46 protein-coding genes, 1 pseudogene and 1 riboswitch (1 of these 48 running past the window's edge) are annotated in these 57,671 nt (G+C 41.2%); of the genes and pseudogenes, 19 read left to right on the plus strand and 28 right to left on the minus strand.

Features of this window, described 5'->3' with window-relative positions; genetic code table 11:
- Window positions 1-211: 211 nt before the first annotated feature.
- From CWB60_RS12990 to CWB60_RS13000, 3 genes and pseudogenes are all read left to right on the plus strand, one after another.
- A pseudogene (locus CWB60_RS12990) lies at window positions 212-493 on the plus strand (SulP family inorganic anion transporter); the annotation flags it as partial.
- Window positions 494-910: 417 nt separating this feature from the next.
- Window positions 911-1,867, plus strand: a complete 957-nt coding sequence (locus CWB60_RS12995; protein ID WP_121637627.1) for an alpha/beta hydrolase — start codon at window positions 911-913, stop codon at window positions 1,865-1,867.
- Window positions 1,868-1,972: 105 nt separating this feature from the next.
- Window positions 1,973-2,863, plus strand: a complete 891-nt coding sequence (locus tag CWB60_RS13000; protein WP_138578687.1) for a dienelactone hydrolase family protein — start codon at window positions 1,973-1,975, stop codon at window positions 2,861-2,863.
- A gap of 45 nt (window positions 2,864-2,908) precedes the next feature.
- Here CWB60_RS13000 and CWB60_RS13005 read toward each other — a convergent pair whose 3' ends face one another.
- Both CWB60_RS13005 and CWB60_RS13010 read right to left on the minus strand, forming a co-directional pair.
- Complete coding sequence (locus CWB60_RS13005) at window positions 2,909-3,253, minus strand: VOC family protein (protein ID WP_138578689.1); 345 nt, start codon at window positions 3,251-3,253, stop codon at window positions 2,909-2,911.
- Between the two features lie 13 nt (window positions 3,254-3,266).
- On the minus strand, window positions 3,267-4,202 hold the full coding sequence (locus CWB60_RS13010) for a LysR family transcriptional regulator (protein WP_138578691.1): 936 nt from the start codon (window positions 4,200-4,202) through the stop codon (window positions 3,267-3,269).
- A gap of 457 nt (window positions 4,203-4,659) precedes the next feature.
- On the opposite strand from CWB60_RS13010, the gene CWB60_RS13015 reads away from it, so the two are divergent.
- The 4 genes from CWB60_RS13015 to CWB60_RS13030 all read left to right on the plus strand — a co-directional run bounded on the left by CWB60_RS13015 (window position 4,660) and on the right by CWB60_RS13030 (window position 7,890).
- Entirely contained in the window at window positions 4,660-5,766 is a 1,107-nt protein-coding gene (locus CWB60_RS13015) for an L-dopachrome tautomerase-related protein (RefSeq protein ID WP_138578693.1), read from the plus strand.
- A 52-nt stretch (window positions 5,767-5,818) separates the two neighbouring features.
- On the plus strand, window positions 5,819-6,373 hold the full coding sequence (locus CWB60_RS13020; protein ID WP_138578695.1) for a thioredoxin family protein: 555 nt from the start codon (window positions 5,819-5,821) through the stop codon (window positions 6,371-6,373).
- Window positions 6,370-7,158: a glycine betaine ABC transporter substrate-binding protein gene (locus CWB60_RS13025; RefSeq protein WP_138578697.1), complete on the plus strand. Its 789-nt coding sequence runs from the start codon at window positions 6,370-6,372 to the stop codon at window positions 7,156-7,158. The genes CWB60_RS13020 and CWB60_RS13025 overlap by 4 nt, the downstream gene beginning before the upstream one ends.
- A 78-nt stretch (window positions 7,159-7,236) precedes the next feature.
- On the plus strand, window positions 7,237-7,890 hold the full coding sequence (locus tag CWB60_RS13030) for a nitroreductase family protein (RefSeq protein WP_054983121.1): 654 nt from the start codon (window positions 7,237-7,239) through the stop codon (window positions 7,888-7,890).
- A 52-nt stretch (window positions 7,891-7,942) separates the two neighbouring features.
- Here the strand turns inward: CWB60_RS13030 and CWB60_RS13035 are convergent, their stop codons facing one another.
- The 10 genes from CWB60_RS13035 to dapB all read right to left on the minus strand — a co-directional run bounded on the left by CWB60_RS13035 (window position 7,943) and on the right by dapB (window position 20,184).
- A complete protein-coding gene (locus CWB60_RS13035; RefSeq protein ID WP_138578699.1) occupies window positions 7,943-8,527 on the minus strand; it encodes a class I SAM-dependent methyltransferase in 585 nt (194 codons plus the stop codon).
- A gap of 264 nt (window positions 8,528-8,791) precedes the next feature.
- Window positions 8,792-9,424 carry a glutaredoxin 2 gene (grxB, locus tag CWB60_RS13040; protein WP_138578701.1) on the minus strand — a complete coding sequence of 211 codons (633 nt, stop codon included), beginning with the start codon at window positions 9,422-9,424 and terminating at the stop codon, window positions 8,792-8,794.
- Window positions 9,425-9,765: 341 nt separating this feature from the next.
- Window positions 9,766-10,899 carry an L-dopachrome tautomerase-related protein gene (locus tag CWB60_RS13050; RefSeq protein WP_138578703.1) on the minus strand — a complete coding sequence of 378 codons (1,134 nt, stop codon included), beginning with the start codon at window positions 10,897-10,899 and terminating at the stop codon, window positions 9,766-9,768.
- An 8-nt stretch (window positions 10,900-10,907) separates the two neighbouring features.
- Window positions 10,908-11,399, minus strand: coding sequence for a cupin domain-containing protein (locus CWB60_RS13055; protein WP_138578705.1), 492 nt, complete (start codon window positions 11,397-11,399; stop codon window positions 10,908-10,910).
- 189 nt (window positions 11,400-11,588) lie between these two features.
- Window positions 11,589-12,242, minus strand: a complete 654-nt coding sequence (ribB, locus tag CWB60_RS13060; RefSeq protein WP_138578707.1) for a 3,4-dihydroxy-2-butanone-4-phosphate synthase — start codon at window positions 12,240-12,242, stop codon at window positions 11,589-11,591.
- A gap of 224 nt (window positions 12,243-12,466) precedes the next feature.
- A riboswitch (FMN riboswitch) is annotated at window positions 12,467-12,648 on the minus strand.
- Window positions 12,649-12,715: 67 nt separating this feature from the next.
- On the minus strand, window positions 12,716-13,774 hold the full coding sequence (locus tag CWB60_RS13065; RefSeq protein ID WP_024033385.1) for a S66 family peptidase: 1,059 nt from the start codon (window positions 13,772-13,774) through the stop codon (window positions 12,716-12,718).
- 353 nt (window positions 13,775-14,127) lie between these two features.
- Complete coding sequence (greA, locus tag CWB60_RS13070) at window positions 14,128-14,604, minus strand: transcription elongation factor GreA (RefSeq protein WP_004588092.1); 477 nt, start codon at window positions 14,602-14,604, stop codon at window positions 14,128-14,130.
- A gap of 46 nt (window positions 14,605-14,650) precedes the next feature.
- The gene (carB, locus tag CWB60_RS13075; protein WP_024033384.1) at window positions 14,651-17,869 is read right to left on the minus strand and encodes a carbamoyl-phosphate synthase large subunit; all 3,219 of its coding nucleotides are present in this window, start codon (window positions 17,867-17,869) and stop codon (window positions 14,651-14,653) included.
- A 16-nt stretch (window positions 17,870-17,885) separates the two neighbouring features.
- Complete coding sequence (gene carA / locus CWB60_RS13080) at window positions 17,886-19,022, minus strand: glutamine-hydrolyzing carbamoyl-phosphate synthase small subunit (RefSeq protein WP_004588094.1); 1,137 nt, start codon at window positions 19,020-19,022, stop codon at window positions 17,886-17,888.
- 364 nt (window positions 19,023-19,386) lie between these two features.
- A complete protein-coding gene (dapB, locus tag CWB60_RS13085; protein ID WP_055255032.1) occupies window positions 19,387-20,184 on the minus strand; it encodes a 4-hydroxy-tetrahydrodipicolinate reductase in 798 nt (265 codons plus the stop codon).
- Between the two features lie 339 nt (window positions 20,185-20,523).
- Between dapB and CWB60_RS13090 the strand changes: the two genes are divergently transcribed.
- From CWB60_RS13090 to CWB60_RS13100, 3 genes are all read left to right on the plus strand, one after another.
- Window positions 20,524-21,837 carry a Na+/H+ antiporter NhaC family protein gene (locus CWB60_RS13090; protein WP_004588096.1) on the plus strand — a complete coding sequence of 438 codons (1,314 nt, stop codon included), beginning with the start codon at window positions 20,524-20,526 and terminating at the stop codon, window positions 21,835-21,837.
- Between the two features lie 134 nt (window positions 21,838-21,971).
- Window positions 21,972-22,760, plus strand: coding sequence for a hypothetical protein (locus tag CWB60_RS13095; RefSeq protein WP_055255029.1), 789 nt, complete (start codon window positions 21,972-21,974; stop codon window positions 22,758-22,760).
- Window positions 22,761-22,921: 161 nt separating this feature from the next.
- Entirely contained in the window at window positions 22,922-23,935 is a 1,014-nt protein-coding gene (locus tag CWB60_RS13100) for an alpha/beta fold hydrolase (RefSeq protein ID WP_138578709.1), read from the plus strand.
- Window positions 23,936-24,006: 71 nt separating this feature from the next.
- On the opposite strand, the gene CWB60_RS13105 is transcribed toward CWB60_RS13100, so the two are convergent.
- Window positions 24,007-24,804 (minus strand): M48 family metallopeptidase, encoded by a 798-nt coding sequence (locus CWB60_RS13105; RefSeq protein ID WP_024033379.1) that lies wholly within the window; start codon window positions 24,802-24,804, stop codon window positions 24,007-24,009.
- A 195-nt stretch (window positions 24,805-24,999) separates the two neighbouring features.
- Between CWB60_RS13105 and CWB60_RS13110 the strand changes: the two genes are divergently transcribed.
- Window positions 25,000-26,202 (plus strand): Bcr/CflA family multidrug efflux MFS transporter, encoded by a 1,203-nt coding sequence (locus CWB60_RS13110; protein ID WP_138578711.1) that lies wholly within the window; start codon window positions 25,000-25,002, stop codon window positions 26,200-26,202.
- Between the two features lie 27 nt (window positions 26,203-26,229).
- Here the strand turns inward: CWB60_RS13110 and grpE are convergent, their stop codons facing one another.
- On the minus strand, window positions 26,230-26,844 hold the full coding sequence (gene grpE / locus CWB60_RS13115; RefSeq protein ID WP_024033377.1) for a nucleotide exchange factor GrpE: 615 nt from the start codon (window positions 26,842-26,844) through the stop codon (window positions 26,230-26,232).
- 58 nt (window positions 26,845-26,902) lie between these two features.
- Window positions 26,903-27,868: an HrcA family transcriptional regulator gene (locus tag CWB60_RS13120; RefSeq protein ID WP_054983110.1), complete on the minus strand. Its 966-nt coding sequence runs from the start codon at window positions 27,866-27,868 to the stop codon at window positions 26,903-26,905.
- Window positions 27,869-28,152: 284 nt separating this feature from the next.
- Here CWB60_RS13120 and nadK point away from each other — a divergent pair, with 284 nt between their 5' ends.
- The 3 genes from nadK (at window position 28,153) to recN (ending at window position 31,428) form a co-directional block, all read left to right on the plus strand.
- Window positions 28,153-29,037, plus strand: coding sequence for an NAD(+) kinase (gene nadK / locus CWB60_RS13125; protein ID WP_004588103.1), 885 nt, complete (start codon window positions 28,153-28,155; stop codon window positions 29,035-29,037).
- A gap of 75 nt (window positions 29,038-29,112) precedes the next feature.
- Window positions 29,113-29,679 carry a hypothetical protein gene (locus CWB60_RS13130; RefSeq protein WP_138578713.1) on the plus strand — a complete coding sequence of 189 codons (567 nt, stop codon included), beginning with the start codon at window positions 29,113-29,115 and terminating at the stop codon, window positions 29,677-29,679.
- A gap of 75 nt (window positions 29,680-29,754) precedes the next feature.
- Window positions 29,755-31,428 carry a DNA repair protein RecN gene (gene recN, locus CWB60_RS13135; protein WP_138578715.1) on the plus strand — a complete coding sequence of 558 codons (1,674 nt, stop codon included), beginning with the start codon at window positions 29,755-29,757 and terminating at the stop codon, window positions 31,426-31,428.
- A 361-nt stretch (window positions 31,429-31,789) separates the two neighbouring features.
- Here the strand turns inward: recN and CWB60_RS13145 are convergent, their stop codons facing one another.
- The 4 genes from CWB60_RS13145 to CWB60_RS13160 form a co-directional block, all read right to left on the minus strand.
- A complete protein-coding gene (locus CWB60_RS13145) occupies window positions 31,790-32,809 on the minus strand; it encodes a GGDEF domain-containing protein (protein ID WP_249318406.1) in 1,020 nt (339 codons plus the stop codon).
- Window positions 32,810-33,028: 219 nt separating this feature from the next.
- Window positions 33,029-34,444, minus strand: a complete 1,416-nt coding sequence (locus CWB60_RS13150; protein ID WP_004588108.1) for a glutamate synthase small subunit GltD family protein — start codon at window positions 34,442-34,444, stop codon at window positions 33,029-33,031.
- 9 nt (window positions 34,445-34,453) lie between these two features.
- Window positions 34,454-38,911 carry a glutamate synthase large subunit gene (gene gltB / locus CWB60_RS13155; protein WP_138578719.1) on the minus strand — a complete coding sequence of 1,486 codons (4,458 nt, stop codon included), beginning with the start codon at window positions 38,909-38,911 and terminating at the stop codon, window positions 34,454-34,456.
- An 846-nt stretch (window positions 38,912-39,757) separates the two neighbouring features.
- Window positions 39,758-40,096, minus strand: coding sequence for a Grx4 family monothiol glutaredoxin (locus CWB60_RS13160; protein ID WP_004588110.1), 339 nt, complete (start codon window positions 40,094-40,096; stop codon window positions 39,758-39,760).
- A 267-nt stretch (window positions 40,097-40,363) separates the two neighbouring features.
- Here CWB60_RS13160 and CWB60_RS13165 point away from each other — a divergent pair, with 267 nt between their 5' ends.
- From CWB60_RS13165 to CWB60_RS13180, 4 genes are all read left to right on the plus strand, one after another.
- A complete protein-coding gene (locus tag CWB60_RS13165) occupies window positions 40,364-40,945 on the plus strand; it encodes a Fe-Mn family superoxide dismutase (RefSeq protein ID WP_004588111.1) in 582 nt (193 codons plus the stop codon).
- A gap of 209 nt (window positions 40,946-41,154) precedes the next feature.
- Complete coding sequence (locus tag CWB60_RS13170) at window positions 41,155-43,077, plus strand: PrkA family serine protein kinase (protein ID WP_024033371.1); 1,923 nt, start codon at window positions 41,155-41,157, stop codon at window positions 43,075-43,077.
- A gap of 26 nt (window positions 43,078-43,103) precedes the next feature.
- Window positions 43,104-44,387 carry a YeaH/YhbH family protein gene (locus tag CWB60_RS13175; RefSeq protein ID WP_138578721.1) on the plus strand — a complete coding sequence of 428 codons (1,284 nt, stop codon included), beginning with the start codon at window positions 43,104-43,106 and terminating at the stop codon, window positions 44,385-44,387.
- Window positions 44,388-44,404: 17 nt separating this feature from the next.
- On the plus strand, window positions 44,405-45,919 hold the full coding sequence (locus tag CWB60_RS13180) for a SpoVR family protein (protein ID WP_138578723.1): 1,515 nt from the start codon (window positions 44,405-44,407) through the stop codon (window positions 45,917-45,919).
- Window positions 45,920-46,071: 152 nt separating this feature from the next.
- Here CWB60_RS13180 and CWB60_RS13185 read toward each other — a convergent pair whose 3' ends face one another.
- A complete protein-coding gene (locus tag CWB60_RS13185; RefSeq protein ID WP_138578725.1) occupies window positions 46,072-47,043 on the minus strand; it encodes a sensor domain-containing diguanylate cyclase in 972 nt (323 codons plus the stop codon).
- Between the two features lie 3 nt (window positions 47,044-47,046).
- Window positions 47,047-48,051 carry a response regulator gene (locus CWB60_RS13190; protein WP_004588116.1) on the minus strand — a complete coding sequence of 335 codons (1,005 nt, stop codon included), beginning with the start codon at window positions 48,049-48,051 and terminating at the stop codon, window positions 47,047-47,049.
- Between the two features lie 216 nt (window positions 48,052-48,267).
- Here CWB60_RS13190 and tpx point away from each other — a divergent pair, with 216 nt between their 5' ends.
- Entirely contained in the window at window positions 48,268-48,855 is a 588-nt protein-coding gene (tpx, locus tag CWB60_RS13195) for a thiol peroxidase (protein ID WP_004588117.1), read from the plus strand.
- Window positions 48,856-48,968: 113 nt separating this feature from the next.
- Here tpx and adk read toward each other — a convergent pair whose 3' ends face one another.
- The 7 genes from adk to apt form a co-directional block, all read right to left on the minus strand.
- The gene (gene adk, locus CWB60_RS13200; RefSeq protein WP_004588118.1) at window positions 48,969-49,613 is read right to left on the minus strand and encodes an adenylate kinase; all 645 of its coding nucleotides are present in this window, start codon (window positions 49,611-49,613) and stop codon (window positions 48,969-48,971) included.
- A gap of 182 nt (window positions 49,614-49,795) precedes the next feature.
- Entirely contained in the window at window positions 49,796-51,709 is a 1,914-nt protein-coding gene (htpG, locus tag CWB60_RS13205; protein WP_138628010.1) for a molecular chaperone HtpG, read from the minus strand.
- 145 nt (window positions 51,710-51,854) lie between these two features.
- A complete protein-coding gene (locus CWB60_RS13210; protein WP_138578842.1) occupies window positions 51,855-53,759 on the minus strand; it encodes an MFS transporter in 1,905 nt (634 codons plus the stop codon).
- A gap of 266 nt (window positions 53,760-54,025) precedes the next feature.
- Complete coding sequence (recR, locus tag CWB60_RS13215; protein ID WP_004588121.1) at window positions 54,026-54,634, minus strand: recombination mediator RecR; 609 nt, start codon at window positions 54,632-54,634, stop codon at window positions 54,026-54,028.
- A 6-nt stretch (window positions 54,635-54,640) separates the two neighbouring features.
- Window positions 54,641-54,967 (minus strand): YbaB/EbfC family nucleoid-associated protein, encoded by a 327-nt coding sequence (locus CWB60_RS13220; protein ID WP_004588122.1) that lies wholly within the window; start codon window positions 54,965-54,967, stop codon window positions 54,641-54,643.
- Between the two features lie 59 nt (window positions 54,968-55,026).
- Window positions 55,027-57,495, minus strand: a complete 2,469-nt coding sequence (gene dnaX, locus CWB60_RS13225) for a DNA polymerase III subunit gamma/tau (RefSeq protein WP_138578844.1) — start codon at window positions 57,493-57,495, stop codon at window positions 55,027-55,029.
- A gap of 3 nt (window positions 57,496-57,498) precedes the next feature.
- Window positions 57,499-57,671, minus strand: the 3' portion of a protein-coding gene (apt, locus tag CWB60_RS13230) for an adenine phosphoribosyltransferase (RefSeq protein ID WP_004588124.1). The gene runs 373 nt beyond the window's last position; 173 of the gene's 546 nt are visible here — the last part of the coding sequence; its start codon lies off the right edge, out of view; it ends in the stop codon at window positions 57,499-57,501.

The raw sequence follows: 57,671 nt of genomic DNA on the forward strand, positions 1-57,671 counted from the left end.
CCTAGGGGCGATAAACTCTTTGTTGCTCGGTTTTTACTTAGCCCACTAGGTTACAAACCTCGCGCCGCGATTTGATCGCCCCTAGATTGAACAAATTTCAATCCGCAAAGATCAACACGCCCTATACACGTAAATTTAAAACACCTAAACATACTGCTATCCGCTTAAAGCGCTATGGCATCTAGTTTATTTATGCACCCTAAGGAACCCTATGTTTGATTTAATAAGCAAACGCAGCGCTAATTTAAAAAATGATGTATTAGCCGGCTTAACCGCTGTGCTTACGCTCATTCCCGAAGCCGTTGCGTTTACCTTTGTAGCGGGAATTGACCCAATGATGGGACTATATGGCTCGTTTTTTGTTGGCTTTATTACCGCCGTGTTTGGCGGCCGCCCAGGTATGATTTCGGGTGCTGCTGGCTCTATGGCTGTAGTCACCACCGCCTTTATTATTATGTTTGGGCTCGAGTACTTGTTGGCCGCCGTGGTATTACAAAAAGCCGGTGATTTAGTTGAGGTTAACATTGTTGAAGACCCTAAATACCCTGTAGCCAACGACGCTATGGCGTAACACGTCACTTAGGTAACTCACTAAAAAAGCTCGGAATTTCCCGAGCTTTTTATTTTTAAGTCAATTGTTTAAATTATTTTAAGCTGGTAAGTTAGGCACGTATATGGACACCCCCACATAAAAGGATGTAACTATGCCACTTGTACAACTTATTCTATTTATTGTTTTTGCTGTGTTTACCACACTTGGTTTAAAAAGAATAACCGTAACTTAATGCTATTTGGCTTCATTGCTATATCGTTCGCATTTGTAGGGCTCGACTTTTTGATAGGCGTAGATGAAGGGAAGTCAGGCATTAATTAATAAAAAAATTTTAGCTTGAAAATTAAAGGGACTTTAATGCGCTTATACATACTGATTATTTCTTTAGTTATTTTTTTAAGTGGGTGCCAGAGCTATATTGCTTATCAAATAACTAAGCCTCCGCAGAAAGTTCTCCCTAAAGAATTTGAGAGCTCTATCGCTTTATCTGGAGTACAAACCCATTACTGTAGCAGCGAAGTAGATTGTCTTGATTTTAGGTTTATCTCACCTAAGGATATCGAAAGCTACCTACTCGATGGTAATACACTTTCGCTAAGTTTGATTGTTGAAGGAAGCACTGAAGATGAGGTTTTTGAATACCAACTTACTTCAGATAATTTATCAAACAACCAAAATAGCGGGCTTTTAATCATCTTTCCGGGGTATGGCGTAGACAGCTTGATTTACACCATGCAAGCAAGATGGCTTAGCCATGTCACTGGAAAAAATGTGATAGTGATGCCTGCAAGTAATCAATACGAGAAGTTTAGATTTGGCTTAAACTCGCTTGATGTGCTAGTCAATTATGTAAATAAAGAAAACTACACTGATATTTCCTTAATTAGTTACTCAATGGGCGCAATTGCGGGAGTTGAGTTGGCATCTAAGCTGAACATTAGTAAGCATATACTTTATGCCCCAATGATTAATTTTGAGGCCGCACTAACCACAATTGCTAACTTATCACACCCTATTTATAGCAAACTATTAGGCGATGATTATTTAAATGAAGTCGCGGCTAAGATAATTGAAAAAAGTGAAGTACCTCTTACTAAACTCGACATATTAAATAATCTAAATAAGACCCCGCATGCTAGGCAAACTTACATCTTTTCAAGTAATGCAGACAAAGTGAGTCCATATAATAGGTTGCTTACTCTTAACAACTCAAAAGTGAGCATGTATGAGGTAAAAGATTTAAATCATATTGAAATGGTTTCTTTAATTTCCACACAACAAAGGAATGTGCTCCTTTCCTTGCTTGATGGATAACTTCAACAGTCCTAATAATTGAGAAAAATACTGCTCGTTTTTTACTCCTAATACGTTATGGTAATAAATAACAATACATAACTAATAATAATGGAAGGAGCAGCCATGAATACCCCGCAATCAGATCATATCCCGCAAGAAGCCTTTGATTGGTACGACGAATACGCCCACGGTTTAATGGACCGACGTACATTTATGAAAAAACTAGGTGGGTTAGCTGCACTTGGTTTTTCAATGAGCGTACTAACCAGTGCCCTGTTACCTAATTATGCGTTTGCAGAGCAAGTATCATTTAACGATGATGATATTAAAGCCACCTACGAAGAATTTGATTCGCCAAACGGGCATGGTAAAGGCAAAGGCTACTTAGCAGTACCTAGCAAAATTGAAGGTAAACTGCCGGTTGTATTAGTTATTCACGAAAACCGTGGTTTAAACCCATATATTAAAGATGTAGCCAGGCGCTTAGCCAAAAAAGGCTTTATTGCCTTTGCACCCGACGCACTCTTTCCGCTTGGTGGCTACCCTGGTAACGATGATGAAGGACGCGCCATGCAAAAAACCATGGACAGAGCTAAAATTCAAAACGACTTTGTAGCTGGGGCTCACTTTTTAAAAAATCATTCTAATAGTAACGGCAAACTGGGAGCTGTAGGCTTTTGTTTTGGTGGTTACATTGTTAATTACTTAGCAGCGGTTGAGAGTGACTTACTGAGCGCGGGCGTGCCCTTTTATGGCACACCTGCCAGTGAGTCACTGCACAAAAATATTAAAGCGCCTTTAATGATTCAATTAGGTGAGCTTGATAAACGCGTTAACGCTACATGGCCTGATTATGAAAAAAGCTTAAAAGCTAACAATGTTGAGTACACTATGCACATGTACGAAGGCGCTAATCATGGTTTTCATAACGACTCTACTGGGCGTTATGATGAGCAAAAAGCAGAACTTGCTTGGCAGCGTACCTTAGCGTTTTTTAATGAAAAACTAAGTTAATAATAAGGTAATGCCACCAGCTTAAAATGGGTGGCATTTTTTAAGTTAATTGAGCTCTGTAATGTGTAAAAGCTCACCAGATGGTCCCCATAAATAAATCACTTTACCCCACGGCTCTTGTTTTATCCCTTCAAAGCGAATATCAAAGTGAGTTAACTTACTAATAGTGTTAAAGGCTTCGTTTATGTTTAATACGCACACTTGCAGCATTAAATTTTCAGCAAATTCTTGGTTGTAGTAACGTTGTAAAAACAAACTACATTCACCTGATGTTGCAATACTTAAATCAGCTGATGCAGGCTCAACATTAAAGCCAAGCGCCTGATAAAAGTCGCACGATTGCTGATAATTTTTACACGGCACAAACACTCTAATATCATCAACTTGCATTATCAGTCCTTCATTAGCCAAGCACGCTTTTATCAATAATCCCTTTTGCAATAAGGGCTTTTAAAATACTGGCGCTTTTTTCTCTAAAGGCATCGCGAAGTAAGCGCACCGCCGGAGTGATTGACTGCCTACTTGGGCACACCAACCAAAGCTCTGTAGGCGTGGGTTTAAAGTTTGGCATAACACTTATGACATTACCGGCAAGTAATTCATTAGACATATCTAAGCACGATTTAACCGCCAGCCCCTTGCCCGACACACACCAGCGCCTTACTAAATCGCCATCGTTAGCCGCATGGCCACCGTGCAATTTTACTTTAAACTCTTCGCTGGCATCGCTAAATACCCATACATCTTTAATTATATCTTGCAGTTGATAAAACAGCCCTTTATGTTCTGTTAAATCATGTGGATGAGCCGGCGTGCCATGTGTATCAAGGTAGCTTTGTGCTGCGCATAAAATACGCGGTACATCGCAAATTTTAAAACCGTACATGCTGGCATCGTTAGGTTTACCATAACGCAGTGCAATGTCGACCGAGTCACGATAAAAGTCGATATTACTGTCGCTTATATTGGCGCGCAAGCTGAGCTGAGTGTGGGTTTGCATGAACTCGTCAAGCCAGGGGATCACAATGTTGCGCCCTAAATCAGAAGAAAGCGCAATACGCAGCTCGCCATCAATTATATCGTCATCGCTTTTAAGTGTATTTTTGGCTTGTTCAAGCATTGCCAATGCTTGCTGGCATTGCGGAATGTAACGCTCGCCGGCTGCAGAAAGCCTTAAATGGCGAGTGGTGCGTATAAATAGTTCAAAACCTAAAGCCTGCTCTACCCTTTTAACAGCAGCACTTGCTGTGGCGGTGCGCATATCTAAATTTGATGCTGCAGCAGTAATACTTTTAAACTCTGCCACTTTTAAAATTACCTGTAAGTCTTCTAAAAGCATTGTGTATTAATCCATTATCAACTTAATAATTTAATTATTATTTTTGGCAAAATTAAGCGCTTTAGGTTTGCTTACAGTGTATTGAGCAATCAAAAAGTGATTTATTGTCTATTTATATTTGACAATGCTTATCTATTGCGCGGTTTATCAATATAAAGGCAAATATTACACTGTACCCATCAGCTAGTCACTAACCACTATTTATTAAATTAGGACAATCTTTAGGGCGTTTATTAGTAAACCCAGCTTTTGGGCAGTAATAGTATGTTTAAAAAGCAAATTTGTTTAAAGCAAACGCTCTCCCTTTCAATTAACTAATATTATTTGATAAAGATTCAATTATTACCCTGTTTATTGCATAAAAATTCTCACCTATTATTCACCTCAACGCAAGCGAAGTCATTTAGGCTATTTAAATCGCTTTACTCTATTTTTTTAGCATAACGGGTATCACAGTATGAAACGATTAAAAACCACCTTAGCAATAGCAACCCTGTCATTAGCCGCAAGTGCTTTTTCAAGCGCCTATGCAGCAGACGTTGGCCCCCTTGAAACGGTGACTACTTTTAATAAATATCGCGGCGCAGGTATAACTATAACACCTGCAGGGCGAATGATTGTAAGCATGCACCCGCTTGATGCACCAAAAACGCGAGTAGTTGAAATTATGGCAAACGGTGCTCAACAACCTTTCCCTAGCGAAGATTGGGCTGACGGCCCCGAGCTTGGCAAAGTTGGCCTTGCAGCCGTAATTGGCGTGCATAGCGACAGCAAAGGTGTGGTGTGGATTTTAGACATGGGCAGCGAGCAAGTAGCCCCAAAACTTATAGCCTGGGACAGCGTTGCCAATACCTTAGTTAATACCATTGAATTAAATAAAGACGCTGTACTTGATAACTCGTTTTTACAAGACTTTGTTATTGATGAACGTAACGACAAAATTTACATTGCCGATATGTCTTTTGGTAACTTTATGGGCGCCACTAAACCTGCGTTTATTGTTGTTGATTTAAAAACCGGCGAATCAACGCGTGTACTTGAGGGCAATGCTAAGCTAATGCCAGAGGAGCGCGATATTGTCATCGAAGCCTCTCCTGTTGCATCTAAATCAGCAAAAGGTGAAACAACAAACCTACGTTTTGGTTTAAACCCAATTACCATTGATGATAAAAATGAATGGGTATACTTTGGCGCATTTACAGGCACAAGTGTTTACCGTATTCCGGCAAAAACGCTCGCTGATAGCACGTATTCAGATGCTAAAAAAGCAAAAAGCATTGAAGTGTTTGGCCCTAAAAACCCAAGCGATGGCATGACCTACGCGCCAGGTGGCGGTATTTTAGTAACCGACCTTGAAAACAATGCCATTGGCTTAACGACTAAAGGCCACTACGAAATAATTGTTCAAGACAAACGATTATCATGGCCTGATAGCCTAGCAGTGAGCAATGGTTGGATTTATGTAACACAAGATCAGCTCCACCAGCACCCTGCATTTAGCCAAGGCTTTGGTAATGCAAAACCACCTTACGTATTAACGCGTTTTCGCTTTAATCAAAAATAATTAATTATTTTTATAAGCCAGCCATACCCGCTGGCTTTTTAGGAGTTAAGTTATGTTACTCGATACCCCTATTTGTGACTTTGGCTGGCAAGCGCCCTACTTTACGTTAAAAACCCCGCAAGGCGAGCCTTTTACCTTAGCCGACAACCTAGGCGAAAACGCCTTGTTAATCATGTTTATTTGTAACCATTGCCCTTATGTGCAACGTGTTGCAAGGCGCTTAAGCGAAGATACCGCGTTATTAATAAACGAAGGTATAAATGTGTTAGCTATTATGTCGAACGACTATAAAAGCGTTCCTGCTGACTCCCCAGCTAATATGGAAAAATTTGCTAAGCAGCACGGCTTTTTGTTTCCCTACCTTGTTGATGAAAACCAAGGCGTAGGCAAACAGTATGGCGCGGTTTGCACGCCTGATTTTTTTGGTTTCAATAAGCACGGGGTACTGCAATACCGTGGCCGCTTAGACGATGCAAAAATGAATAACGATGCACATCGCACTCCTGAGTTAGTTAATGCCATGCGCCAAATTGCGGCCACAGGCAAAGGTCCTGAGCAGCAAACACCCAGCATGGGCTGCTCTATAAAATGGAGTAATTCATTATGAGTACAGTACATTTAAAATTGGGCGTAACCGATTTATCGTTTCACCATGTTACGGCCTCTTTAGTGAGCCATGTTTTAACTGATATGGGCTTTACCGTTGAGCGTATTTATGCACCGCATCAAGATAACTTTAAAAACCTTAAATCTGGTGAAGTAGATTTACTCGCCTCAGCATGGCTGCCTTCAAGCCACGGTGTTTATAAAGCCGATGTTGAACAAGTTATGCCACTCGTTGAGCTTGGCTTACATTATGAGCCTTATGCACACTGGGGCGTACCAGATTACGTACCGCAAAGTGCAGTGAACGAAATTAGTGATTTGCTAAAGCCTGATGTGCTTTCAAAAATGCAAAAAACAATTCAGGGCATTAATGCCGGTGCTGGTATTACCCGTTTTTCTATTAATATGATGAAAGAATATGGGCTGACGAGCGCAGGATATGAGTTTTTAACCGGCACAGAGCATGACTGTTTTAGCGCGTTTGAAAACGCCGTCGCCACCCAAACCTGGTGCGTAGTGCCGTTATGGAAACCACAATTTTTGCATTACAAGCACACAATACGTGAGCTTAAAGAACCACAAGGATTACTAGGCGTTGTTGATAGAGCTGTTTTACTCCTACGTGAAGATAAACAAGCGCTGTTTAACCAAGCACAGTTAAACACCCTTAATAAATTACACTTTTCAAATGAGATCATTGCCGAACTTGACTATAAAGTATGCAAAAACTTACAACCCCTCGATGTCGTAACGCGTAATTGGCTTAATAACAACCCAATTAAATAGTAATTTGTGCTTTGTTTTTTTTAAAAAGGCTCAATATAGACACTACTTGGCTAAAATAGCCACTTAACGGAGATAACCATGACCCATCCAATTATTAATGATTTAGAAAAACGTTATACAACTAAACGCTACACAACCAAGCGTATTCCTCAAGATGATCTAGATGTAATTTACGAAGCTATGCGTCTTTCTCCTTCATCTATTAACTCGCAGCCGTGGAAATTTATTGTTATTGAATCAGACGAAGCTAAAGAGCGTATGCACTCTACGTTTGCTAATAAATTTCAATTTAATCAGCCGCATATTAAAACTGCATCGCACGTTATTTTATTTGCTTACAACCCTAAATATAAACGTGATGACTACGCACAAGTAATTGATGCAGACATTAAAAATGGCCGTACTCAAAGTGAAAACCGCGAACAAGCATTTGGTGCGTTTGCTTTTGTTGATATGAATACCGATGAGCAAGGCAACAATGCAATGTGGACCAAAGCGCAAACTTACATTGCCCTGGGCAACACAATGCACGCCGCAGCACGCTTAGGCGTTGATTCAACACCTATGGAAGGTGTAGATGCACAGCTTATTGGTGAAGTGTTTGAACAAGAGCTCGATGGCTATATTTGTGATGTAGCGTTGGTACTTGGCTACCACGATGACACTGAAGATTATAACGCTAAGTTACCTAAATCTCGCTTAGCAAAAGAGCAAGTTATACAGGTTTTATAAAAACCTATTAAAAAAGCTTAGCGCTAATGAGTGCTAAGCTTTTATATTCATTTTATTTTTTAGCAATAGCTTGCAGTACCGACGCTAAACCCGTGTGGTATGTGCCTTCAAACACTTCTCGCTTTAGCTCTTCTAAATGTACAAAGCTAAGCTCGGCTAAGTCATCTTGTAAATCGCTTTTTGAGGTTTTAGTATCGACACTTGGGCCGCCTCCGGTATTATAATTTACTTGCTCAGGCGTATAGGCCTCAAGTAAAAACACCCCACCTGGCTTTAAACCTTTAACAGCGCGCTTATATACCGCTGAACGCACGGCACTTGGTAAAGGGCAATAAATAGACACTACTGCATCCCATTTTTCTTTTCCAAAATCAAACTTCGCTAAATCGGCGTGTACAAGCTCAATGTTTACGTTGTGCTCTTTGGCAAGCTTTGCCGCTTTTTCAAGCCCTACTTTTGAGCCATCAACCGCGGTAACGCTGTAACCCATTTTTGCTAAAAATACCGCATTTCGTCCCTCACCTTCGGCTAAGCTAATAACATTGCCTTTAGGTAATTGCTTATAGTGCTCGGCTAAAAAATCGTTTGGCTGTTTGCCATAAGCGTATTGCTGAGTGTTATACCTTTCATCCCACATAATAGCTCCTGGTATTATTTTGCGTATTCATAGCGTTGAATAAGCCTGCTTAATAATTCCACTAATAATATGTAGTGTAAATAGGTAACTAATTTTTTAATGTTATTAATATAATACTCAGCCATGCTCACGCACACTGCTAAGTGCTGGATTAAAAGGGGTTATTTTCAGAGCTAAATAAAAAAAGCCAGTGACGAGGTCACCGGCCAAAAGAAGGCAATACGAAGGGAGTCGTACTGGCTGTTAAAACTTTTTCAGTATTCGCTATCTTAATAACGGCACATGAGATTCTAATGCCTGATAGTTCATCCATTGGTTTAATTGCTCTGGCCAGGTAATGCTTGGCTCGCAATATAAACCGCGTAATATAGAAAAATAAATAGCGCTATCAAGCAAGCTTAATGACGTTTTACCATTATTAATATTGAGCTGTTTTTCGGAGCCAATTAAAAATTCATTTACTTGTAAAACTATCTCAGGAGTTGATGCTATTAGGTTTACAAAGTTAAGCTCTGTCGATTGCTTGTTATCTTCCCACGCTATGCGGCTAGATTCTGTTTTTAACTCTTTTAAATCCAGTAATGGCCAGCGCGGCAAACCAATTTGCAATAAAGGCGCAAACGAGCCACCTTGCCACTCAATAGCCCCTTGCGTTGGCTTGTTTGATTCGCTAGAACCAGCAAGTTCAATAAGCAGGCTAATAATTTCGTTACTTTCACTCATAACAGTGCCGTCATCTTTTTCAAGAATAGGTACCATTTTTTTACCAATTAGTTTTGTTGGTGTTTCAGTGTCGTCGTAATCAAGTACAACATCATCAAGCTTAATGCCTAATTTGCCTGCTACATATTTAACACGCGCACAAAAAGGACAATGAGAGTAACTGTATAGTTTCATAATTAATTAAAGCCTAAAGCGGGTTAAGTACCTATGGCCGTAAGATACCCAAATAGTCAGCGCAGAAAAACCGCATTTAGGTTGAAACTTTATCTTGTAAAAATTGATAATCACGCTTTAATACCAGTCCGCATAATTAAGTGATCTATTTTGAGGATGGATAAACGTGTTGATAGCAAGGCAAAAAATTCGCTATTTAGTCGTTCTAAATGAGAATTTTTTAACGCAGATAGCGACACGTTTAGCCCCTGAAAATGATTAAGCGTTAATGCGGATTGGTATAAGTAGTAAATAACATAAAAAAACACGCCATAAAGGCGTGCTTAATTTACACATTATAGTTAGCGCCCTATTACGCCCTCAGCTAAAGGTTTAAATCTAAATATGTAATAGGGTGCTTTATTTTGAGCATTGCCGTTATTAAGTTGTGCCGAAAGCGGCAATTGCGCAGCGCCGGTGTACATGTAACCCTCTGGTCCAATGCTTACACCATCAGGCCAAATCATGTTTTTATCGTACGTGTAATCACGGTACGTACGTGTTTTGGCATCAATAACGCCCACAGTACGCTCACCCACTATGGTTAAATATAAATTATCATCAGCATCAATACTTAAACCACCGTTTACTGGTTTTTGTGCGTATTGCTCTACACGTTCGCCTAGTTGTTTATCAGTTAATTGCTCGTTAGCAATGTCGGCCATTTTAATACGGTAAACATACTTTTTATTAAGCGGAGCAAAGTAAAGCCATTGCTGCGCGTTATCAAGCACAATGCCATCGACCCCAATAAAGGCATTAAGTTGCTTTTGGTTATCAGTCCCTTCATCAATCATTATTGGCATTGTGTAATCGGGTAATGCACTTTCGTGACCTTGCAGTACTCGCCGGCTCTTACCTGTTTTAGTATTAACGATAATAAGGGCGGCTTGCTTGCCATTTCCGCCATCTGCAATACCTTCATCAGCGATCACCAATGTATTGTATTTGCTCGATATAGCTAAATCATTAAGTTGAGATTGAGCAACCGATATAGGGCTAGGTAAATAAATAATTTTATTAAGTTTATTGTTTAGCGCATCCCATGCTATCAGCTTTGGCGTAATACGCGGTTGCGCCTGGCCTGAGTCGAGTATCCATACATTACCTCTGTCATCAGCCCTTACCCCTAATACCCAATTTAAATAGTTAGCGGGATTTTTTAAGCTGCCATCACTTTTATAAGGGGTTTGCATTTGCGCATTAGGAAATGGCACCACATCACCACTTTTTAAAAGCTCCCCCACTTTTACTTTTGGGTTATAAAAAGGGTGATAACTAAAAATAAAGCGCTTGTTTTGTGTATACGTAATACCGCCCACAGCACCGTCGGTTTGTGCGTAAACCTCAGCGGGTACCGTGTCATTTGCAAAAGCCGAGGCACTTATTAGCAAGGCTATAGCGCTTAGCCCTAATTTAGATTTATTTAAAAACATAATTTGCCCTACTTTTGCTTAATGTAATTAGCTGTGCCGTCTATCCAGTCTTGTCGAGCTGGGGCAAAAAAATCAATATCTACCGTATCTTCGGTAAAGTGAAATTCGTGCGGTACATTGGCCGGAATCACCATCATGTCACCCGCTTTCATAAGGTATTGTTTACCGCCAGAAAACACTTTAGCCTCGCCTGACATGATCCACGTCACTTGTTCATTCGGGTGCTTATGAAGCGGTACTTTGCCGCCTTTTTTAGCCACCCATTTTACAAACGTAGATTGCGTACCATGAAAATATTGGCGTGTTAAATATGGGCCCATTTGCTCTTTGGGCTGGCTGTCGAGATTAAGTAAAAAAGGGGCGTTGGTAATGTGCTGATTATAACTATCCATTATACCCATTTGGGGTGCAGGCGTTATTTGCTGTTCAAGTTTACTTTGCGCTGCCCATACGCCACTGCTTGTTAAAGCAGTTGCTAGTAAAAGCGTGTTAATTTTCATAGTTTCACCTAAATAATAAACTGTGTGCGGCTGCACTGACTATTTAGGTAAAGTTTACAGGCTGAGGATTTTTGAAAAAGCCGCCTAGGCAAGAAACATTTTCAAATAAAAACGAGTAATTAATTACTTATTACAAAATAAAAACCCAGCAATAAAGCTGGGTTTTACTTAGGTAATGCTTAAAAAACCTTAACTGACCTTTAATTCTTGCATTTGTATGTACTTTACTAAGTCTTCAATCGTTACCACTGTCATGCTGTGTTTATTAGCATAATCACTTACCTGTGGTAAACGCGCCATGGTGCCATCAGGATTAGTGAGTTCACAAATAACCCCAAACGGTTTTAAACCAGCCAGCTGCATTAAATCAACAGATGCCTCGGTGTGGCCGCGGCGAACTAAAACCCCACCTGTTTGTGCTTTTAAGCCAAATACATGGCCTGGGCGCGATAAATCACTGGGTTTGGCGTTATCGGCTGTGGCAGCTTTAATCGTTGTTACTCGATCTGCGGCCGATACGCCGGTTGTAACACCATATTTAGCCTCTATTGTGACTGTGTAGGCTGTATTATTTTGGCTGGTGTTGTGAGTTACCATTTGCGGTAGCTCGAGCTGCTTAATACGCTCATCGCCCATACACAGGCACACAATACCGCTGCCTTCGCGGATCATTTCCGCCATTTGTTGGGTGGTTAAATGCTCGGCAGAAAAAACAAAATCACCTTCGTTTTCGCGGTTCTCGTCATCAACAACAAGTACGCCTTGGCCTTGCTGCAAAGCAGCAATGGCGTTTTCTACACGGGTGTGGCTTTCACCAAATTGGCTAAGTAAAGACTGAATCATTATTATATTCCACATAAAAATAAATAGATTCAGGACACTGAAAGGCATGGCAAAATACACAAACTAAATTGCGCACTTTTTGCCACGAAACAGCTTATACCAATCCGCTTAATTAAGTGATTTATTTTGAGGTTGGAAAAACGTGTCGCTCAAAATGATTAAGTATTATTGCGAATTGGTATTAAACACGCAGCCACAGGCAACGTGTTTGCATACGCTACAAGCTATATTCTCTTTCATCCGGACTATAACCGTCGGCTCTGGCATCTCACCAGATCTGCTTGACCTTTATTTAATACATTAAAAAACGATTATTAAATAAAGCGCTCGCGGGCTCGTTTTATTCAAAAGCTAATGAGTAAAACATACCGCCGGTGGGGAATTTCACCCCGCCCTGAGAATGTACCGTGAACTTATCTGTTCACGGCCTGCGCATTATACGCGTGTATTTATACGTTATTCAAAAATAAACGTTAAATAAGCTCAGTATTTAGTGAGGCATTGAGTACTTTACCTTGGTTAATATCGGCCGTGAGTGAGCATTTTGCGCCATTAACTAAGTTTAAATTTGGCTGCACATGGCCAATATCAGCATCTATTATTACCGGGAATAAGCAACCACCCAATGCCACGTCTAGCGCATGGCGGTAATCAAATGCATCGTGATGACTTTGTGTTATTTCGCTGCGCCCTAAAATAAGGCCGTTAATATCATCAAATACACCGGCAAGTTTGAGCGACAGTAAAAATCGCGCCACGGTGGTAGGGGTAAGCTCTGAATTTTCTAAGTATAAAATTAGCCCTTCGTTCGCACTGTGTTTTTTAAAGTCATGCAATGCTAAAAATGGCGAATCCAGCAATAACCCTACGGTATCAAGGCAGCCGCCAAATAAGCGCCCAGACATCTCTATTGTGCGCTCATCTGTGTAATTTAGGCACTGCCACTGGGTAGGCTCGCTTGGCGCTAGCAGCTCATCGGGGTTTTGTGCGTAATTGGGTTTATTTTTTTGATAATAAGCAGAAGGTCCTTGCTCAAATTTACTTCCCGACTCGTAGGTAATGGTTTCAAAAATTTGTAAGCTGTAGGGGTTTGTTTCATCTGGGTGAAGCTGCATTAGGTTGGCACTATGAAGTGTTGCCCATTGGCACTTAGCCGTAAGTGCACAGGCAATTGTGCTCACATCAGAAAAACCCACCAGCCATTTAGGTTTGGCCTCTTTTATGGCGTTAAAATCCAGTAGTGGCAAAATTTCCATCGCCAGCTCTCCGCCCATTGGCGGCATAATGGCGGCAACCTCATCGTCTAGCAAAAAGCCCATTAATTGCTTGGCATGCGCTTTTGCATCTAATTCATCGCGGGGTTTATTTTGGCGTAAAAACTCCCCTTCTACTACCTCGTAACCACGGTGTTTTAAACCGTCTATCACTCTATCTAATCGTGCATGGTATTTTTCTTTTAAGCCCGACGATAGCGAGCAAATAGCAATTTTAGAGCCTACTTTTAAAGGCGCTGGATAAAGTATATTAGCCATGAATGTTCCTTTTAATAAAGTGATTCCAGTGTGTAAAAGCCGTTATGCATTTACACATTACCTATATGAATGTACCTATATCAACACGCACACTCTTTATGCAATATGAATAAGCGTAGAGTGTGTTTAGCACTTATGCAGTCACCATTTTATTTATAAATTTTTTAACGGGTAATGGCACGCGCTTTTTTAGCAATCCAATTATGCCAATCCGTTTAACTCAGCTCTTTATTTTGAGGGGTGGTGTTATATATGGGGTTTATGGGGGTAAGTTGCTATTAGCTAGTTTTTAGGTATAAAAAAACCGATGCAATTGCATCGGTTTTTGCTTGTACATTACTGTGAGCTAAATATTAAAGATACTCAACGTCAATGATTTCGTACTCAACGTCGCCTTTAGGCGTTTTAATGGTCACAGCATCATCTGTTTGTTTACCAATTAAACCGCGCGCAATCGGTGAGTTAACAGAAATTAAGTTATTTTTAATATCTGCTTCGTCATCACCCACAATACGGTAGGTTACTTCGGCATCTGTTTCTACATTTACAATAGTGACAGTAGTACCAAAAATAACTTTACCTGTATTAGGCATTTTAGTTACGTCAATAATTTGCACATTTGAAAGCTTAGCTTCAATTTCTTGAATACGGCCTTCACAAAAACCCTGTTGCTCACGCGCTGCGTGGTATTCAGCGTTTTCTTTTAAGTCACCATGTTCACGTGCAATCGCAATATCATTTACGATTTTAGGACGGGTAACTGTTTTTAATTCGTTAAGCTCTTCGCGCAGTAACTCTGCGCCACGAACTGTCATCGGAATTGATTGCATACTTTTCTCACTTAACACCAAGGCCTAGTGGCCTTGGTACATTTCCTTAGTTCAATCGCTGGTGTAGCTCTTGAACTGACGTCACTTTACTACGGTCGTCCGCTTGGTTAGCAGTACAGTTAGCAAATGCCGCGTTCAAGGTTGTCGTGTAGTTGGTTTTGTTTTGCAATGCACCACGACGCAACACCTTCGAATCTTCGATCGCTTGGCGACCTTCGGTGGTATTTACGATATAGCTGTACTCTTTATTCTTGATGTTATCAAGAATATGCGGGCGGCCTTCATATACTTTGTTTACACGGCGTACTTCAATACCGGCCTCTTTTAAAGCCTCTGCTGTGCCACCTGTTGCATCAATTTCAAAACCAAGGTCTGTCATGGTTTTAGCAAGTTCTACAACACGAGACTTATCGCTGTTACGTACAGATAGTAACGCGCGACCACCGCGTGGTAAAGTGTTGCTTGCACCTAATTGTGCTTTTGCGAACGCTTCGGCGAAAGTATCGCCAACACCCATTACTTCACCTGTAGAACGCATCTCTGGGCCACGGATAGGATCCACACCTTGGAACTTAGCAAACGGTAAAACAACTTCTTTAACGCTGTAATACGGTGGAATTACTTCTTTAGTAATGCCTTGGCTTGCTAAAGACTGACCCGCCATACAACGCGCGGCTACTTTTGCAAGTGCAATACCGGTCGCTTTAGATACAAACGGTACAGTACGCGCCGCACGTGGATTCACTTCAATTAAGTACACTTTGCCATCTTTTACAGCAAATTGTGTATTCATTAAGCCCACTACGCCAAGCTCAAGTGCCATATCGGTTACTTGTTTGCGCATAACATCTTGCACTTCTTGTGATAAAGAGTGTGCAGGTAATGAACATGCTGAGTCACCCGAGTGAACACCCGCTTGCTCAATGTGCTCCATTATGCCGCCAATAATTACTTGCTCACCGTCACAAATTGCATCAACGTCCACTTCGATTGCGTTATCTAAGAAGTGATCAAGTAGTACTGGCGCTTCATTTGAAGCTTGTACCGCTTCGGTCATGTAACGACGTAAGTCTTGCTCATCGTAAACAATTTCCATTGCACGGCCACCCAGTACGTACGATGGACGCACAACCAGTGGGAAGCCAATTTCACCTGATTTAAGTAATGCTTCTTCAGTTGATGTAACTGTTGCGTTTTCTGGTTGTAGTAAATCAAGACGCTCTACTAACTGTTGGAAACGCTCACGGTCTTCTGCGCGGTCAATCGCATCTGGTGAAGTACCAATTACTGGCACACCATTCGCTTCAAGTTCACGTGCTAGTTTAAGTGGTGTTTGGCCACCGTACTGTACAATCACACCTTTTGGTTTTTCAACACGTACAATTTCTAATACGTCTTCAAGTGTAATTGGTTCAAAGAATAGACGGTCAGAGGTATCGTAATCGGTAGAAACCGTTTCAGGGTTACAGTTAACCATGATGGTCTCATAGCCGTCTTCGCGTAGCGCAAGGGCTGCGTGCACACAACAGTAGTCAAACTCAATGCCTTGGCCGATACGGTTAGGACCGCCGCCAATAACCATGATTTTGTCTTTGTCTGACGGGTTAGCTTCACACTCTTCATCGTACGTTGAGTACATGTAAGCTGTGTCTGAGCTAAATTCGGCAGCACAGGTATCAACACGCTTGTACACAGGGACAATGTTTAACTGATGACGCTTTTTGCGAATTTCGGCTTCAGATACACCAGCAATTTCAGCAATACGTGGGTCGGCGAAGCCTTTACGCTTAAGTTTACGTAAAAACTCTGCATTTAAGCCGGCCATGCCACCTTCAGCAATTTTAGCTTCGTCTTTTAAAATGTCTTCTATTTGTACTAAGTACCAAGGGTCAACTTTGGTAAGTTCAAATACTTCTTCTACGCTCATACCGTGGCGCATTGCATCGGCAATGTACCAAATACGCTCAGCGCCTGGCTCGCGTAGTTCACGAATAATTTTTTCGCGCGCTTTGGGGTCATCAAGTGCCACAATTGGGTTAAAGCCCGTTGCGCCTACTTCAAGACCGCGTAATGCTTTGTGTAACGATTCTTGCTGGTTACGACCAATCGCCATTACTTCGCCCACTGATTTCATTTGCGTTGTTAAGCGGTCGTTCGCGCCGGCAAATTTTTCAAAGTTAAAGCGAGGAATTTTTGTTACTACGTAGTCGATTGATGGCTCAAATGACGCTGGTGTTTTACCACCCGTAATGTCGTTTTGAAGTTCATCTAACGTGTAACCAATTGCTAACTTAGCGGCAATTTTAGCAATAGGGAAACCCGTTGCTTTAGATGCCAGTGCTGATGAGCGAGATACACGTGGGTTCATCTCAATGATAACCATACGGCCATCATCAGGGTTTACACCAAACTGTACGTTTGAACCACCCGTTTCAACACCAATTTCACGCAGTACCGCCATAGAGGCATTACGCATTAATTGGTATTCTTTGTCGGTTAGGGTTTGTGCTGGTGCAACGGTGATTGAATCACCAGTGTGTACACCCATTGGGTCAAAGTTTTCGATAGAACATACAATGATACAGTTGTCTTTTTTGTCGCGAACAACTTCCATTTCATATTCTTTCCAGCCAATCAGTGATTCATCAATCAACAACTCACTTGTTGGTGATAAATCTAGGCCGCGTTCACAGATTTCGTTAAATTCTTCCATGTTGTAAGCCACACCGCCACCGGTGCCACCCATAGTGAAAGAAGGACGAATAATACACGGAAAACCAATACGTGTTAGCGTATCGTGTGCTTCATCCATAGAGTGAGCAATTTCAGCACGTGGACATTCAAGACCAATGTTTTTCATGGCTACGTCAAAGCGTTCACGGTTCTCTGCTTTGTCGATTGCATCAGCGGTTGCGCCAATTAGCTCAACGCCGTGTTTAGCCAGTACGCCGTGCTTATCTAAATCAAGTGCACAGTTTAATGCCGTTTGACCACCCATTGTTGGTAGTACTGCATCTGGTTTTTCTTTTTCAATAATTTTTTCTACCACTTCCCAATGAATAGGTTCGATGTACGTTGCATCGGCCATTTCTGGGTCGGTCATGATAGTCGCTGGGTTTGAGTTAACTAATATAACTCTAAAGCCTTCTTCTCTAAGTGCTTTACACGCTTGAGCACCAGAGTAATCAAATTCACAAGCTTGACCAATTACAATTGGGCCTGCGCCTAAGATAAGAATGCTTTTTAAATCGGTACGTTTTGGCATTATTACTCCAGTTAAATTAGTTATTACGCGCTTGCATCAGGTCGATGAAGTGGTCAAATAATGGGGCTGCATCGTGCGGGCCTGGGCTTGCTTCTGGGTGACCTTGGAAGCTAAACGCTGGCTTATCAGTACGATGAATACCTTGTAGTGTTCCATCAAATAACGATTTGTGCGTGGCACGTAAGTTACTTGGTAGTGTGTCTTCATCGGCAGCAAAACCGTGGTTTTGTGCGGTGATCATTACTACATCGCGGTCTAAGTCTTTTACTGGGTGGTTACCACCGTGGTGGCCAAATTTCATTTTTACTGTTTTAGCACCTGAGGCCAGTGCTAATAATTGATGCCCTAAACAAATACCAAAAATTGGTGTGTCGGTTTCTAAAAAGGTTTTAATTGCATCAATAGCGTAAGTACATGGCTCTGGATCGCCAGGACCATTAGATAAGAAGATACCATCTGGGTTTAAAGCAAGTACATCGGCGGCTGAGGTTTGCGCTGGTACAACGGTTAATTTACAACCGCGATCAACTAGCATACGTAAAATATTACGTTTAACACCGAAGTCGTAGGCTACTACATGAAACTTTTCATCATCGCTGCTAAGGGTTTTAAATCCTTGGCCTAATGTCCAGCTTGATTCGCGCCACTCAAAATTTTCCTTGGTTGAGACAACTTTTGCTAAATCCATACCTTTTAAACCTGGGAAGGTTTGCGCGGCTTGTAACGCTTTGTTTTCGTCTAACTCGTCACCGGCAATAATACAGCCGTTTTGTGCGCCTTTGTCGCGCAAAATACGGGTAAGCTTTCTGGTGTCGATGTCCGCAATACCTAAAATATTACGTTGTTTTAAGTAATCATCTAACGATTGCTCGTTACGAAAGTTACTTGCTAGCAGTGGCAAATCACGGATCACTAGGCCTTTAGCCCAAATTTGATTCGCTTCTTCGTCTTCGCTGTTGGTACCCGTATTGCCGATATGTGGGTACGTCAAAGTTACGATTTGTTCCGCGTATGATGGATCAGTCAAAATTTCTTGATAACCAGTCATAGACGTATTGAATACTACTTCACCGACTGACATGCCGTCAGCGCCGATTGCAGTACCGCGAAACACTGTGCCGTCTTCTAGGACTAACAGAGCGGATTTAGTCAAGTTAAACCTCCTAACAGTAAAAAACGGGAGTAAGCAAATGCTTAACACCCCGCCAATACCCAGAGGGATCGTCAAAACCAGATTTTTTTGTGAGCTTAAATTGTTTTACGCAGTCTTAAATGATGCCGATATAAAACGCTAAACCTTCAATCATTTTTCTTGCCTAAAACTCTTTTCATTCCCACTGAAACCCCTGGTTTTACTAGCCACTTGGGTATAATTGGAAACACGCATTTAGTAATTTTTGGCAAATTGGCTGCATTCTACATGAAGATGCTATTTAGGTCTAACGTTATTTAGATAAATACTACAAATAAGTCGCTTTAGGCAAAAATAGACCCAAACAGCTAAAAAAGTAACTAAACTACTTCAGATCTAGCACATCTTGCATATCATAAAGTCCTGCTGGTTTATTTTGTAACCACTGCGCAGCCCTTATAGCTCCTAATGCAAAGGTCATTCGCGAACTTGCTTTGTGGGTTAATTCAAGCCTTTCGCCCATAGTTGCGAAATAGGCGGTGTGTTCACCTACTATGTCCCCGCCTCTTAGCACTGAATAGCCAATTTCATTTTGCGATTTTGCGGTTTCTACTTGGCTGCGGTCGTATACCGCTACTTCATCGTGATCCCACCCTTTAGCCTGTGCAATAGATTCACCAATGGCTAATGCTGTGCCCGATGGCGCATCTATTTTATGACGATGATGCGCTTCAAAAACTTCTATATCTAGGTCGTCACCAAACTTAGTGGCCGCTGTTTGCACTAGGTTAAGTAACACATTAACGCCAACGCTGTAGTTACGCGCAAACACAATAGGAATATGTTTAGCAGCATTTTCTAATAATGCCATGTCTTCGCTAGTTAAACCTGTGGTGCCTATAACCATAGGCAGTTTTTTATCGAGCGCTGTTTTTAAGTGATTGCGCATACCTGCTGGTAACGTGAAATCGATAAGTACATCAACATCAGCAACCTTGCTCTCGTCGCTAAAGCTAATGGATTTGTCGGCTGAACTGTTTACTTGATTTACATTAATACCCAATAACGATGAGCTGCTGCGAACATACGCACCACCAAGTTGTGCTTGCTCTTTAATTGTCGCGGCTTCTAATAGGGCTAAGCCCATTCTGCCGTTAGCACCAAAAACACCTATTCGATTCATTGTTATTGCCTTAATCTGATTTAGTTGGATCTGTTGTTGCGTACCCTGACTAATTTGCCGCCCTAAATTTGCTTTGAGCAATTATTAGCCGCATATAATCGCACACCGGTAGATATTATCTAAAAGTCGTGCAATAGTCAGGTAAGCCCTTAATTAAATAATAATAACAATACCAGTTTACTTTAGCCATCTATACATTTAAACTTCCCTTTCGCGTCGATTTGGTCTTTGGCTTGCGGGCGCTGTGGTCATCTACTTTTTTATTAAAGAGTGATCTACTAAATTCAGCTAAAAGAGGAGTTTTGGCTGTGGTTATACTAACTGGTTATGAGGAATACAATGCAGCCAACATTTAATAAAAACAAAGCAATTCTATCTTTGCTTCCCCTTCTTACCTTTGTAGCCCTTTTTTTAGGCTCAGGTTTATATTTACAATCGCAAGGGGTTGATTACGCTTTTTACCAGCTCCCAGCGCCGGTTGCTATACTACCCGCTATTATGCTTGCCTTTATTTTAAACAAAGGCACTGTAAACCAATGTGTTGAAACCTTTATTAAAGGCGCAGGACACAACAACATTATTACCATGTGTTTAATTTACTTACTTGCCGGTGCATTTTCGGCAGTAGCAAGTGCCACCGGTGGTGTGGATGCGGTTGTAAACGCTGGCTTGTCACTTATTCCCCCGTCGCTGTTATTACCTGGGCTATTTTTAATTGCTGCGGTTGTCTCTACTGCAATGGGTACATCAATGGGTACCATTGGTGCTATAGGACCTATTGCTTATGCGGTATCGGTTAAAACAGGCATCGACCCTGCGCTAATGGCCGGTACTATAGTATCGGGCGCAATGTTTGGTGATAATCTTTCTATTATTTCAGACACCACTATTGCTGCAACGCGTACGCAAGGCTGTGAAATGAAAGACAAGTTTAAAGAAAACTTAAAAATAGCGGTTCCTGCTGCCGTATTAACCATTGCTTTGCTGCTTTATTTAACACCTGCTCCACAAGCAGTAGAAACTAAAGATTTTGATTTATTATTAGTGCTGCCTTATGCCTTTATTTTAGTATTGGCTGTTGCCGGTATGAACGTGTTTGTGGTGCTATTTAGCGGTATTGTATTTGCCGCGCTAATGGGCTTTACCGGCAGCTACGAAGGCGCAAGCTTTGTAAAAGATATTTACAAAGGCTTTACCGATATGCAGGAAATATTTTTACTTTCTATGTTTATTGGTGGCTTATCTGAATTTATTCGTATTAACGGCGGCCTTGATTTTCTGGCACAAAAAATTCAAGCCATTACAAAAGTGATTGCCAAGTGGCACCGCAAAGTAGCTGATCAGCTTGGTATAGCTGCGTTGGTATTAACCAGCAACGTGTGTATAGCCAATAACACGGTATCAATTATTGTTGCAGGTCCTATTGCTAAAAAACTTGCTGATGATGGCGAAATAAGTGGTAAACGCTCTGCAAGTTTACTTGATATTTTTGCTTGTGTTACGCAAGGCTCACTGCCCTATGGTGCTCAAGCATTACTGTTAGGTGCTACGTTTAAAATTAGCCCGTGGGAAGTGTCAACGTCATCTTACTACTGCTTTATTTTAGCCTTTACTGCCATTGCCGTTATTTGTTTGCGCCGCAATAAAGCCTAAACTTTGTGCAAAACCTTATGTTGCAGCTTAATAAATAAGCTGCAACATATGTTAAAATAATAATCTACAAATCAATACCTTGTGCTATAATGCGCGCTTTCGCGTGTCACTAAAATTATAGTTAAATATAGATTATGAAATTTAAAAAAATACTTCCCCTCGTTACTCTTACGTCAATCGCTTTATCATCTTCTGCCCTTGCTGCTAATTGGAGCAGTACCGCATTACATGTTAATAATGGCGACCAAAAAAACCCATTTACCAAGCAAGAATCAGACACTACTGTTTACTCGCTGCAACATGCATCGGGCTATGATTACGGTGATAACTTTTTCTTTATTGATTACAGCAAAGACGATACAACCGACGGCTACCAAGATAGCGACTTTTACGGCGAATGGTATTCAACGCTAAGCTTATCGGCTATTAGCGGTGAGAAAATTGGCGCAGGTGCATTATTAGATGTAGGCCTTACTGGCGGAATTAACGTTGCCGGCGATGCCAAAATGATGAAATACCTACCGGGTGTTAAATTAAGCTGGGATGTACCTGGGTTCAACTTTTTTCAAACACTTGTCACTGCCTATATTGATGACAGTGAAGGCGTAGCCAAAGGCGGTGCCCCTATTGAAACTAACAGCTGGATGTTTGATGTAGCCTTTGAATACCCGTTTACCCTAGGCTCGCAAAAATTTAGCTTTAAAGGACACGCTGAGTACATTGCAGAGCGCGAAGATGAATTTGGTAACGACGTAGAAGCGTGGATACTTGCACAGCCTATTTTAGTATGGGATATGGGTCACGCGTTAGAAATGAAAGAAAACACCCTATTACTGGGTATGGAACTGCAATACTGGCATAACAAGCTAGGCACTGAGGTCACTGAATCGGTTCCACAAATACACGTTGAGTGGACTTTTTAAGTCCATACAGTGTAAAACAGAGTCAACATTACTTTTAAACGGAGCACTTAAACAGTGCTCTTTTTTTGCCATGAAAACTATTTAATTGAACAGCCTTTAATACTTAGTTATTGTCTTACTTTAATTAAAGCCGTGTGCTTGCCTTTAATAGGAGTAAGGAAATGCCAGCGATTAAAGTTATTTGTTTGTCTGCATTATTAGCCTTTACTAATAATGCATTTGCCAGTAGTACAGAACCCTCTAAAACCCTCTCTTACGATGCACTTTTAACAAATTACCAGTATGATTTTAAAGTAAATTATTTTGATATTGCATCACAAAAGCAATCGCTAAAAATGGCGTATATTTATTTAAAACCCACGCAAAAAAATATGCCAACAGTGACGCTAATGCACGGTAAAAACTTTAATGCCGACTACTGGAGCCCCACAGCCCGTTACTTACAGTCGCTTGGATTTGGGGTGCTGATCCCCGATCAAATTGGGTTTGGTAAGTCTTCAAAGCCCACTAACTATCAATATTCATTTGCGGCGCTTGCGCATCATACACATGCATTAATGGACTCGCTAAAGCTTGAAAAGTCGGTTGTTGTTGGCCACTCTATGGGGGGAATGCTAGCGAGCCGTTTTGCATTAATGTACCCAGATACAACCACTAAACTGATTTTGCTTAATCCAATAGGGCTTGAAAACTACTTACACTATGTAAAATACAAAGACACCAACTTTTTTTATAAAAATGAGCTTAACAAAACGCCCGAAGGTGTTAAAAAGTACCAGCAAAAAAACTATTACGACGGTCAATGGAATGCTCAGTATTCAGCATTAACCGACTTTATTACAGGGCAAATACAAGGCCCAGATAAAGAGCAAATTGCCTGGGTTAACGCTAAAACCTACGATATGATTTTTACCCAACCGGTGATCACTGAATTTAAAGACTTAACCGTCCCCGTTAAATTAATTATTGGTACGCGTGACAGAACAGGCCCTGGCCGAAACTGGAAAAAAGACGGGATAGATTATCAGCTGGGGCGTTACGATAAATTAGGAAAACACGCTGCTGCGCTTATTCCTGATGCGCAACTGTTTGAACTTGATAATTTAGGTCATTTACCGCAAGTAGAAGATTTTGAGCGATTTAAGGCAGTTTTTAAACAAGCACTAAGTGATTAATAGCTTGATACTTAATAAAATAAAGCCCCTGTAAGTATACTGCTTACAGGGGCTTTTTATATAAAACTAATTTACAGCGTACATTGCGGGTTTTTACCCTGCGATTTAGCCGTACTTTGCTCGCTAAGTGCTTCGCTCATTTGTGCTTGTAAATTATTAATTCGATTGCTCGGTGCAGGGTGAGTAGATAAAAACTCAGGTGTGCTACCACTGCCTGCTGCGCTCATATTTTGCCAAAGCGTTACCGACTCTTGTGGGTTAAAGCCAGCCTGCGCCATTAAATCTAAGCCAATGGTATCGGCCTCTGATTCGTGTGAACGGCTAAACGGTAAAACTACGCCGTACTGCGCCCCTAAACCTAAACCTTGCATAATTTCGTTGCGGTATTGTACGTTGCCCATTTCAAGCGCTGCGCTGCCTAATTGCATACCGGTATCTAAAATTGAGCTTTGCGATACACGCTCATTTGAATGCTCTGCTATAACGTGGCCCACTTCGTGCCCTAGTACGGTTGCAAGCTGATCTTGATTGGTCGCTATTTTTAATAACCCCGTATGAACACCTATGTAGCCACCAGGTAATGCAAAGGCATTTGCCGACTCATCTTCAAATACCACGACTTCCCAATTTTGTGAGGCGTATTCTTTTGGTAAAACAGCCACGACCTTTTCAGCAATACAATTTACATACGCATTGGTTTTTGCATCTTTATTGATTGGCTGTGACTCCTTCATTTGAGCAAAACTTGCGGTGCCCATTTCACTCATTTGTTGCTCTGAATACAGCGCAATTTGAGTACGCCCCGTAGGCGATGTTTTACAGCCGGCTAAAACTGCGGTTGCGAGTAAGGCAAGGGCTAGCTTTTTCATGGTGTTTCCTTCAAGTCTTTAATTTTTTATTAGTTGTAGAATAGCAAACACAGTGCCAGTTTAGAATCTTTGCTCCTTATTACGCCGCTTTTTATTTTTAATAAATAAATGACCTTGCCAGACAAACTAAGTTTATACCCTTGCATAGCCCTGTTACACTATAAGCCTTGTTTTTAGTGAATGTTGAGTGACTACATGGACGCCTCGGCCTCGTCTTTTAATACCCGAATTTTGTTACCCTTGTTAGCCAGTATTGTTGCTATTACGCCGCTGGCTATAGACATGTACTTACCGGCCATGTTGGTTATTGCGAACGATTTACAAACCACTATGCCAAATGTACAAATTTCGCTAAGTATTTATTTGGCTGGCTACTCGCTAGGCATGTTATTTTTTGGCCCTATTGCCGATCAACTCGGACGACGAAAACTAGCCCGTATTGGCTTAACCTTATTTGGTGCAAGCTCATTTGCGCTAGCTTTTACCACCGAAATACACACCTTTTGGGTACTTAGAGCCGTGCAAGCATTCACCGGCGCGGCAGCTACGGTGGTTGTGCCTGGCGTAATTAGGCATATTTATCAAAAAAACACCGCTAAGGGCATGTCGTATGTATCTATGATTATGATGGTAGCGCCCTTAGTTGCCCCCTCTGTGGGGTCGTTTATTTTAGGGTTTTCGGTATGGTCAACCATATTTTTGGTTCTTGCTGCCTATAGCTTTTTAATTTTAGCGTTTGTACAAGTGTATTTAATTGATATCCCTATTCATAAAAATGAGAAAAAAGGCCTAACCTTGTTTTTCGACAGCTATAAAACGGTACTTAGTAATAAAGATGCACGTGCAGACATATTAAGCTCTATGTTTGTCTCGTTTGGCTTTTTTTGCTTTTTAACCTCAGTGCCTTTTGTATACTTAGATTTATATAATGTATCTGAGCAATTATTTGGTATTTTATTCGCATTTAATGTCATGGCACTTATGTGTGGTAACTTTTTAAATACCCGAATTGTACCAAGAATTGGCTCTCGAAAAATGCTGTACATAGGGCTTGTATGTGGCTTTGCCTCTGGGCTGGCACTGCTTACGTTTAGCTTGTTGCAGCTTTCTTTATATTACATTGTAGCGGCCATTGCGCCTTTAATGATGAGCCTAGGGGTAACAGCAAGCAATGCTGATTCATTAATATTAATGAAGTTTGAAAAAAACACCGGTACCGCCACCGCTGTTATTGGGACGCTGCGCTTTGGCAGTGGCGCGCTCGTTGGCCCATTGCTTGCGGTGGTGCATGCAAAAAGTGCTGTGCCGTTTTCAAGCTTAATGTTTAGCGCCGTGCTATTAACTATGCTGGTGCAGTTAATCCACTATAAAATAGACAAAAAAAATGCCTCATTATGAGGCATTTTTTTTATAAACAGTGACTAATTAAGCGTCTGCTGCTTTAGATACCATAACCATTGCAGGGCGTAATAAACGACCATTTAATGTGTATCCTTTTTGCATTACTGCAAGTACCGTGTTTGGTGAAACATCGTTACTTGGTTGGATAGACATTGCTTGGTGGAATTCTGGATTGAATTGCTCACCTTGTGGGTTAACAATTTCAACGCCAAACTTTGCAACCGCATCGTTAAAGCTTTTAACTGTCATATCAATACCTTCAAGCAATGGCTTTAGGGTTTCGTTTTCTTTATCAGAAAACTCAATAGCGCGCTCTAGGTTATCGATTACTGGAAGTAATTCGTTAGCAAACTTTTCCAGTGCAAATTTATGTGCTTTTTCTACATCTTGTGCAGCACGACGACGAATGTTATCTACATCTGCGGCGGCGCGTACAACGCTGTCTTTTTGATCCGCAATGGTTTGCTTAGCAGCTTCAAGCTCTGCGTATAGCATTGCAATTTCAGCTTCAGGGCTTTGCTCTTGGTCTGCTTCGTGTTGCTCTGCGGCTTCTACTGCTGCTTCAACATCAGCTTCCATTTGAGCTACTTCTTCGTTTAGTTCTACTTCTTGCTCTGGGTTTTGTGTCTGCTCAGACATAAAATACGTGCTCCAATTCTTTACAACTGCGGTAATTATGGGGATTGAATAAAAAGATTCAAGAGTTAGATGGCTCTAATAATTTAAATTCTTGGATTAATTGTTCAATTTGCGCCGATTTAGGGCAAATTACGCAAAAACGGCTTTGATACTCTTGATTTTGAAAGTACGGCACACTAATTACTATCAGCTCATTGCACTCTGTAAACGGTAAGTTTTCAGTGTTTAAAACTGATACACCGTTTTTAAATGCGAGTTTATCTTCGACAAAATTTAAAAATGAAACGCCAATATTTAAGCTTTGTTCGCAATCGACCTTTTTATATAAATAGTTTTCGCCTACTACAATACTGTTATCTGATCCAAGCTTATGACTAAGCTGGCGCGTCCACTGTGTCAGTGAGTCATGGCAATTACGCGGTGCGGTGTTTGCCATTGCTTGCATTCTGTACAAACCTTCCATTAAGGTTTGTTGGCTAAATACTGTGTTTAACCAAGTTGCAAATTGATAACGCACGGCATCTGAGGAATCATCAGGTTTGTTGATACAAATATTGTGGCTTTGCCCTGCTCTATCTATTAGAAGTACAAGCCAATCGTTAGAATCAAACTCAAGTACTTCTACTCTAAACACTTGTTGCGAGCTTGCTTGGGGTAAGCCTACACAACAACATACTTGGTACTTTTTACTTAATCCATGGGCCAGCTCCACAAGTTGTGCTTGTTGTGGCTGCCAGTAATTAGCTATTTCAGCTAACGGAAAAAACTCATCAAACCAATAATCAAACCCTTGGTTTGTAGGCACACGCCCTGCCGATGTATGAGGGGAATATAACAAGCCTACTTTTTCAAGTCGCGCCATAGCATTTCGTACCGTGGCAGAACAAACCGCCATGCCTTTTTGCTTCGCTATTTTTGTTGATGGAACGGGTAACCCTTCACCATTACAATAAAGGCTCATCACTGCTGAAAAAATTTGTTGATCTCGCGGGTTTATATTCATGTTATCTACATCTTGTTGCATGAAAGAGATATCGGGGCAGTTAAAACAAATTCAAGCCTAAAGCACGCTTTAAGTGAATATGTTGTTGCATGCATTACAATAAAACACTGCTGCAACTATTTTTAAGCATTAAATACAAAAATTAAAGGGGTAATTTAATCTGTTGAGCCAATAATCAGCTCTTAGGTGAGCTTGGCAATATACAGGCGTAATTGAATCATTATCATATTGGTAAATCTGTGTTTTCAAACACTTCTGTTTTGAGTTACCCTACAAAAATATTATTACTTTTTATTGCAGCCGTTATGCACTCACCGTTTAAAACTATTGGCCTTATAGGTAAACCAAACCATCCTAAAGCTGCGGCTACGTTACAGCGTTTACATACTTTTTTATCGGCTCTTGGCTTTACCGTGATTGTAGAAAAGCGCACCGGTGGGCAGTTATCGGATGTCCCTGATACTCATCAAGTTGACCTTGTTAGCTTAGGCGAGCAAGCCGACCTTGCTATTGTTGTAGGGGGTGATGGCAATATGCTTGGTGCTGCTCGCGTACTGGCACGCTTTGACGTAGCTGTAATAGGCGTAAACAGAGGTAATTTAGGGTTTTTAACCGACTTAAACCCAGAGGGCTTTGAAGGTAGCCTAGAGCAAGTGTTAAGCGGCGAATATTTAGAAGAAAAACGCTTTTTGCTCGAGGTAGAAGTATACCGCCATAACGAACTTAAAAGTGCGAATTCAGCCGTTAACGAAGCGGTGCTTCACGCCGACAAAGTTGCCCACATGATTGAGTTTGAAGCTTTTATTAATAATGACTTTGTGTTTTCTCAGCGCTCTGATGGCTTAATTGTATCAACCCCTACCGGCTCTACAGCTTATTCTTTATCGGGTGGCGGGCCCATTTTAACACCTGAGCTTAATGCAATTTCGTTAGTGCCTATGTTTCCTCATACATTATCAAGCAGACCCTTAGTGGTTGATGCTGATAACGAAGTACGCTTAAAGTTAAGCCTTGAGAACACCGACAGCTTACAAGTCAGTTGCGATAGCCATGTAGTGCTTGCCGTTTTACCCGGCGATGAAGTGGTTATTAAAAAAGCCGACAGAAAACTGCGCTTAATTCACCCAAAAAACTACTCTTACTACAACGTTTTACGTACTAAACTTAATTGGGGCAGCCGTTTATACTAATTTTATTGCCAAGCGTAGTGCTTTAGCGCAAAATACAAGACAAATAAAAATTAATCAAACTAGGAATATCTAGCAATGACTTATGTTGTTATCTTTGCTTTGTTATTACTTATCACTTTGCTTGGCGCTTATATTAGAGTTGAAAACAATAGAAAAAAAGCGTTAGAAACCAAGAAAAAACAATTTAACGAACGTGTTGCCCAAGTAAACACTCGCCTCAAAACCAAGCTAAACAATTTATTAGAAGCCAAAATAATAAGACCTAAGTATGTAGCGCAAATTCAGGCAATTGTGGCCAATTTTTTTGTGGTTCAGCCCCATACTGATGAAAACCTGCAACATTTAGAAGATATTAGCGACAGCTTAGTGAGCACGCTTTCGATTGAGTTTCAAAAAGCACTGCAAAGTGAAAACGCCCAAGCGCTTCAAGATAATATACAGTACTTTGTGAGTGAGTTACCCCAGCAAGGCATACTATATAATAAAGCGTTTTATCATGAAATTTTACCCTCATTGATTGTACAAATTAAAACTGACACACCTGTAAACCCAAGCGAAAGCATTGAAAATACTGACGAAACACCTTCTGATGAAAGTACTGACTCTGATGCGCAGTTTTCTCAAAATGCGAGTGTTGCTTAAAAAGTAAAAAATTAATTTGCAAAAAACCTAAACACTGTATAAATTAACAGTTAATTCACTGGATGGATGAACAGTATGTTAATTGGTTTAGAAATTAAAAATTTTGCAATTGTAAGTAACTTAAGCACTGAGTGGCATAACGGCATGACGGCGATCACGGGTGAAACCGGCGCGGGTAAATCGATTGCCATTGATGCACTTTCACTGTGTTTAGGCGAGCGCGCTGAAGCGTCGGCGGTTCGCCCTGGCACAGATAAAGCAGAAGTGTGCGCACAATTTGATTTAACTGCCCTTCCTCTTGCTAAAGCATTTTTAGAACAACACATGCTAACGAGTAACGACAACGAATGCCTACTTAGGCGCGTTGTATGTAAAAATGGCCGCAGCAAAAGCTATATTAATGGCAGCGCTGTTACAGCAGCTCAACTTAAAGAGCTGGGACAGTATTTAATTTCTATACACGGACAGCACGCTCATCAACACCTTTTAAAAGCTGAACACCAGCTGCAACTGCTTGACGCCTACGCAGGCCACAACCAGCTTGTAAAAGCGGTTAGCCAAAGCTTTAAATTATATGCAAACCTGCAAAAAGAATTTAAACAGCTTGAGCAACAGCAATTACAACAAGCCGCTCAAAAACAATTACTCGAATACCAAGTTGCCGAATTAGATGAGTTTGCCTTACAAGACGGCGAGTTTGAACAAATAGAGGCCGAACATTACAAGCTAAGTAATAGCCAAACCATTTTAGAAGCCTGCCAGCGCGAACTTCAGCATTTATACGAAAGTGATGAGCAAAATGCCTGTTCAATGCTGCAACACAGCGCTCAACAATTTGCCGAGCTTGCAAATTATGACGAAAGCTTAGCAAGTGTAGCTGCATTATTAGATGAAGCCGCAGTGCAAGTTGAAGAAGCAAGCAGAGAAGTAAGAAACTACGCAGAGCAGGCCGACTTAGACCCTGCAAGATTAACAGAAGTAGAAGCGCGCTTAAGTGGCGCGATGGACTTAGCCCGTAAGCATCATATAAAGCCTCAAGAGCTGGTTGAGTTTCATCAAAGTTTAACACAAGAGCTAGAGTCAATTAGTAACAATAGCTCACGTTTGGCGCAATTAGACGATGAAATAACTAATGCGCTAAGTGCATACCAGCACGCCAGTGATCAGCTAAGCGAAAGTCGCCATAAATATGCTAATACATTAAATCAATTAATTAGTGAAAGCATGGCTAATTTATCAATGGAAAATGGGGTCTTTGAAATTCAGCTTACCCAAGAAGCTGAGCGCCAACCCAATGCATTAGGTTTTGATAGCGTCTCGTTTTTGGTCTCTACTAACCCTGGGCAGCCATTACAACCTTTAGCTAAAGTTGCCTCGGGTGGTGAGCTGTCGCGTATTAGCCTTGCCATACAGGTGATCATTGCCCAAAAAGTGACAACGCCAACGCTTATTTTTGACGAAGTGGATGTAGGTATATCAGGTCCTACCGCCTCCTCTGTAGGGAAGTTACTACGCCAACTAGGAAAATCAACACAGGTTATTTGTGTAACCCATTTACCCCAGGTTGCAAGTAGTGCGCATCAGCAGTTTTTTGTAGCAAAAGAAATAGCACAAGGCGAAACCTTTACTCAAATGCTCAGCCTAAATAAAGACGGCCGTATTAATGAAATTGCACGCTTACTCGGTGGCGATAATATAAGTAAAACCGCTAAAGCAAATGCTAAAGAGCTTATTATGGCGCACGCCTAAGTTATACTTTTGCTACAACAGTGGAGAGACGTTTTAAATGCAAAGCATGCTGATAAATTTTTGCCATGTTACTGGGTGGCTACTTGTTGTTTTGAGCTTTTTACTTATCGGGTTTAGTAAGTTTAAGCACGCAGAATTTAAGCTAAAACTCTTTAGCTTTTTAAAACTTATATTGGTTTATCAAGTAACGGTGAGTGTTTGGCAGTGGTTTATTATTGGCAACATAGTGGCTAATAATCAATGGTTACTTTTATTAGCACAGATACTGTGCTGTGCAATGTGCTATTTAAGTTTACAGCGGCGAAAAAGTAAAAGCCGCCCCAACCTTGATAGTTTTTCTATGGATTAACTAACACAAGCGTTAAGAGCAAGTTCTATTTTTACCTTGCTCTTTTGCTTTGTATAATCGCTCGTCGGCAAGCTTTATGTCTTGGGCTATGGTTGTATCTAACTGGCTTTGCACAAGCCCCATACTTATAGTTAATACCACCGATTTCCCACTCATGCGCACTGGATTTTTTTGTAATTCTGCATGAATTTTTTCTGCAATACTTTGCCCCTGATCTTTGTCGCTGTTTGGTAGTGCAATTAAAAACTCTTCACCGCCCCACCGAGAAGCAATACCTTGCTTTGGCATGCTCTTTTTTAAAATATTGGCAAGTTGGGTTAACGCTTCATCACCAAAGTCGTGGCCGTAGTTATCATTAATGTTTTTGAAATTATCAACATCAGCTAGCAAAATTACATACGGCTGCTTATTTTTTTTATGAAGATGTTTAAGCTCAGCAAGTTCTTTCATCATAAAACGTCTGTTAGGTAAATCAGTTAAGTGATCTATTGTGGCAAGGCGCTCATTTTTTTGACTCAGCGCGACTATTTTTTCATTGTATTTTTCGCGTGAGCGCTCATAAAAACCACTTAATAAAGCAACAATAATAAAAGAAATGACCACCCTTAGTGGAAGTGCTTCAGGCTGATAATCATAAATATTAAAGTTATCTGTAATAATAAAGCCGGCGATCACGGCAAATAAAAAGGCAACAATATCAAATGTTCCTTTTTTAAGGCCTCTAATAGAGTAAGTCACCGGTGATACAATAAATATCCAAATTGGCCCATTACCTTCAGCTCCGCCCGAGATCACTAAATACAGCATTAAACAGTAAAGGTTATATAAAATGGTGGTTGCTGATTTTTCGACTGCGCGGTAAAGGCTAAAAGCCCACGCATAAAAACCAGCTGAAACTAGCAGCATAATACCAAGCACTACATCAGCATTAGACAATGCATTACACGCCATAGCGAAGGTAGCTATAAATCCGATGGTCGAAAAAAAGCGAACAATTAGCTTTCTTTCTCTGTTGTCTGAGTATGCATTCATATTATTATTTTTTATTTGCAAGCGAGCTTTAAAAGCCCATTTTCCGAGGATTTAAAAAAGAAGTTAGCAGCAAGTTTGTACTGAAATAGTACTTTAAGCAAGATTTACACGTTAATTATTGGTTAATGACAATTTTTTAATACTTTTTCATTTGTAAAAAGCTAAAAAAAAGCAAGTCAGTTGGCTTGCCTTTATTATATTTAAAACTTAACGAGATAATTAAACCTCTAAATAATCCATAATACCTTCAGCAGCGTTACGCCCTTCAAAAATAGCCGTTACCACTAAATCAGAGCCTCGCACTATATCGCCACCTGCAAATATTTTCGGATTAGTTGTTTGATGAGTAAATTCACCTTGCTCTGGTGCGTTAATGCCGCCCCAGTGGTTAATTTCTACATCATACTTTTCTAACCAGTCCATTTTGTGTGGTTTAAAGCCAAACGCCATAATAACCTGGTCTGCCTCAAGTACGTGCTCAGAGCCTGGTACAACTTCTGCTCGGCTACGGCCGTTTTCATCAGGCTCACCCAGTTGTGTTTTAACCATTTTAACGCCTGCAACATGACCATTATCATCAAGTACAATACCCGTTGGCTGTACATTAAAGGTAAAGTTTACACCTTCTTCTTTAGCGTTTTTAACTTCACGCTTAGAGCCAGGCATATTTTCTTCATCACGACGATAAGCACAGGTTACTTTAGCTGCATTTTGGCGAATAGACGTTCGCACACAGTCCATCGCGGTATCACCACCGCCAAGTACCACAACCTTTTGATTGGCCATATCAATGCACGCTTGGTTTTTTTCATCGTAACCCATAACGCGATTTGTGTTACCAATTAAAAATGGCAGTGCGTCGTGTACGCCTGGCGCGTCTTCGTTTTCAAGACCAGCACGCATACTCTGATATGTACCTACACCTAAAAATACCGCGTCGTAGTCAGCTAAAATTTCGTCCATAGTGATATCTACACCCACTTCAACGTTTAGCTTAAATTCCACACCCATTTCGGTGAAAATTTCACGGCGCTTTTGCATTACTTCTTTTTCAAGTTTGAAAGAAGGGATACCAAAAGTAAGTAATCCGCCAATTTCTGGGTGACGGTCAAAAACCACTGGCTTTACACCGTTACGCACTAAAATATCTGCACACCCTAAACCAGCCGGACCCGCACCAATAATAGCTACTTTTTTATCCGTCCATGTCACGTATGACATGTCTGGTTTCCAGCCCATTTTAAATGCGGTATCGGTAATGTATTTTTCAATATTACCTATCGTTACTGCGCCAAACTCTTCATCAAGCGTACATGAACCTTCACACAGTCTGTCTTGTGGACATACGCGTCCACACACTTCAGGCAAGCTGTTTGTACGATGAGAAAGCTCAGCCGCTTCTAAAATACGGCCAGTTCTAATTAGTTTTAACCACTGTGGAATGTAGTTATGCACTGGGCATTTCCATTCACAGTAAGGGTTACCACAATCTAAACAACGGTCAGCTTGTGAATTTACCTGATTCTCAGAAAAGGGTTCGTAAATTTCCACGAAAGATTTTTTACGCGACGAGATTGGTTTTTTGCGCGGATCAACACGCTGCACGTCTATAAATTGATATACATTTTCGCTCATACTGCCCCCTTATTGCGCTTGAACACGAAGTTCTGCGCTACTGCGAGCGCGGTGCCCGAGTAAACTTTTTACATCACTTGATTTTGGTTTAACTAGTTTGAACATAGGTAAGTACAGTTCAAAATTAGCTAAAATGGTTTCTGCTCGACATGAACCCGTAAGCTCTAAATGCTCGGCAATTAGGCCACGCAGATGCTCTTGGTGCGAACTTAAATCATCAAGTGTTACTACTTCTACAAGCTCTGGATTAATGCGTTTTTCAAAGTCACTTCGCTCATCTAAAATATAAGCAAAACCACCTGTCATACCCGCACCAAAGTTAACGCCTACATTACCTAGCACACATACAACGCCGCCAGTCATGTATTCACAGCCGTTATCACCTACGCCTTCAACAACGGCTTGCACGCCAGAGTTACGCACTGCAAAACGCTCACCAGCACAGCCTGCGGCAAATAACTTACCACCCGTAGCACCGTACAAACATGTGTTACCAGCAATGGTTGCTTTATGACTTTCAAACGATGATCCCAGTGGTGGACGTATAACAAGCTTACCACCAGCCATGCCTTTACCCACGTAGTCGTTTGCATCGCCAATAAGGGTCATTTCAAGGCCACCGGCATTCCAAACACCAAATGATTGCCCTGCTGTACCATGTAGTTCAATAGATACTGGATCTGCAGCCATACCTTGATTGCCGTGCTTAGAGGCTATGTAACCCGACAGCATTGCGCCCACTGAACGGTCTGTATTACATATACGGCTCACGAGCGAAATACCCGATGAGGTATCAATCGCTTGTTGCGCTTTACCTAGTAACGCTTCGTTAAGTTCGCCTAAATAGTGCGAGCTATTTGGTGCGCTACAAAATAAGGTTTCGCCCGTTGGGTTATTTGGCTGAGCAATCACAGACGATAAATCTATTTTCTTTTGCTTCGCTGTTTTACCTTCAATCGCTTCTAATAAGTCTAAACGACCAATTAAGTCAGTTAGATTAGCAACACCTAAGCTTGCCATAATTTCACGTGCTTCTTGGGCTATAAACTTAAAGTAGTTCATCGCCATTTCTGGTAAGCCGTGGTAATGCTTTTGACGAAGTGTTTCATCTTGCGTTGCAACACCGGTCGCACAGTTATTTAAATGACAAATACGTAAGTATTTACAACCTAGCGCCACCATTGGGCCTGTACCAAAGCCAAAGCTCTCTGCACCTAAAATAGCGGCTTTAATGATATCTAAACCTGTTTTTAAACCACCATCTGTTTGCAGGCGAATACGGTGACGAAGACCATTTTCAACAAGCGCTTGCTGGGTTTCTGCAAGGCCAAGCTCCCACGGGCTACCCGCGTATTTAACTGACGTTAATGGGCTTGCACCGGTACCACCATCGTAACCTGAGATAGTAATTAAGTCGGCGTACGCTTTAGCTACGCCTGTGGCAATTGTGCCTACACCCGGCTCAGATACTAACTTCACCGATATCATCGCTTCTGGGTTTACTTGTTTTAAATCAAATATTAGCTGGGCTAAATCTTCAATTGAGTAAATATCGTGATGCGGTGGTGGTGAAATTAATGTTACACCGGGTACCGAATAACGAAGCTTTGCAATATACGGCGTTACTTTTTCGCCTGGTAACTGCCCGCCTTCGCCAGGTTTAGCACCCTGCGCCACTTTAATTTGAATTACATCAGCATTACGAAGGTAGTGCGGCGTTACACCAAAACGACCCGAGGCAACTTGTTTAATACGTGAGTTTTTCTCGGTGTTGTAGCGCAGCTTATCTTCGCCGCCTTCACCAGAATTTGAACACCCGCCTAAGCGGTTCATTGCAATGGCAAGCGCTTCATGCGCCTCTGGCGAAAGTGCACCAATACTCATAGCTGCAGAGTCAAAGCGCTGGTATAAAAATTCAGCCGGCTCAACATCATCAATGCTAATGCCTTTTTCAGGTAATTTAAGCGCTAACATATCGCGCAGCGTTGCAATAGGACGGTTATTAACTAAATCAGCATAGGCTGCGTAGTCTTTATAATCGCCTGAACGTACGGCCTTTTGTAGCGTTTGAATAACATCTGGGTTGTAAGCGTGGTATTCACCACCGTGAACGTATTTTAATAAACCGCCATGGTTCAGTAACTTACGTTTACTAAAAGCAAGTTTATGAAGCTTTTGCTGATCAATATCAAAATCGCTAAAACAGGCGCCTTTAATACGACTTGCCACACCTTTAAAGCACATTTCTACCATAGCATCAGATAGACCAACCGCTTCAAAAAGCATTGAACAACGGTACGATGCAATTGTGCTTATGCCCATCTTAGACATAATTTTGTACAAGCCTTTATTAATGGCTTTTCGGTACGAAAGCGTCACTTCGCAGTACGATTTATCAATCACTTTACTGTCGCTCATCGCAACCAGTGACTCGTATGCAAGGTATGGGTAAATTGCGGTTGCACCAAAACCAAGTAATACGGCAAATTGGTGTGCATCGCGTACGCTACCCGTTTCAATAATAATATTAGACTCACAACGTAAGTTATTATCTACTAAACGTTTTTGTACAGCACCTACCGCCATAGCAGCAGGAATTGGTAATTGGGTTTCGCTAAAGTTACGGTCAGATAAAATAAGCATTACACAGCCGGCTGCTGCTTTTTCTTGTGCAGCGTCGCAAATACGTGCAACCGCTTTTTCTAAACCTTCCTCTGCTGTGTATGTAATATCAATTTTACAGTAGCTGTAATGCTCGTCATCGGCATTTAGTAGCTGCTGCATGTCTGCATACATTAAAATTGGCGTATCAAACTGTAGGCGCTTAGCGTGGCCTGTGGTTTCATTAAATACATTTTGCTCACTACCAATACACGTTGCCAGTGACATTACGTGGTTTTCACGCAGCGGGTCGATTGGCGGGTTAGTCACTTGTGCAAACTTTTGGCGGAAGTAATCGTACAATGAACGATGCCCTTCGCTTAGTACTGCAAATGGTGTGTCATCACCCATAGAGCCAGTTGCTTCTTGGCCGTTTTCACCCATTACGCGAATAACACTATCGAGCTCTTCGTTAGTGTAACCAAACATTTTTTGGTATTTAGCAAGTGTTTCGTCATCAAATGAGCGATTACCCGCATCTTGCTCGGTAAGCTCTTCAAACGGGGTTAAACGTTTAACGTTTTCTTCAAGCCATGACTTATAAGGATGACGCGATTTTAGATCTTGGTCGATTTCGTCTGAGTGCCAAATCTTGCCTAATTTAGTATCAATTACTAACAGCTCACCTGGTCCTACACGGCCTTTTTCGACCACTTCATCTGCAGTGTAATCCCAAATCCCTACCTCAGAGGCAAGTGTAATAAAGCCATCTTGGGTAATAACATAGCGCGCTGGACGCAGGCCATTTCTGTCAAGGTTACAGGCTGCAAAACGCCCATCAGACATAACAATGCCCGCAGGGCCATCCCACGGTTCCATATGCATAGAGTTAAAGTCGTAAAATGCGCGTAAATCATCATCCATAGCACGGTTTTTCTGCCATGCAGGTGGCACAAGCATACGCATAGCACGGAATAAATCCATGCCACCGGCTAAAAACAGCTCCAGCATGTTATCTAAGCTTGAAGAGTCAGAGCCGGTTTCGTTTACAAACGGCGCTGCGCTTTGTAAATCAGGAATAAGTGGCGATGAAAACTTATACGAACGTGCACGAGCCCATTGGCGGTTACCTTCAATGGTATTAATTTCACCATTATGCGCTAAATACCTAAATGGTTGTGCTAAAGGCCAACGCGGCTGGGTATTAGTAGAAAAACGCTGATGGAATACACAAATAGCGCTGGTCATACGAATATCAGCTAAGTCTAAATAAAAGTTAGGCAAATCTGCAGGCATCATAAGGCCTTTATAGATAGTCACTAACCCCGATAAACTCGCAATATAAAACGACTCATCCTCTGCTAAACGCTTTTCTGCACGGCGACGTGCTACATATAAACGTCGCTCTAAATCTTTAGAACGCCATCCTTCAGGCGCACTAACAAAAATTTGCTCAAAACCAGGTAATTGCTGTGTAGCAATTGGCCCTAGCATTGAAGGGTCAGTAGGCACTTCACGCCAACCGAGTATTTTAAGTGTTTCTTGTTCTAATTCTTCACATAAAACCTGTTTTGCAGCTTGTGCTAAAACGGGATCTGAATTTAAGAAAACCATGCCTACGGCGTAATTTTTACCTAAGTGCCAATTATGCTCACTCGCAATAGCACGGAAAAAACTGTCAGGTTTTTGTAGTAATAAACCACAGCCGTCACCTGTTTTACCATCGGCAGAAATACCACCGCGGTGCTGCATGCGATCAAGTCCAGTAATAGCTGTACGAATAAGCCGATGACTAGCTTGACCATTTACTTGGGCTATTAAGCCAAAGCCACAATTATCTTTTTCTAATGTTGAGTCGTATAACATAGACCCCTCCCTTGCTGCACTGTTAACGTGAATGAACTGCTCGACGATTTGCTAACAGACGCACAAAACTAGCCTCTATAGTAAATAGAGTCAATATTATTTTGAATACATATTCACATTCTTGAATATTTCTCACTTCAAGGCAAGATTTCTTTTTTACCCATAAGTTTTAACAATTAGCGCTTATTTGCGCGTTATTTTTTCATGACACTGGTGTCAATTTTAACATTTTGTAAAAACAAAGGCGTCAAAGCAATACCCTTTACGTAAACGTAAAGAGCCAAATCAATGAATAAATATTCACTAATTTCCCACAGGTTCAGTTAACATTTAGATAGTTTAATGCGTTTTAAATAAATTAGAGGTTTAGGATCACGCTTTTCTAGCGTTCATTAGTATAGTTATTAATTGTTGTGTCGTTTTTAGTGCAGATGTAGTGAATTTTTATTTAATACCAATTCGCTTGATTGAGCGAGCTATCGTAAGGCTGGAAAAACGTGTTGATAGCTGGGCAAAAAACTCGCTATTTATTTGTTCTAAAATAATTTTTTAGCGCAAATAGCGACATATTTAGCCCCGCAAAATGATTACGTCTTATTGCGCATTGATATAAAACTCATATTTTAATTAAAATTCGCGCTTATATAAGTAGCTTTGTTGCTTACTTATCCTTACTAGGTGCACCTAAACGAGGAGCAAGGGCTGAGTTTGCTAACTATTGAGCACAGATTAATGGTTTTAATCACCCACTGATGGGCTGTTCAAGAGATTAAGACGTAATAAAGTTATATATAGGCACAAAAAAGCCACGTAAAACGTGGCTTTAATAATCTAGCGAAGTAGCAATTACTCTGCGTCAGCTTCTTTATACTTAGCTGCAGTTTCAGTGATCAGTGGCTGTAATTCACCACGTTGAAACATTTCAATGATAATGTCACAACCACCTACTAATTCGCCCTCAACCCAAAGCTGTGGGAAAGTAGGCCAATTTGCGTATGCTGGTAACTCAGCGCGAATATCTGGATTAAGTAAAATATCAACATAGGCAAATGGTTCGCCACATGACATTAGAGCTTGTGACGCTTGTGAAGAAAAACCACAATTTGGTAATTTAGGCGACCCTTTCATGTAAAGGATAATTGGGTTTTCTGAAATCTGCTGTTTAATTTTATCAATGGTTTCCATCTACAACCTCAAAATGACGATAGCTTGATATACCTAGGGCTTGAAAATAAATCATTGTGGCCACAGATATATAACTTAAAATGGGCAAATAAAGCCGCAATTGAAATAGTCTTCAGCAATAGCATTGCTGTTTGCTTAAACTTGAGTAAAATACTCAACAATTATAGTAACACTATATTTTCGTTTGGTATAGGTAAGTGGTCTGTTCTATCAGGCATTACGTACTATCAAGCGAGTTATCAACCAAAAGAAGATGGAGATAAAAAAATGGCATTTGAACTACCGTCACTACCATATGCAATTGATGCACTTGAGCCTCATATTTCACAAGAAACTCTTGAGTATCACCACGGTAAGCACCACAACACTTACGTTGTTAAATTAAACGGTTTAATTCCAGGTACTGAATTTGAAAATAAATCTTTAGAAGAGATTGTTTGTTCATCTGAAGGTGGCGTATTTAACAACGCTGCACAAATTTGGAACCACACTTTCTACTGGAACTGTCTATCTCCAAATGGCGGCGGCGAGCCAACAGGTGCTATCGCTGACGCTATTAACGCTAAATGGGGCTCTTTTGACGCGTTTAAAGATGCATTAAACGACAAAGCGGTTAATAACTTTGGTTCTAGCTGGACATGGTTAGTTAAACTAGCTGACGGTTCATTAGATATCGTAAACACGTCTAACGCAGCAACGCCGCTTACAGACGAAGGTGTTACACCAATCCTAACTGTGGATTTATGGGAACACGCTTACTACATTGATTACCGTAACGTTCGTCCTGATTACCTTAAAGGTTTTTGGGCGCTTGTTAACTGGGAATTCGCGAACGCTAACTTCGCTTAATTAGCTATTATACGCTGATTTAAAAAGACGCCTCGGCGTCTTTTTTTATGCCTTTATAAAATTCAAACCGCCTTTATACGCGCGAAATTGCTAATTTAGCCACATGATCTTTTTTCACTTAAATTTTTAATTTTATTGCACAAAAATATCAATCTCTGACTAAACTTTAAAAAGTAAGCACCTTTTTAAAGCGGGTTTCGGAGGTTATTATGACTATTTTTGAGCACTACCAAGCACGATACGAAGCAGCACAAGAAGAAGAATACAGCATTAGCGAATTTCTAGAAATTTGTAAAAATGACAAATCAGCTTATGCCAGCGCCCCTGAGCGTTTACTTATGGCAATAGGCGAGCCGCAAATGGTTGATACTGCAACCGATGCACGTTTAAGCCGGTTATTTTCTAATAGAGTGGTTGCACGCTACCCTGCCTTTGCAGACTTTTACGGCATGGAAGATGCCATAGAACAAATTGTCTCCTACCTAAAGCATGCGGCTCAAGGTCTAGAAGAATGCAAACAAGTCCTTTATTTACTCGGCCCTGTTGGGGGAGGAAAATCTTCAATTGCAGAAAAACTAAAATATTTAATGCAACAAGTGCCTATCTATTCAATTAAAGGCTCTCCGGTAAACGATCACCCTCTCAGTTTGTTTGACCCAGTAGAAGATGCCAGCGTTCTCGAAAAAGAATACGGTATTAAACCACGTTACTTAAAAACGATTATGTCGCCATGGGCAGGTAAACGATTAAAAGAATTTAACGGCGATATTAGCCAGTTTAGAGTCGTCAAACGCTACCCCTCTATTTTAAATCAAATAGGTATAGCCAAAACCGAACCCGGTGATGAAAATAATCAAGATATTTCAGCATTGGTGGGCAAAGTAGATATTCGCCAGCTTGAGCACTTTGCTCAAAACGACCCCGATGCCTACGCTTACTCAGGCTCTTTATGTTTAGCAAACCAAGGTTTAATGGAGTTTGTAGAAATGTTTAAAGCCCCTATCAAGGTGCTGCATCCACTCCTTACCGCAACGCAAGAGGGTAACTACAACGGTACCGAAGGTATTAGCGCTCTGCCCTTTAACGGCATGATTTTAGCCCACTCAAATGAGTCAGAATGGCAAACATTCAAAAATAATAAAAACAATGAAGCGTTTTTAGATCGTGTTTATATTGTAAAGGTCCCTTATTGCCTGCGCGTGACCGAAGAAATAAAAATTTACGACAAACTTATTCAACATAGTGAACTTGCCAGCGCACCGTGTGCACCAGGTACGCTTAAAGCGTTAGCGCAATTTACTACCTTATCTCGATTAAAGGAGCCTGAAAACTCTAGTATTTACTCAAAAATGCGGGTCTATGATGGTGAAACCCTAAAAGATACCGACCCTAAAGCAAAGTCTTACCAGGAGTATCGTGATTACGCAGGGGTAGATGAAGGCATGACCGGCCTTTCCACTCGTTTTGCTTTTAAGATTTTATCGCGCGTATTTAATTTTGATACCACCGAGGTTGCAGCTAATCCGGTGCATTTATTTTATGTTTTGGAGCAACAAATAGAGCGTGAACAATTTAGCGCCGAAGTGGAAGAGCGCTATTTAAGTTTTTTAAAAGGCTATTTAATTCCGCAATATGTTGAGTTTATTGGTAAAGAGTTACAAACCGCGTATTTAGAGTCATACTCTGAATATGGCCAAAATATTTTTGACCGCTATGTGATTTATGCTGATTTTTGGATACAAGATCAAGAATACAGAGACCCAGATACAGGACAGTTATTTGACCGCGCCTCGTTAAATGCAGAACTTGAAAAAATAGAAAAACCCGCCGGCATTTCTAATCCCAAAGATTTTAGGAACGAAATAGTTAACTTTGTATTACGTGCACGCGCTCACAATAATGGTAAAAACCCGTTATGGACAAGCTACGAAAAACTACGCACTGTGATTGAGAAAAAAATGTTCTCAAATACCGAAGATCTACTCCCTGTTATTTCCTTTAATACAAAAACCTCCGCTGAGGATCAACAAAAACACGAGGACTTTGTTAACCGCATGGTTGAAAAAGGCTACACGCAAAAACAAGTGCGTTTACTTTCTGAGTGGTATTTACGGGTTAGAAAATCGCAGTAACCTTCATGTAGTTTAGGGGGAACAGTATGGCGCATTTTATAGATAGACGCTTAAATGGTAAAAACAAAAGCACGCTTAATCGTCAGCGCTTTATTAGGCGCTATAAAAAGCAAATAAAAGAAGCAGTGTCTGATGCGGTTAATAAACGCAGCGTTACCGACTCAAGTTCAGGGGAGAGTATATCTATCCCGCAACGAGATATTAGCGAGCCCATTTTTCACCAAGGTAAAGGGGGCGACAGAGAACAAATTCACCCTGGCAACGATCAATTTTCAACAGGTGACAAAATTGAGCGCCCTAAAGGCGGCCAAGGTGGTGGCGCAGGCGATGGCGATGCAAGTGATTCAGGCGAAGGCCAAGATGACTTTGTGTTTTCTATTTCTAAAGATGAATACCTTGATTTACTCTTTGAAGACCTAGAGCTGCCCAACTTACAAGAAAACCAGCTAGATAAGCTTGTACAAATGAAAACTCATCGAGCTGGTTTTTGTAGCGATGGTATGCCCAGTAATATTGATATAGTACGCTCATTACAGGGCTCACTCGCCAGAAGAGTCGCCATGAGTGCGGGTAAAAAAAGACGCCTAGCAGAGCTTGAAGGTCAACTTGCGATGGAGTGTGAGCAAACCGACAGCGACCAAGCCATTATTGCATTATTACAAGAGGAAATTGAGCAACTTAAACAGCAAATAAAAGCCGTACCATTTATTGATAATTACGACTTACGTTTTCGTAATTATGAAAAACGCCCCCACCCCACCAGCAAAGCCGTTATGTTTTGTATTATGGATGTATCAGGCTCAATGGATCAGGCCACAAAAGACATTGCAAAGCGTTTTTATATTTTGCTGTATCAATTTTTGACCCGAACTTATAAAGACATTGAGGTGGTGTATATACGCCACCACACACAAGCTAAAGAGGTCGACGAACAAGAGTTTTTTTATTCTCAAGAAACTGGCGGCACTATTGTCTCCAGTGCCCTTAAATTAATGAACGAAATAATAAAAGAGCGCTATGATTCAGAGCAATGGAATATATACGCAGCACAAGCATCTGATGGCGATAACTGGGCAGACGACACCCCACACTGCGGTGAAATATTACGTAATAAGCTACTTAATGCGGTACGCTACTTTGCCTATATAGAAATTACCACGCGTGCGCACCAAAGCTTGTGGCGCGAATATCAAAACATAACCCAAACCCATAGCAACTTTGCAATACAACATATTCAAAGTGTTGAAGACATTTACCCTATGTTTAGGGAGCTATTTAAAAAAAATCGTCAACAACAAGGGGCTGCTTAGCCTAAGCGAGGTTTACTATGAGCACTGAACGAATTAGCGATGGCCCAGATTGGACCTTTGAGCTGCTTGAGCAATACCAAACTGAAATAGCACGTGTTGCAGCGCATTACCGCTTAGACACTTACCCTAACCAAATTGAGGTAATAACAGCCGAGCAAATGATGGATGCTTATTCAAGCGTAGGCATGCCTATAGGCTACAGCCATTGGTCATATGGTAAAAAATTTATACAAACCGAACAAAATTATAAGCGTGGGCAAATGGGGCTGGCTTACGAAATTGTGATTAATTCAAACCCCTGTATTGCTTATTTAATGGAAGAAAACACACTCCCTATGCAGGCACTGGTTATGGCGCATGCCTGTTATGGCCATAACTCATTTTTTAAAGGAAACTACTTATTTAAAACATGGACTGACGCCGACTCCATCATAGATTACTTAGTGTTTGCTAAAAATTACATTAGCCGCTGCGAAGAAAAATACGGTATTACACAAGTAGAAAGCTTAATTGATTCGTGTCACGCATTGATGAATTACGGCGTAGATAGATATAAACGCCCGCAGCAAATTTCCCTTTTTGAAGAGCAAAAACGCCAAAAAGAGCGTGAAGACTACATGCAATCTCAAGTAAACGAGCTATGGCGCACTATCCCCGCTCAACAGCAAGAAGCTAAAAAGCAAGAAAGGCATTTTCCGCAAGAGCCGCAAGAAAACATTTTATATTTTATTGAGAAAAACGCGCCTTTATTAGAGTCTTGGCAGCGAGAAGTAATACGTATTGTACGAAAGATATCGCAATATTTTTACCCGCAAAAACAAACCCAAGTGATGAACGAAGGCTGGGCCACCTTTTGGCACTACACCATTTTGAACCACTTATATGATGAAGGTAAATTAACCGACTCCTTTATGATGGAGTTTTTGCAAAGCCATACCAACGTGGTTTATCAGCCACCTTATAACAGCAATTACTATTCAGGTATAAACCCGTATGCATTGGGTTTTAATATGATGGTGGATATTCGCCGTATTTGCGAAAACCCAACAGATGAGGATAGACGCTGGTTTCCCGAATATGCAGGCACTAATTGGCTAGACACACTGCATTTTGCGATGGAAAACTTTAAAGATGAAAGCTTCATAAGCCAATTTTTATCACCTAAGTTGATTCGTGATTTTAAGCTGTTTACTATTGTCGATCACTGCCGTAATCCACATCTAGAAGTAGGCGCAATACATGATGATAGCGGTTATCAGGCTGTACGCGAAGCGCTTTCAGAGCAATATAATTTGAGTAATCACGAACCTAACATTCAAGTATATAATGTTGATGTTAGAGGCGATCGTTCTTTAACGTTGCGTTATGTTCCTCACAATAATATCCCCCTTGCTGACTCGCATAAAGAAGTGCTAAAACACCTTTACAGGTTATGGGGATTCAAGGTTCAATTAGAGCAAGAGACCAGTACAGGCGATGTGTCTACTCTTGGCCAATGCCCAGCAGATGATACTCGCCATACTACAGAGTAAATAAAACGGCTGATAAAAACGGCACTTTAACCAAGCCCTTGTTAAGTATTGACTGCCAAAGCTTGCAGCGCAATTAGGTGCATCCTTGGTTACTTTAATTTAGCAGTAATATTACCGCTGCTTTAATTTTAGCAGCGCATAAAAAATGACGCTTATGCGTCATTTTGTATATCCTCAAAATCGGTTACTCTGTTACGGCCATGCTCTTTTGAGTGATACAGGGCTTTGTCAGCGGCTTCAATCCACCGCTCATGTTTTGCAAAGTCAGGGCTATTTCCTGCAAAACCAACACTCACAGTCATCTCTATTTTTGTGTTTTTATAAACAAAAGGGTTGGCTTCTATTAACGCTCTTATGCGCTCGGCAAAAGTTGCTGCGCCTTGCTTGTCGGTATCGAGTAAAGTAACAACAAACTCCTCCCCACCATAACGCCCTGCTATATCGGTTTCGCGAAGCGTCGTTCGTAGCAGTTCTGAAAGGTGGCGTAGCGCTTCATCGCCACAACTATGGCCATGCTCATCATTAATTTTTTTAAAATGATCGATATCAAACATCAATAATGTGCTGCTGCCACCGCTGCGCTTAACACGTAAAAACTCTTGGTGCAGTGTGCTTTCCCAATGCCCACGGTTAAACAGTTGCGTTAAGCTGTCGGTTTGGCTTACTTGCTCTAAACGCTTATTTAAATCTTCTAATTCTTTTTTATTGACCGCCACATCGGTAACATCATAAATAATGATACAAATATGACTGACCTCACCCAGAGTGTTGGTAAGTGGAATAAAGGTCGCATTTTGGTACATGTAATCTGCTTTACCGGTAATGGGGCGGTAGTTTTTAAAACGAAAGATGTAAGGTTGCTGCTCCCAGATAGTAAAAGAGCGGTTTTTAAGTACAAATACAGACTCTGATTTACTCCTAAACCATTTCTCATCAATCGAAGGAAATAAATCAAATAGGTCTTTGTCTTTTACAGCACTTGGTAATAGCCCAGAATGGTTTTCCATAAAGCCATTCCACACACACACTTTATAATTTCTATCCAGTACAACCAGGCCCACATCAACCGTGTTAAACATATCCATTAACCAATGGATCTCATTCATTTCTAAATCAGCGGCCATAACTTAGTCTTCTAATAGGTAAGCAACTTTGTATTTCAAAGTTTTAAGTGAATCTTCGGTAAATAACAGCATAAGATCGCAGTTAATATCGTGGTTTTCGATGCCGTAGCTTATTTCTATCGCTAAGGTTCTTTGCCAACGAGATTTATTTGATTTAACCAATTCAGATACATCGCGATGTTGGCCAAGTACAATGGGATGACCTTGGCTAAAAGACATATCTAGCTGTTTAGAAAGCCCCGTTAAAATTGAGCCTATTAAAATATTACTAATATCCATAAGTAGCTCAAGCTCAACTTTGTCGTTCAGCTCACCGTCGTAATTCATCAGTGACGCAATTTCTTTAAAGCTTGAGTCGTTTAATAAAAGTAATGCCTCGCCCGATACGCCACCGCCAATAAAGCCTTGGCACACCCCTGATGTGGCAGCATTATTATCAATTGACTGCAGCGCCATATCCAATTCATTAACTTCAAGCACATTCACATTCGGAATTGGCAGCTCTACAAACACATTCAAAAGCCGTGCAAGCAAATCGCCTGCTTGGCCCATAGCGACATTTGTAAGCTCTTGGTATATATCGCGCACATCTGGGTCTACTTGTTCACCTAAAGAATGAGCAAGACGCTCGCGCATGGCTTTATCTTTAATGCCATGATGCTCAATAATATCGGCAAGTTTTTCAGGTGAGCAAGGTTTTTGGATAAAATCAATGGCGCCTAATTCAAGTACGCGTTGGTGCGCATTTGGCTGAATATCGCCAGACACAACCACGGTTAGGATATTAAGGCCTTGCTCTTTCATGGCCATAAGGACTTCGTAACCGTCCATTTCAGGCATGTTTAAATCAAGAAAAAGGATTTCAGGCTCGATTATTTTTAGTTTTTTGATGCAATCAACACCATCTTGAGCAAACTCTACTTTAATATCCCAGTCATCTGGTAAAGAGCGGGCTAGCTGGCGCCTCGCTAATTTTGAGTCGTCACATATTAATACGGATGTTGACATACTATCTCTCTATTATTTAACCCAATGTTGTCAATAGGCCTTACGACTTTATTAAAGATACATTTTGTAACTACATGTTAATAAAAGTTCTTGCAGTTTACAATTTATATATCACAGAACTTATTATTACTTTTACAGTGATATTTAATCGCTTGGTCAGTGATATTGAGTATAATACACTCAAACCTATTGCGTTAATTTAAAAGGAAATAACCTATGGTACGCTCTCTTATTTTTGCACTAAGCACACTGGCTTTAAGCTCAGTTGGGCATGCATCACAGTACCCAGAAAACACGCTTGATGCGGGTAAGGTCTCTGCTCAGGGTAAGCCTGTCACTTTGTTAGGTAAAGGTGTAAGTGTAGGTGATAATGCGCCAAATTTTAAAGTGGTTGATGGTGGTTTTGCCCCTGTAAATCTTAATGATTATAAAGGGCAAGCTGTATTAATCAGCGTGGTGCCGAGTTTAGATACAGGCATTTGTAGCTTACAAACTAAACATTTTAATGAAAAAGTAGCGACGCAATTTCCTGCTATCGCAATACTGACCATCAGTGCCGATTTACCTTTTGCTCAAAAACGCTTCTGTAATGCTGAAAACATCGACAAAGTAACAGCCCTTTCTGACTCTGTATGGCGAGACTTTGGCCAAAAATATGGCTTAATTATAAAAGATATGGGGCTACTAACTCGCGCTGTGCTTATTTTAGATAAAAGCCATACAGTGATATACAAACAGCTCGTGTCTAATTTATCTACCGAGCCAAACTACGACCCAGTAATAGAAAAGCTAAAAACGTTGTAGATAACAGGGCGTGTTGACCTTTAATGGTTTAATTTTAAAGTGTTAAAAGCTACTAAATACAAAAAAACCGCCCGAGGGCGGTTTTTTAATACCTAAGCTGTGTTTAGATTATATTAACCTAAAAGCTCTGCTAGTTGCTGGCTTACTGTTTCAACAGCTTGCGTACCATCAATTTTATGGTACTGCGTGTTACCTGCTTGCGCTTCAGCTTGGTAGTAATCAACCAATGGCATAGTTTGCTCATGGTAAATAGCTAAACGTTTACGAACTGTTTCTTCCGTGTCATCTGCACGAATAATAAGCTCTTCGCCTGTTTCATCGTCTTTACCTTCCACTTTTGGTGGGTTGTAAACAACGTGATAAACACGGCCAGAGCCAGGATGTACGCGACGTCCACCCATACGCTCAACAATTACTTCATCAGCAACGTCAAACTCAATAACGTGATCAACCACAACGCCATTTTCTTTCATAGCATCTGCTTGTGGAATAGTACGTGGGAAGCCATCAAGTAAAAAGCCTTGTTCGCAGTCTGGTTTAGCAATACGCTCTTTCACTAAACCAATGATGATATCGTCAGAAATTAATTGACCTGCATCCATTACTTTTTTCGCTTCTAAGCCAAGTGGTGTACCTTCTTTAATGGCTGCACGAAGCATATCACCGGTAGAAATTTGTGGAATACCGTATTTGTCCATTAAAAACTGAGCTTGAGTACCTTTACCAGCACCTGGCGCGCCCAAAAGAATAATGCGCATATCATTGTCCCCTAGTATGGATATTTATTTTAAAGCCTGAATTCTTCCACAAGCGCTGCAGATACTCAAGCAACTTATACTAATTGCCTACTTTAGAGCGCATAAAAAAAGGAAGCATACGCTTCCTTTATAATTATGGTTATATTTTAGGCTCTTTTAGCAATTAAAAGAGCCTGTTAGCCTTACTTATTTAAATCAAGCATTAACTTGTTTAAACGTGTTACGAACCCGGTAGGATCTTTTAATGTACCGCGTTCAGCAAGTAAAGCTTGGTCTAGTAATACATGAGACCACTGTGCAAACTTATCTTCGTCTTGCTCATCGTTTAAGTGCTTAACTAACTGATGCTCAGGGTTAAGCTCAAACACTGGCTTAGCCTCTGGTACAGGTTGCCCTACTGACTCCATAAGCTTTTGCATTTGCGAGCTCATGTCGTTCTCATCGCTAACAACACAGGCAGGAGAGTCTGTTAAGCGATGCGTAAAGCGTACTTCTTTAACTTCTTCGCCTAGCGCTTTTTTAATGCGCTCAATTAAGCCTTCTACTTCTTTTTCAGACTCTTCTTGCGCTTTTTTTGTTTCTTCGTCGTCAAGCTTACCTAAATCAAGGTCGCCACGGGTAATTGACTGGAATGATTTTTCGTTAAACTCAGTTAAGTGGCTCATCATCCACTCATCAACACGGTCACTTAGTAATAATACTTCGATGCCTTTTTTGCGGAAGATTTCTAAGTGCGGCGAGTTTTTAGCCGCTGTAAACGAATCAGCAACTACGTAGTAAATTTTATCTTGCTCATCGTTCATACGCTCAATGTATTGCTCAAGCGATACATCTTGTGTTTCTGAGTCGGTATGCGTAGATGAGAAGCGTAACAATTTAGCAATGGCTTCTTTATTCGCTGTATCTTCTGCTGGGCCTTCTTTGATTACTTGGCCAAACTCGTTCCAAAATGTTTGGTAGTCTTCGGCTTTGTTTTTAGCCATACGCTCTAGCATTTTTAAAATACGAGACGTACACCCTTTACGAATCGCTTGCGTTACTTTGTTATCTTGTAAAATTTCGCGCGATACATTTAGCGGTAAATCGTTTGAATCAAGCAAGCCTTTTACAAAGCGCAGGTAGCTTGGCATAAACTGCTCAGCGTCATCCATAATAAAGACACGTTGAACATACAGTTTTAAGCCACTTTGGCGCTCACGGTTCCATAAATCGAACGGCGCTTTTTTAGGGATATACAATAAGCTTGTGTACTCAGTTTTACCTTCTACTTTATTGTGCGCCCAGTTTAGCGGCTCTTCCCAATCATGGCTTACATGCTTGTAAAACTCTTTGTATTCTTCATCAGAAACCTCTGACTTATCACGTGTCCATAAAGCGGTTGCACGGTTAATGCTTTCCCACTCACCTGGAACTGCTGGGATTTTTTCACCGTCTTCGCCTTCAGACTCAGGCACTTCTGCTTTATACATTTGTACAGGCGTAGAAATATGATCTGAGTATTTAGTAACGATGCTACGTAAACGGTATTCATCCGCGTATTCTTTTTCTTCTTCACGCAGGTGTAAAATGATATCCGTACCACGGCCTTCTTTTTCAATTTCTTGTAACGTGTACTCACCTTCACCTTGTGATTGCCACTCGTACGCTTGTGTTTCACCCGCTTTACGCGTGCGCACTGTCACTTCATCAGCCACAATAAAGGCTGAGTAAAAACCAACACCAAATTGACCAATTAATTGCGAGTCTTTACTTTGGTCACCTGTTAAGTTTTTGAAAAACTCAGCAGTACCCGACTTAGCAATAGTTCCTAAAGAGCTAATCACTTCTTCACGCGTCATACCAATACCATTGTCAGATATGGTAATTGTGTTCGCCTCTTTATCTGCGCTAATACGTACACGTAAATCGGCATCACCTTGGTAAAGGTCGCCATTTGAAAGCGCTAAAAAGCGTAGCTTATCGGCGGCATCTGATGCATTTGATACAAGCTCACGTAAAAATATTTCTTTATTCGAATATAACGAATGAATCATTAAGTTTAATAGTTGTTTTACTTCTGTTTGAAAGCCTAATGTTTCTTTTTGTGCTGCAGTCATTTATGTATCTCCAATTAGCAAAGTGTCTGCGTTATGCACTTAATATGGGGTGAGGTGGAGTAACTTCAAGGGAAAAATTTAAAAAAGCAGCTTTTGCGCTGACATAAATAAAAAGCCACATAAAAATGTGGCTTTTAGAGTTAAATTACGGTGTGTTTTTAGCGTGCTGGGCTTTTAAAGCGCTGACTTGTTCGTGTAAATAATTAGCACTTACCTGCTCAGCTTCAATCGGCTCTCCCACACTCACCGATACTAAAGACCATTTAAGGCGTGGTAGTTGCCACTTGGCTTTACGGCTAAACATACTGCCCCACAAGCCACCTAAGTGAACGGGCACAACAGGCACAGGTGTGCGCGCTATAATGCGCTCAATGCCCCGCCTAAACATGTCCATTTCACCATTACTTGTTAGTTTTCCTTCAGGAAAAATACCAACTAACTCACCGCGTTCAAGCGCTGCGGCAACCTCATCAAATGCTTTTGCAAACGCCTTTGGGTTGGCTTTTTCGCTATCAATTGGAATAGCTTTTGCCATTTTAAATAGCCAATGCAGCGCTTTTGAGTAATAAATGGGAGCAAACACCATAAAGCGTATAGGCCTAGGCGAAGTGGCTAAAATAAACATCCAATCTACAAAGCTTACATGGTTAGCTACAATAACGGCTGCGCCTTCGCTTGGAATATTTTCATGCCCTTTTGTGTGCACGCGATACATGCATATTGCTAAAATATAGATAACAAAGCGCAAGAAAAATTCCGGTACCTTAGTGTAAATATAAATAGAAATAAGCAAATTAAGCCCCGCCAAAAGCAATAGTAACGACGAAATATGCCACTCTAAAACAGAGAGCGTTACAATACTTAATATGGCACTGCCAACCATAAAGAGCGCATTAAGCACATTATTAGCAGCAATCACCCGTGAACGACTTGCCTCCTCGGTACGCTGTTGAATAAGCGCATACAGCGGCACAGTATAAAAACCGGATGCAATACCAATACCTGCCATCCAAACAAAATGCCATACCATGTCGCCTGTATTGAGTACTTGTTTAAGCGTTAATAAATTTTCAGAGGGCGCGATATATTCACTAATAGCCGGCTCTTGGCTTAATAAATACAAAAATAGCGTAATTAAAATAGCGCCAAAAGGTACAATGCCCAGCTCAATACGTGAGCGCGAGAGCTTTTCGCACAACAAAGACCCCACGGCAATGCTTAGCGAAAACACCACCAGCGCACTGGTTACCACGAGTTCATCGCCACCCATTACATGCTTAACGTAATTAGGTAATGCCGTTAAAATAACCGCGCCTATTAGCCAAAACCAGCTTATACCCAACACCGATTTACCAACCGATTCTGTTTGAGCATTAAGCGCTTTAAATACATTTTTAGTGGATGAAAAAATATTATAGGTAAAGTGCAAATTAGGATTATTGGCTTGGCTTATAGGAATAAAGCGGCTACTGAAAAAGCCAAGTACCGCAAGTATCAGCACGGCAATACTAATAATTGTTGGACCTGTTGTTTGAGTAATGTAATAGGTGCCAAAAATAGTACCAATTAAAATAGCTACAAAAGTGGCAGACTCAACCAAACCATTGGCTTTTGTTAATTCGTTAGGTGCCACATGCTGCGGTAATATTGAATACTTAAGCGGGCCAAAAAAAGTACTTTGCAAGCCCATAAAAAACACGGTGGTCAGCATTAGCCACACATATTGCGTAAAAATAGAGGCTGCGCCAAGAACCATAATCGGTATTTCGCAAAATTTAACAAGCCGGATCAGCTTTGATTTTTCTGTTTTTTCGGCTAATTGCCCCGCCATTCCTGAGAATAAAAAAAACGGTAATATAAATAAGCCCGCTGCAAGGTTTGAATACAGCGCACCATCGCCAAGGGTTGCAGCTTGAAACACTAACAATATAAGCACGGATTGCTTATACACATTATCATTCATAGCCGACAAAAACTGCGTTACAAATAGCGGTAAAAAGCGCTTACTGCTGAGTAAACCGCCTTTATTGTCGTGTTTATTATTTTGCATAGTACTCCTTACTAATCAGATAAATTCCTGATGTTTTTATAGCAACTTGAGCGATATTTTTAAGGCGCGTGAGCCGTGCAACTATCACGTTATCTAGTTGTTGTTAGTCAATAATTTATAACACAACGTCGCAAAGTTTAACTCATTTATTAATTTAATATGATTACCGGCAAACTCACACACGTTATACGGTAATAAAAAAGCAAACACAAAAAAGCCCACATATTTTACTATGTAGGCTTTTAAAACGATTTCAGATAGTTGTGTTAGTCCTGCATAACCGCTCGGCGGCCACTAAATGCATGCATTAACGTGGTGCCATCTACTAAATCAAGCTCGCCACCAACAGGTATACCATGCGCTATACGCGAGGCCCCTACTTTATATTTATGGCAAAGCTGGGCAATATAATGTGCAGTGGTTTCGCCCTCAACCGTAGGGTTGGTTGCTAAAATCACTTCGTTAATACCGCCGTGCGAGAGCTTTTGTTCAAGTATATCAAGGCCAATTTCTTTAGGCCCGATACCGTCAATTGGCGATAAATGTCCCATAAGTACAAAATATAAACCAAGGTATTGGCCTGTTTGCTCTATTGCCAACACATCAGTAGGCGATTCAACAACACACAGCACACCACTGTCTTGGCGTTTTGTACTTAAGCAAATATCACACTGCGCTTGCTCAGTAAAAGTGCGGCACGACTGACAATGCCCAACCGCGCCCATGGCTTTGGTCAATGCGTTACCAAGTTGAGTACCGCCTTTACGATCGCGCTCTAATAAATGAAACGCAATGCGCTGAGCCGACTTAGGACCAATACCCGGTTGGCAACGTAGCGCTTCTATAAGCTGCGTTAAACTATCTGAAAGTTGCATATTTGCTTAAAACGGCATTTTCATACCTGGTGGTAATTGCATACCGCCAGTTACTTTGCCCATACGCTCTTGCGTTTCGTCAGCAACGCGGCGAACAGCATCGTTACATGCTGCAGCAAGTAAATCTTCAATCATGTCTTTATCGTCTTCCATAAGGCTTTCATCAAGCTCAACACGACGCACGTTATGATTACCAAGCATGGTTACTTTTACAAGGCCTGCGCCGGCTTCGCCAACAACTTCCATTGTCGCGATTTCGTCTTGGGCTTTTTGCATGCGCTCTTGCATTTGCTGCGCTTGCTTCATCATGTTACCCATTCCACCTTTAAACATAATTTTCTCTCTTTCTTTTAAACTCTAGTTGTCATGAAGATAAGGGCGATTGTATTTAATTACAATGCCTGAATACTGTTTTCGTCAATTTCGGCGCTAAATAGCTGCTGAAATTGTACTATGTTTTCATCAGATGTGATCACATCAATTGCTTGCTGGTGTCGCCCTGCATCTATTTTTTGCTGAATTAAATAAGGCGAGTCAATCACCCCTTTTGCAAAGTTAATACTCAGCGATACGTTATGCCCGTATATACTTGATAACGCCGCATCGAGCTTTTGCCTAAGCATGGGCGTATCTAAGTGTTTTTGCGATTCATCCACGTCAATATGTAAACTGTCGCCTTGCTTGGTAAAAATCGAGTGTAATGCAAATTGACGCATTCGCCCACCAAGCCCCATACGCTTAATTAAATAAGCCCACTCATCTTGCTGATGCGCAAATTTAATCTCGCTAATTGGGCTTTGAAAATCATCAGGAACCGGTATAGCGGGCTCTTGCTCTATTACCTCAGGCTTTTTTTGCGGGTTAATTTGCTCAAGCAGCTCAGGCGCTAAGTTTTCAGTAATTGTTTGATGCTTTTCTTTAAAATCAACCTTACGCGCTGGCTGGCTTTGCGTTACTGGCTCAGCTGGCGTTTGGCTCCCTGTTACTGGGAGCGTTGGCTTTTTTTCGCTATCGCCTTGCGCATGGTCATGCCATGGCGGTGAATCGTTTTGTGACTCACTCGCTTGCGGGCTTGTATTGTGTGGCTTTGCTTCGCTGTTAGGCGTAGCTTGAGCAGGCATTTTTGGTGTTTGCGCTTGCTCAGGGGTATTTACACTCCCACCTGAAAGCCTGCCTGCCCCCGATATATTTCTATCCCGTAAAATTCGCGCAATTGCTGATTGTGCTTGAGCTTCTTGTTCACGCACACTGCTATCTTTAGCATCGGCGTTTTCAGGCGCGGGTTGTGTGTGTTGCGCTACAGGTGCAGGGTTATAACCTTGCTCTACCGCACTGCTCATAACATCATCAAATTGTGCAGCTAAGCTTTGCTCCATATTACTGTGTTGCAGATAAGCATCGTCTTCACTTTGGCGCTCAGCAGCATCGTCACTCTTAGCAATGTGCTCACTTTGCTGCACAGGGCTCGGTATATCGTTTTGCGGGCTTTGAGCCGCAGGTGATGCGCTGTTGCTGTGTTGCTCACTTGGCGAGCGTGTTAGCTGCTCTGTGGGCGGTTGCTCTACTGGTTCATCACTTGTTTGGCTTTGCGCAGTGCTTTGATTTTGGCTTTTCTCAACCATTACTTGCGGAGCAGGGGTTTCGTCTTGCGATGGTGTTTTATTTTTATTTAATATATCACGCAGCGCATCGGCACGGCCTTTACTACTGGTAGGCGCAGGCGTTGCAGCACTCGGTGTGTCACTAGGCTCAGGAAGCGATTGAGCAGACGTTGTACCTGCAGATTCAAATGCTAATAAACGCAGCATTATCATTTCAAAGCCTAAACGAGGCTCTGGCGCCCATTGTAAGTCTTTTTTACCGTTTAACAGTAACTGGTAATAAACCTGAATTTGTTGAGCCTGGGTGTGCTGTGCAACATGACTAACATAATCGGCGTTTTTATCATCCAGTTGCGCTGCTTGCGGGACAAGCTGAGTTAATTGAATAAGGTGAGTTAATGCAATTAAATCATCAAGTAGTGCAATATAGTTAGGATTACGGCTCGCTACTTGGGCTATTTCGTCCATCAGTGCGCCACCATCTTGTGCTAACAAAGCAGCAAGCAAACTTTGGCTGTAATGGGTGTCCATTAAACCAAGCATAGCTTGTACGGCTTGATTGTTTATGTCGCCGTTGGTTTGCGCAATAGCTTGATCTGTTAAGCTCAACGCGTCACGCATACTGCCATCGGCGGCTTTTGCAATAATACTTAGCGCATCTTTATCAAAATTTAATTCCTCTTGAGTAAGGACATGCTCAAGCTGAGTTTTAATTTCGCTTTGCGAAAGTGCATTTAAGTTAAACTGTAAACAGCGTGATAAAATGGTAACAGGTAACTTTTGCGGATCAGTGGTTGCTAGTAAAAATTTCACATGCTCTGGCGGCTCTTCCAACGTTTTTAATAACGCGTTAAAGCTATGCTTAGAGAGCATGTGTACTTCATCTATTAGGTATACTTTGTAACGTCCACGCGTGGGTGCATATTGAACGTTATCAAGAATTTCACGAGTATCTTCTACTTTGGTGCGAGAAGCGGCATCGATTTCAAGCAAGTCAATGTATCGCCCTGCTTCTATGTCAGTACAACTGCTACATTGCCCACAAGGAGATGCCGATATACCCTCATCACAATTTAAGCTTTTAGCAAAAATACGCGCAATGGTCGTTTTACCCACACCACGGGTTCCAGTGAATAAATAAGCGTGATGCAGTCTATTTTGCGTTAGCGCATTAACAAGCGCTTGCTTTACATGAGACTGGCCAACCAATTCATGAAAGGTTTGCGGACGCCATTTTCTCGCTAGAACCTGATAACTCATCAATTACTCGCCTTCAAACTCAACCAGTTTTAAGATTTTAATACCCATTTTTTCTATACGCTGCTCACCACCAAGCTCTGGTAATGAAACAACAAACGCTGCATCAGTGGCTGTGCCGCCTAATTTTGCAACTAGCTTTGCTGTGGCTTCAATTGTGCCACCGGTCGCTAATAAAT

This window comes from Pseudoalteromonas sp. S327 (genome assembly GCF_005886415.1).
GTDB classification, from domain to species: Bacteria; Pseudomonadota; Gammaproteobacteria; order Enterobacterales; family Alteromonadaceae; genus Pseudoalteromonas; species Pseudoalteromonas atlantica.

Bases quoted from the DNA above. Each gene is read 5' to 3' on its own strand.
- CWB60_RS13005 (WP_138578689.1), bottom strand. From the start codon at position 3,253: ATGCAAGTTGATGATATTAGAGTGTTTGTGCCGTGTAAAAATTATCAG.
- CWB60_RS13035 (WP_138578699.1), bottom strand. From the start codon at position 8,527: ATGTGGGATGAAAGGTATAACACTCAGCAATACGCTTATGGCAAACAG.
- CWB60_RS13105 (WP_024033379.1), bottom strand. From the start codon at position 24,804: ATGAAAAAGCTAGCCCTTGCCTTACTCGCAACCGCAGTTTTAGCCGGC.
- grpE (WP_024033377.1), bottom strand. From the start codon at position 26,844: ATGTCTGAGCAGACACAAAACCCAGAGCAAGAAGTAGAACTAAACGAA.
- CWB60_RS13065 (WP_024033385.1), bottom strand. From the start codon at position 13,774: ATGGCTAATATACTTTATCCAGCGCCTTTAAAAGTAGGCTCTAAAATT.
- CWB60_RS13095 (WP_055255029.1), top strand. From the start codon at position 21,972: ATGAAATTTAAAAAAATACTTCCCCTCGTTACTCTTACGTCAATCGCT.
- CWB60_RS13000 (WP_138578687.1), top strand. From the start codon at position 1,973: ATGAATACCCCGCAATCAGATCATATCCCGCAAGAAGCCTTTGATTGG.
- CWB60_RS13170 (WP_024033371.1), top strand. From the start codon at position 41,155: ATGACTATTTTTGAGCACTACCAAGCACGATACGAAGCAGCACAAGAA.
- CWB60_RS13015 (WP_138578693.1), top strand. From the start codon at position 4,660: ATGAAACGATTAAAAACCACCTTAGCAATAGCAACCCTGTCATTAGCC.
- recR (WP_004588121.1), bottom strand. From the start codon at position 54,634: ATGCAACTTTCAGATAGTTTAACGCAGCTTATAGAAGCGCTACGTTGC.
- recN (WP_138578715.1), top strand. From the start codon at position 29,755: ATGTTAATTGGTTTAGAAATTAAAAATTTTGCAATTGTAAGTAACTTA.
- htpG (WP_138628010.1), bottom strand. From the start codon at position 51,709: ATGACTGCAGCACAAAAAGAAACATTAGGCTTTCAAACAGAAGTAAAA.
- CWB60_RS13055 (WP_138578705.1), bottom strand. From the start codon at position 11,399: ATGAAAATTAACACGCTTTTACTAGCAACTGCTTTAACAAGCAGTGGC.
- CWB60_RS13020 (WP_138578695.1), top strand. From the start codon at position 5,819: ATGTTACTCGATACCCCTATTTGTGACTTTGGCTGGCAAGCGCCCTAC.
- CWB60_RS13130 (WP_138578713.1), top strand. From the start codon at position 29,113: ATGACTTATGTTGTTATCTTTGCTTTGTTATTACTTATCACTTTGCTT.
- CWB60_RS13210 (WP_138578842.1), bottom strand. From the start codon at position 53,759: ATGCAAAATAATAAACACGACAATAAAGGCGGTTTACTCAGCAGTAAG.
- greA (WP_004588092.1), bottom strand. From the start codon at position 14,604: ATGCAATCAATTCCGATGACAGTTCGTGGCGCAGAGTTACTGCGCGAA.
- grxB (WP_138578701.1), bottom strand. From the start codon at position 9,424: ATGAAACTATACAGTTACTCTCATTGTCCTTTTTGTGCGCGTGTTAAA.
- tpx (WP_004588117.1), top strand. From the start codon at position 48,268: ATGGTACGCTCTCTTATTTTTGCACTAAGCACACTGGCTTTAAGCTCA.
- CWB60_RS13160 (WP_004588110.1), bottom strand. From the start codon at position 40,096: ATGGAAACCATTGATAAAATTAAACAGCAGATTTCAGAAAACCCAATT.
- CWB60_RS13190 (WP_004588116.1), bottom strand. From the start codon at position 48,051: ATGTCAACATCCGTATTAATATGTGACGACTCAAAATTAGCGAGGCGC.
- CWB60_RS13165 (WP_004588111.1), top strand. From the start codon at position 40,364: ATGGCATTTGAACTACCGTCACTACCATATGCAATTGATGCACTTGAG.
- nadK (WP_004588103.1), top strand. From the start codon at position 28,153: ATGCACTCACCGTTTAAAACTATTGGCCTTATAGGTAAACCAAACCAT.
- CWB60_RS13145 (WP_249318406.1), bottom strand. From the start codon at position 32,809: ATGAATGCATACTCAGACAACAGAGAAAGAAAGCTAATTGTTCGCTTT.
- CWB60_RS12995 (WP_121637627.1), top strand. From the start codon at position 911: ATGCGCTTATACATACTGATTATTTCTTTAGTTATTTTTTTAAGTGGG.
- CWB60_RS13110 (WP_138578711.1), top strand. From the start codon at position 25,000: ATGGACGCCTCGGCCTCGTCTTTTAATACCCGAATTTTGTTACCCTTG.
- CWB60_RS13180 (WP_138578723.1), top strand. From the start codon at position 44,405: ATGAGCACTGAACGAATTAGCGATGGCCCAGATTGGACCTTTGAGCTG.
- gltB (WP_138578719.1), bottom strand. From the start codon at position 38,911: ATGTTATACGACTCAACATTAGAAAAAGATAATTGTGGCTTTGGCTTA.
- CWB60_RS13220 (WP_004588122.1), bottom strand. From the start codon at position 54,967: ATGTTTAAAGGTGGAATGGGTAACATGATGAAGCAAGCGCAGCAAATG.
- CWB60_RS13090 (WP_004588096.1), top strand. From the start codon at position 20,524: ATGCAGCCAACATTTAATAAAAACAAAGCAATTCTATCTTTGCTTCCC.
- adk (WP_004588118.1), bottom strand. From the start codon at position 49,613: ATGCGCATTATTCTTTTGGGCGCGCCAGGTGCTGGTAAAGGTACTCAA.
- CWB60_RS13120 (WP_054983110.1), bottom strand. From the start codon at position 27,868: ATGCAACAAGATGTAGATAACATGAATATAAACCCGCGAGATCAACAA.
- CWB60_RS13010 (WP_138578691.1), bottom strand. From the start codon at position 4,202: ATGCTTTTAGAAGACTTACAGGTAATTTTAAAAGTGGCAGAGTTTAAA.
- CWB60_RS13185 (WP_138578725.1), bottom strand. From the start codon at position 47,043: ATGGCCGCTGATTTAGAAATGAATGAGATCCATTGGTTAATGGATATG.
- CWB60_RS13150 (WP_004588108.1), bottom strand. From the start codon at position 34,444: ATGAGCGAAAATGTATATCAATTTATAGACGTGCAGCGTGTTGATCCG.
- CWB60_RS13100 (WP_138578709.1), top strand. From the start codon at position 22,922: ATGCCAGCGATTAAAGTTATTTGTTTGTCTGCATTATTAGCCTTTACT.
- CWB60_RS13175 (WP_138578721.1), top strand. From the start codon at position 43,104: ATGGCGCATTTTATAGATAGACGCTTAAATGGTAAAAACAAAAGCACG.
- dapB (WP_055255032.1), bottom strand. From the start codon at position 20,184: ATGAATCGAATAGGTGTTTTTGGTGCTAACGGCAGAATGGGCTTAGCC.
- ribB (WP_138578707.1), bottom strand. From the start codon at position 12,242: ATGATTCAGTCTTTACTTAGCCAATTTGGTGAAAGCCACACCCGTGTA.
- CWB60_RS13050 (WP_138578703.1), bottom strand. From the start codon at position 10,899: ATGTTTTTAAATAAATCTAAATTAGGGCTAAGCGCTATAGCCTTGCTA.
- carB (WP_024033384.1), bottom strand. From the start codon at position 17,869: ATGCCAAAACGTACCGATTTAAAAAGCATTCTTATCTTAGGCGCAGGC.
- CWB60_RS13030 (WP_054983121.1), top strand. From the start codon at position 7,237: ATGACCCATCCAATTATTAATGATTTAGAAAAACGTTATACAACTAAA.
- CWB60_RS13025 (WP_138578697.1), top strand. From the start codon at position 6,370: ATGAGTACAGTACATTTAAAATTGGGCGTAACCGATTTATCGTTTCAC.
- dnaX (WP_138578844.1), bottom strand. From the start codon at position 57,495: ATGAGTTATCAGGTTCTAGCGAGAAAATGGCGTCCGCAAACCTTTCAT.